We start from the raw sequence: 57,248 nt of genomic DNA, 5'->3' as shown, positions 1-57,248 counted from the left end.
CCATGGCGGCCACGGAGGCGCTGCGCAGGCTGCTGCTCGCCGTCGGCCTGGACCCGCGGGCGATCGCCGACGACGAGCAGGAACGAGCGGGACAGCTCCGCGCCGCCCTCTCCGAACGGCGCTTCCTCGTCGTGCTGGACAACGCCGCGGACGAGGCCCAGGTGCGGCCGCTGCTGCCCGGCGAGGGCGCGGGCATGACGATCGTGACCAGCCGTCGCGCCCTGGGCGGACTGGACGACGTCGCGAGGATCGCCCTCGCGCCCTTGTCGCGGGAGGAGTCCGCGGAGCTGTTGCGCGCCGTCTCCGGGGACGTCCGTACGGAGGCCGCCCCTGGCGACTCGGTGGAGGCGGTGCGGGTGGCACAGCTGTGCGGGCACCTGCCGCTGGCGCTGCGGATCGCCGGCACCCGGCTGGCCTCCCGACCCGGCTGGACGATGCGACACCTCGCCGAGCGCCTGTCGGACGAGGACCGCCGGCTCGCGAACCTGGCGGTCGGGGACGTCGGGGTGGAGGCGGCCTTCGCCCTGTCCTACCTGGCGCTGTCGGAGCGGGACAAGAGGTGCTTCCGGCGGCTGGCGCTCGTACCCGCCGTGGTCCTCGGGGTGCCGGTCGCCGCGGTGCTGACCGAGGCAGACCCGTACGACGCCGAGGACGAGCTCGACCACCTGGTCGAGCTGGGCCTGCTGCAGCACGAGGGTGTCGACCGCTACCGGTTCCACGACCTGATCCGGCTGTACGCGGGTCAGCGCCTGCGCGAGGAGGAGACCGCCGGGGACCGGGCGGCGGCCGAGCGGCGGATGACCGACTGGCTGCTGGAGACCGCGACCGTGGCCGGGCGGGTCTTCGAGGCCGACGACGACGCGCCGCCGCCACCCCGCACGGGCCTGGTCGCGCTGTCGACGCCCACGGAGGCTCGGGTGTGGCTGGAGGCGGAGCAGGAGACGTGGCTCGCCGCCCTGCGGCTGGCGGCCGCCGCGGAGCGGGACGAGCAGGTGGCCGAGCTCGGCGAGGCGCTGCGCTGGTACGCGGGCGACAACCAGCAATGGTGCCGTGAGTGGCTGGAGGTGTTCGGGCTGACCCGAGCCGCGGCGGCACGGCTCCCCGACCGCCGTCGCGAGCTCTGGCACATGAACCGCTACGCCTGGGCGTTCACCACTGCCGACACCGCCCAGGGAGGTACGCGGGCGCGGGAGGCGGCGGAGCAGGCAATGGCGGTCCACGAGCTCGCCGCGAGCGCCGGCGCCGTCCGGGAGCAGGCGGACGCCCTCTGCAATGCGGCCGAGGCCTGGCGGATCTACCTGGACCACGACCAGGCGCTCCAGGCGTACGCCCGGGGCCGCGAGCTGGCCGAGGCCGACGGCTACCACGGGACCTTCTACTGGGCGAGCAACGGCCTCGCTGCGACGCTCGTCGACCTCGACCGGCGGGACGAGGCGATCGAGGCCTACCGGGACGTGCTGCGGAGCATCGACGAGCTGGGATCGGCCTCCGCCGCCGTGCAGCACGCGCGCATGTTCGCCCAGGCGAGCCTGGCGGGCGCGCTCTGCTTCGCGCAGCGCTTCGAGGAGGCCGTCGAGGTGGCCGAGCCTGCCCTGGCCGAGAGCGTCGAGCGGGGCAGCAGCTGGTGGATCTCGTTGATGCACTGGGTGCTGGGCACCGCCTATGCCGGGTACGGCGCGAACGACGCGGCCCGCGACCACCTGACCCAGGGCATCGAGCGTGCGGAGGAGCGCGGTACGTGGATCCCCGCGATGCTCGGGCGGATGAAGGAGAAGCTGGCGTCGCTCGACGTCAGGCACTGATCGCCGCGCTCCTCCCCGCCTGCTCCGGCCAGCCCGCCTCGACGACGCCGTCGACCGGGCCGCCGGCCGCCCGGCGCGCGACCGCACCGGCGATCTCCCCGGAGCCGATCGGCTGGAGGTGGCCCAGCAGCACCCGCACGGGCGTGTCGGCGGCCGCGGGCTCCCGGACGACCCTCGCGTAGTCGAGCAGGTGCGTGGCGCGGACGATCGAGTAGCGGAGCCCGGACGCGGCGACGAGCCGCTCCTGGGCGGCCCGGGCCCGCAGGTAGTCGCTACCGGGGAGGCGGTCGCCGCCGACGACCGAGAGCGCGACGTAGTGGCCCACGCCCGCGCGCCGGGCGGCGGCGAGCAGGTTGCCCGTCGACGTCACGAAGTGGGCGGCGAGGTCCGTGGCGTCCGACCAGGGCGCGCTCGACATGTCCACCAGCACGTCGGCGCCGGACGCCGCCTCGGTCAGCCCCTCGTCGGCGAGCGCGTCGCAGCCGGTGCCCGGGGTGGCCAGAGCCGCGTCGCACCCGCTCGCGCGGAGCCGGGTGACCACCTTCGAGCAGATCAGGCGCGTCCGGCCCACGACGACGATCCTCATGACGCCCCCCAGCTCAGGCCGCGGCCGCGGGCGGCGTGGCGGACCTGCCGTCGTCGGCCACCAGCAGCCGCTCGAGGTCGCCCAGGTCACCGTTGCGGGCCGCGTCCAGGAACGCCGCGACGAGGCGGCGGCACGCCGTGGGCGAAACCGGGCGCGCGCGGTCACCGACGAGGCGCGCCTGCGCGCGGCTGACGAGCTGCCGGGAGTTCGCGGCGCTGGTCCGGAGCAGCCGCGCCAGGTCGGCGTACGGGTAGTCGAAGCCGCGCCGCAGCACGTAGGCGGCCAGCTCCCCCGGCGTCAGCCTCGTCAGCAGCAGCGCGAACGCCTCCTCGGCCGCCCCTGTCTGCTCGGCCTGCAGGCCCGGGTCCTGGTCGGAGGCCGAGCGCGCGGCGTCGGGCACCGGCACCGTGGACAGCAGGGACTCCCGGCGGTACCGGGCGGACTGGATGACGTTGAGGGCCAGGTTGGTCGTGGTGGAGGTGAGGAAGGCGGCGGGGTTCCTGACCTTCGTGCGGTCGGTGCGCTGCCAGCGCACCCACGCCTCCTGGACCACGTCGTCGGCCTCCGCGGGGTTGCCGGTCACCCGGCGGGCGATGCGGACCAGCTGGGTCCGCTGGGCGAGGAAGACCGAGAGCGCGGCGTCGTGCTCGGCCGGACCGGTGGGGATCTCGTGTGTCGTCATGCCGTTCACCCTCGGCGCGGCGTCGGGCGGACCGCGCCACGGTGACTCCGTGGTCGGGTCCGTGGTGCACCCCGGGGAGCCGTGCCCCCGGGCAGAGACCGCCCCCTACTTCTGCCTGCCGTTCTGCCTCGTCAAGCATTCGACCGTCGAGTTGGATCGGTGACATGAGCACCTCACCGATCCCCTCCGCCCCCACGGTGCTGCTCGCGAGCGGGGACCGGCGGCTGCCGCTGTACGGCCGGCAGGCGGAGTGCGAGGCCCTGGACCAGCTCGTCGCGACGGTCCAGGCCGGGCGCAGCGCGGTCCTGGTGCTGCGCGGCGCGGCCGGGATCGGCAAGACGGTGCTGCTGGAGTACGCCCACGGCAGCGCGGCGGGCTGCCGGATCGCCCGCACCACGGGGGTCGAGGCCGAGTCGGAGCTGGCCTTCGGGGGCCTGCACCGGCTGTGCGCCCCGTTCCTGGACCACCTGCTGCGCCTGCCCGGCCCGCAGCGCGACGCACTGTCCACGGCGTTCGGCCTGACCTCCGGCGACACGCCGGACCGCTTCCTGGTCGGCCTCGCGGTGCTCAACCTGCTGGCCGCCGCCGCGGAGAAGGGACCGCTCGTCTGTCTGGTCGACGACGCGCAGTGGCTGGACGAGGTCTCGGCCCGCACCCTCGCCTTCGTCGCGCGGCGGCTGCCCGTCGCGGCGGTCGGGCTGGTGCTCGCGGTGCGCGACCCCCACCTGCGGGCCGAGCTGACGGAGCTGCCGGAGCGCGAGGTGGGGCGGCTGAGCGACGGCGAGGCCCGCGCCCTGCTGGAGTCGGTCACGCCGGGGCGGCTGGACGACCGGGTCCGGGACCGCATGGTCGCCGAGACGCAGGGCAACCCGCGGGCCCTGCTCGTCCTCCCGCTGGGGCTCACGCCCGCCGAGCTGGCCGGCGGGTTCGGGCGGCCCGACGTGCGGCCGGCGGCCGGCGACGTCGAGCAGAGCCTGCTGCGGCGCGTGCGGGCGCTCCCGGACCCGGCCCGGCGGCTGCTGCTGACCGCCGCGGCGGAGCCCATGGGCGACGTCACCCTGCTGAACCGGGCGGCGGACCTGTTGGGCCTCGACCTGGCGAGCGCGGCCCCCGCCGTCGGCGCCGGGCTGATCACGCTGGGCACACGCGTCCTGTTCAACCATCCCCTGGTGCGCTCGGCCACCTACCAGGGCGCCTCGCCGCAGGACCGGCAGGACGCACACCGCGCGCTGGCCGACTCGACCGACCCCGTGGCCGACCCGGAGCGCCGGGCGTGGCACCTGGCCAACGCGCTGGCCGGCCACGACGAGTCCGTGGCCGCCGAGCTGGAGCGCTACGCCGAACGGGTGCGCGCCCGCGCCGGGGCCGCGGCGTCGGCCGCGCTGCTGGAGCGGGCGACCGAGCTCACGCCCGACCCCGGCCGCCGCGGCACACGGGCGCTGGCCGCGGCCCGGGCCAAGCTCCAGGCCGGCGGGTTCGACGCCGCGCTGGAGCTGCTGGGCGCCGCCGAGCTCGGCCCCCTCGACGCGCTCGGACGGGCCCGGTCAGGCCTGCTGCGCGGCCAGGTCGCCCTCGCGTCCACGAGCCCCGGCGTCGCGCTGCCGCTCCTGGTCGCGGTGGCCGAGGACCTGGAGCCGCTGGACCCCGCACTCGCCCGTACGGCCTACCGGGACGCGTTCGAGGCCGCCGTCACGGCCGGGGACCTGCCCGGCGGCGGCCGGCTCGCGGAGGTCGCACGGTCGGTGCTCGCGGTGCCGGCAGGGTCGCCGCCCGGCCGCGGGGACCTGCTGCTCGACGGCGCGGCGGTGATGGCCACCGAGGGCGCCGCGGCGGGCGTGCCGATGGTGCGGCTGGCCCTCGACGCCTTCTGCGCCGAGGCGGGCTCCGTCGAGGAGAGCCTGGACTGGCTCCCCCTCGCGTGCCGCGTGGCCCACAACGCCTGGGAGTTCGACGCCTGGACCACCCTGTCCCGGCGGCTGGTCGACGCGGCCCGCGAGACCGGGACGCTGTCGGTGCTGCCGACCGCGCTGCACCTGCTCCTCTCGAACCGGGCGCTGGCCGGCGAGCTCGCCGTCGCGGACACGCTGCTCGCCGAGGCCGTGACGGTCGGCGAGGTGACCGGCAGCCGGTTCCCCGCCCAGTACGCGGCGCTGGTCCTCGAACCCTGGCGGGGCCGGGAGGCCGCCACCCGGCGGGCCATCGACGCCGTCGCAGGCAACCCCGCCCTGCGCGGCGAGGGAAAGGTGGCCACCGCCACCGGGTGGGCGAGCGCCGTGCTCTACAACGGGCTCGGCCGCTACGAGGAGGCGTACGCAGCGGCCGAGCGCGGCTGCGAGCACCCGGCGCCGCTGGGCGGCCCCTTCAACCGGTCGCTGACCGAGCTCGTGGAGGCGGCGGCCCGCAGCGGACGCCCGGCCCGGGCCGCCGAGGCCGCGCGGCAGCTCGACGTGCTGGCGCGGGAGAGCGGCACCGACTGGGCGCTCGGGGTCGCCGCGAGCGCCCGCGCCCAGGTGAGCGAGGGCGCCGACGCGGAGGAGGCGTACCGGGAGTCGGTCGAGCGGCTCGGCCGCACCGAGGTCCGGGTGATGCTGGCCCGCGCCCACCTGCTGTACGGCGAGTGGCTGCGTCTGGGCAACCGTCGCGTGGACGCCCGCGAGCAGCTCGGGGTCGCGTACGAGATGCTCAGCGAGATGGGGGCGGAGGCGTTCGCCGAGCGCGCCCGGCGCGGTCTGCAGGCCGCCGGGGAGACGGTCCGCCGGCGCCTGCCCCAGCCGCACACGGTGCTCACCCCGCAGGAGTCGCACATCGCCCGGCTCGCCGGGGAGGGGCTGACCAACCCGCAGATCGGCACGCAGCTCTTCATCAGCCCGCACACCGTCGAGTGGCACCTGCGCAAGGTCTTCCAGAAGCTCGGCATCGTCTCGCGCAAGCAGCTCCGGGGACAGCTCCTGGACCGGGCGGTGGCCACGGCCTGAGCGGGCACCGGGCTCGCGAACGCGACCCCGGTGGACCGATACCTGAGCAGGGCGCGGGCGGTCCCCAGGTGGCGGGACTACGATCCGGGACCGATGACCACCGACGAGTCCTCCGCGCTGGCCGCGGCCCTGCAGACCGCCCTGCCCGACGGCGCCGTGCTCACCGCCCCGGAAGCGGTCGAGCGCTACGCCCACGACGACGCCGAGTGGGCCGAGTACGCCACGCCCGCCGCCGTCGTGCTCGCCACGAGCCTGGACGACGTGGTCGCCACGGTGCGGATCGCGGGCGAGCTCGGCGCGCCCGTGGTGCCGCGCGGTGCGGGGACGGGCCTGTCCGGCGGGGCGAACGCGATGGCCGGTGCCGTGGTGCTGTCGCTGGAACGGATGACACGGATCGCCGAGGTGAACACGGCCGAGCGGTTCGCCGTGGTCGAGGCCGGCGTGCTCAACGACGACCTGCGCCGGCACGTCGCCGAGCACGGGCTCTGGTACCCGCCGGACCCGGCGAGCCAGGCGATCTCCACGATCGGGGGCAACGTCGCCACGAACGCGGGCGGCCTGTGCTGCGTCAAGTACGGCGTCACGCGCGACTACGTGCTGGGCATGACGGTGGTGCTCGCCGACGGCTCGGTCGCCCGGCTCGGTCGCACCACCGCGAAGGGCGTGACGGGCTACGACCTGACGGGGCTGCTGGTCGGCTCCGAGGGCACGCTGGGCATCATCGTCGACGTCACCCTGAAGCTCCGGCCGCTCGGCGGCCGCGAGGACCGGGCGATCGTGGGCTGGTTCCCCTCGCTGGCCGACGCCGGCGACGCCGTGGCCGCCGTCTCGGCCGCGGGCATCGTGCCCGCCGCCCTGGAGCTCATCGACAGCACGTGCCTGCGCGCCGTCGCCGACTGGCAGGACTGGACGCTCCCCGAGGGCGCGGCCGCGCTGCTCCTGGCGAAGGTCGACGAGCCCGGGGCCGCGGGCGAGGCGCTGGCCGACCGGGTCGCCGCGTACTTCGAGCAGGCGGGCGGCACCCACGTGGAGCGCGCCTTCGCGCCGGACGACGTCGACCGGCTGTTCCTGGCCCGCCGCCTCGCCTACCCCGCGCTGGAACGGCTCGGGCCCGTGCTCACCGAGGACGTCTGCGTGCCGCGCGGCGCCGTGCCCGCGATGCTCGGCCGCATCGAGGCCATCGCCCGCGAGGCCGACGTGGTGATCGCCAACATCGCGCACGCCGGCGACGGCAATCTGCACCCGCTGATCATCGCGCCCGAGGGCGACGACGCGGCCAAGGCCCGCGCCAAGGTGGCGTTCGACCGCATCGTCGACGAGTGCCGGGCGCTGGGCGGCACCGTGACCGGCGAGCACGGCGTGGGGCTGCTCAAGCTCCCGGGTGCGGCGGCGGAGCTCAGCCCCGTGGTGCTCGCGATGCACCGGGCGGTCAAGGACGCGCTGGACCCGCGCGGGCTCCTCAACCCGGGCAAGGCGTTCCCCGCGGGCGTCTGATCCGCCGCCCCCCCTGGTCCGCGGCGGCTCGTCGCCCATACACTGGCGACCGCGTGTTTGAAACGTTGCAACGGAGCTCGTTCTCTCGACACCGCACATGGAGGCGTCATGGCCCTCGACCGCAGAACGTTCCTCAAGACCGCCGGCGTGGCGTCCACCGCCGCCGCGCTCCCCACCGTGGCCGCAAGCACCGCCGCCGCTCTGGCGGGCGACGGCGACGCGGCGGGGCCCCGGCCCGACGGGACCGGCGGCATCCGGCTGACCGACCCGCTCGTCGAGAAGAAGACGAGCCCGCTCGGGATCGACGTGGACCGCCCCCGGTTCTCGTGGACGATCGAGACCGACCGGCGCGGCGTCGAGCAGGAGTCCTACCGGCTGCGGGTCAGCACCCGCGGGCCGGGTTCCCGCACCGTGTGGGACAGCGGCGTGGTGCCGTCCCGTGAGTCGGCGAACGTCGGGTACGCGGGGCCGGCGCTGCGCGCCGCGACGGAGTACGCCTGGCGGGTCGACGTCGCGACGACGCACGGGGCGGGCTCGACGACGTCGGCATTCCGCACCGGGCTGTACGCCGAGCGCGACTGGGCGGGTGCCGCGTGGATCGGCAACGAGCGCGTCCCGGACGAGGTCACCGACCTGAGGTTCGACGGCGCCGCGTGGATGTGGGCGGCCGAGGGTGAGCTGCCGGGCCAGGACCGGGCGTTCCGGATCGCGCGCCCGGCGCCCGACGGCGCGCACGCCACCCGGGCGGAGGTGCTGATCACGGCCGACGACTCGTTCACGCTCTGGGTCGACGGCGTCGAGGCGGGCGGCACGGAGCCCGCCGAGAACGGCTGGCAGGCGGCACGCTTCCACGACGTCGACCTGCCTGCCGGGTCGCCCGGGACGCCCGGCGCCGCCACGGTGCTCGCCGTGCGCGGCACCAACGACGCGGTCAGCGCGGGCGCGGTGCTCGCCGTCGTCCGCCTGACCTACTCGGACGGGACCACGGCGACCCTCACGAGTGGGAGCGGCTGGAAGGCCGCCACCGCGTTCGGGGCGGACTTCGCCCGGCCGGACCTGGACGACTCCACCTGGGCGCACGCCGAGCAGATCGCGACCTACGGCTCGGGGCCCTGGGGCCGCGGCGTGCGGCTGCCGACGCCGGACCCGCTGCCGGCCCCGCTGCTGCGCACGGAGCTCGACGTGCGGGCGGGCCTGCGGAGCGCCACCCTCTACCTGGCCGCGGGCGGGTACGCGAACGTGTCGCTGAACGGCGGGCCCGCCGACGACCAGGTGCTCGCGCCGGGGTTCACCGACTACGACGACACGGTCCAGTACACCGCGACCGACCTGACCCGGAGGCTGCGCCGGGGCCGCAACGCGCTGGGCATCGAGCTGGGCCGTGGCTTCTACGGCATGACGGGCGGCAACGTGTGGCGCTGGGAGGCGCCGCCGTGGCACGACGAACCCGTGGTGCGCGCGGTGCTGCGCCTGGAGTACGCCGGGGGCGCCGTCGAGCACGTGGTCACGGACGCGACCTGGCGCGTCCACGCCGGGCCGACGGTGTTCGACGACCTCTACGGCGGCGAGGCCTACGACGCGCGCCGCACGCTTCCCGGCTGGGACACGGCCGGGTTCGACGACGCCGGCTGGGCCACCGCCACCGTGGCGCCCGGCCCGCGCGGGGTGCTGACGGGCCAGCGCCAGCAGCCGATCGAGGTGATCGAGTCGCTTCCCGCCGTCGAGGTGACCGAGCCGGCACCGGGCGTGTACGTCGTCACGTTCCCGCGGGTGCTCGCGGGCTGGGTGCGGTACACCGTGACCGGACCGGCCGGGGCGACGGTCCGGGCCGCCCACGGCGAGAAGCTGACCGCCGCGGGGCGCGTGAACCTGAGCAACAACGGCGGGTTCCAGGCCGGGTTCCAGACCGACCGGTTCACGCTGGCCGGGACGCCGGAGCCGGAGACGTGGGAGCCGCGCTTCTCCTACAAGGGCTTCCAGTACATCGAGGTCACCGGGTGGCCGCAGGACGGCCCGCCGCCGCTCGACGCGTTCACCGCGCGGGTGGTGCACACGGCCGCCGCGGAGACCGGGTCGTTCCACAGCTCCAGCGAGATCATGAACCGGACCCACCGGGCGGTCGTGGACACGTTGACCAACAACATCCACGGCATCCCGACCGACACCCCGATGTTCGAGAAGAACGGCTGGACCGGCGACGCCGCGATCGGCGCGGAGATGTTCCTGCTCAACCTCGACGTGCACGAGCTGTTCGCCAAGTGGCTGCGCGACGTGCACGAGACGCGCGACGAGCAGGGCCGGCCGCTCGTCATCGCGCCCAGCTCCGGCGACTGGGGCGAGTGGGGCGTGTGCCCGCCGTGGCACGCGGCCTACGTGATGATCCCCTGGTGGCTCTACCAGTACGGCGGGGACACCCGCGTGCTGACCGAGTGCTACGACGGCATGAAGCGGTACGTCGACCTCGAGTTCGACCGGTCCCAGGGCGGGATCGTCCCGGACGCCCGCCTGGGCGACTGGGTCAGCCCCGAGGCGAGCCCCGCGGGCGGCAACGCGCCCGAGGACCTCCGGGTCTCCGCCACGGCGTTCCTGTACTCCATGACGCTCTTCATGCGCCGCAGCGCCGGCTTCCTCGGCAAGGCCGCCGACGTCGAGCACTTCGCCCGGAACGCCGCCACGATCAGGGCCGCGTTCAACGAGACCTTCCTCGACGCCGACGCCGGGTACTACCGCGGCGACGGGGACCGCGGGTACCGGCAGACCCACAACGTGCTCGCGGTGGAGTTCGGGCTCGCGCCGGACGCCGCGACGACACGGCGGGTGGTCGACAGCATCGTGGCCGACGTCCGGGCCAAGGGCACCACGCTCAACACGGGCGTGCTCGGCACCAAGTGGCTGCTGCCGGTGCTGACCCGGCACGGGCACGCGGACGTCGCCTACGAGCTCGCCGTGCAGACCGTCTACCCGAGCTGGGGCTACATGATCGAGAGCGGCGCGACCTCGATGTGGGAGCACTGGTCACGGGAGGCGCGCTCCTACGGCCACTACTTCCTCGGCACCGTGGACGACTGGTTCTACCAGCACGTGGCCGGCATCCAGGCCTCGCCCGAGACCGGGTTCCGCGATGTGACGATCGCCCCGGCGGTCACGGAGCACCTGGACCGGGCGAGTGCGAGCGTCCGGACGCCGTTCGGCACGGTCGCGAGCGACTGGCGGCGCGCCGGCGGCAGGCTCCGGCTGAACGTGACGGTCCCGGTGGGGTCGACGGCGACGGTGCGGCTCCCGGTCGACGACCCCGAGGCCGTCACCGAGCAGGGTCGCCCGCTCCGGCGCGCGGAGGGCGTCACGGGCGTCTCGGTCGAGGACGGCGCGGTCGTGGTGCGGGTCGGGTCCGGCCGGTACGCGTTCGTCGCGTAGTCCGGGGCTCAGGTCTTCGGGGCCTGTCGCTCGGCCTCGAGGTACGAGTCCGGCGGATCGAACTGCGCGAGCACGAGCTCGGCGCCGAACGGGTCGCGGATCACCGCCTCCTTGCTCCACTCGCCGTCCTCCGTGCCCAGGACCGTCGCGCCGGAGCCCTCCGCGACCGCGACGGAGGCGTCCCGGTCGGCGACGGCGAAGGCCACCGACCAGTGCGCGGGCCCCTCGCCGCGCAGGATCCCGGCCGCGACGTCGGAGAAACCCGGAGGGACGAACTCCTGCCGCTCCAGGATGCGGGGATCGACCGTGCGGGCCAGGTGGTCGCCGTAACCGGGGACGCGCGCCATGCCGGCGCCGAGGTCGTCGCTGCGCTCCCAGCCGAGCAGCGGGCCGTAGAACCGCAGCGCGGCGTCGACGTCCGGGGTGAACAGGTTGCTGAAGTTCCACGTGTTCGGGGCGTTGACGGCCTGCGCGCCGGGGCGGGTGCCCGCCTGGACCAGCCGGCTGGGCGCCCCCTGCGGGTCGACGATCCGCGCCATCCGCCCGGCGGGCTCGCCCGGCGGTCCCACGTCCTCGGGCCCGGAGCTCACGACGCCGCCCAGCTCCGGGACGCGCGCGGCCGTGGCGTCGACGTCGTCCACGGCGACGTAGGTGTGCCACGCGACCTCGCCGTCGAGGCCCGCGGAGGGGGTGGCGATCGCCGCGACCGTGGTCGCGTCCGTGCCGTCCAGCGACGCGACCGCGTAGCGCTCCGGCGTGCCGGGCGGCAGCATCTCGGTGAACCTCCAGCCGAACAGGTCGCCGTAGAAGCCGAGCGCCGCGTCGACGTCCGGTGTCTCCAGGTCGACCCAGCTGGGCACGCCGTGCGGGTAGGTCCGGGGCGTGGTGGGTGTGTCAGCCATGACGTCCTCCAGGTCGGTTCCGCTCTTCTGATCCTGCCTCGCCCGGCCGGCATCCGCCGCCGGGCCGGTCGCGCAGGTCACCGGATGGGACAAATAGGATCTTCCGCCCGAACTGTGTGAAACAATCCGCCGCATGTCGACGACCACCCGGCGTGCTCGGATCTCGCCCTGGTTCTTCCTGCTCATCGCGCCGGTGACGTGGCTGGTGGTGGGTGCGGGCCCGCAGGCGGCGCTGCTCGCCGCCGTCTCCACGCCGAGCATGCCCGAGGCCTCGGCCGTCGCGACGGTGGCCTTCGCCGGCGCGGCCGCCGCGCTCTGCACGTCGTGGCTCAGCCCGAGGCCCCGCTGGGCGGCGGGCGCCGGCGCCCTGGGGATCGTCGTCGTGGCGGGTGCCATCTGGCTGATCGGCCAGGCCCAGCACCTCGACGCGCTGCTCGCGACCACGTGGCGGGCAGGCTCCGCGGGGACCGTGGTGGCCCAGGCGACCTTCCTCGTCGCCCTGGCCGCGTCGCTGCTGGGCCTGCTCGCGGGCCTGTTCGCCGTGCTCGGCCCGGTGTGGCTGCGCGGGTTCTGGCTCGCGGCCCCGGTGTTCTTCGCGCAGGACGTCCTGCGCCTCGCCACGAGCGGCCTGCGCACCAGCGGGCTGAGCCTCGGGCACACGGTCACCGTGCTCGTGTTCGTGCTTCTCGGCGTGGTGCTCGGCGTCAGCGTCACGCGCAGCCGCTGGTCGTGGCTGTCGTGGGTCCCGGCGCTCCTCGTGTTCTGGGTCGCACAGTCGGCCGCCCCCGCCCTCTACACGGCGGCGAGCTCGGTCTACCCCGGGGCCACCTGGCTGACCGCCAACCCGGACGGGCCGCTGATGATCGCCTGGGACGTCTTCCGGGCGGCGTTCGCCGAGCCGGGCACGCATCTGATCGTCCTCCACTGGCTCGCGCTGCTCTGGCTGGTGGCCCTGGCGGCCGGCGTGGCCGTCGGCATCGCCCGCACGCGCGACCGGGCCGACGGCGACGATGACGGCGACGGCGACGGCGATCAGCGCACCACGGCCGCGAGCGCCGACACCTCGACCAGCGCGCCCGGCACGCCGAGCCCGCGGACGAACATGCCCATGACCAACGGCGGCACGGGCAGTCCGGCGAGCGAGGCGGACGCCGCGCCGTAGGCGGCGTTGATGTCGACGCCCTCGACGAGCACGACGGTCACGCTCACCAGGTGCTCGATGCCGGCTCCGGCGGCGGCGAGCGCCGTGGTCAGGTTCTCCATGACTCGCCGGGTCTGCGCCCCGACGTCGTCGCCGCCGACCAGCTGACCGGTCGCGTCGACGGCGTTCTGCCCGCCCACGTGGATCGTCGTGGCCCCGGGCGGGACGACGGCGACGTGGCTGAAGGCGGGGCTCTTCACGAGTCCTTCTGGCTGCAACAGCTCGATCTGGTCCATGCCGGCCACGTTAGGCGTGGTGGAGGACAACCGCTGTCCTAGTCACCCGGCGAGCGCCCGCCCGCGATCCGGCGGCGGCGTGCGACCGGGACCGCCGGAGCTACGGGACCGCCCGCTCCCGGTGCCGGCGCACCGCCGCCCGGTTGGCGCAGCGCACGGAGCAGTACCGCTGCCGCCCGTTCCGGGTGACGTCGACCACCACGTTGGTGCACGGCTCCGACGCGCACCGCCCCAGCCGGTGCATCCCGCGCGTGACGAGGTGCAGCGAGGTGCCCACACCGATCACGGCGCGCAGCACCGCGGACAGCACCTGGTTGTCGTCCCGGTAGTGCAGGTGCCAGTCCTCCCCGTCGTGGTTCGTCAGCCGGGGGTAGGCGGCGACGGCGGCCATCTGGGCGTTCAGCAGTGCGGCCCGCTCGGCCGGGTCGGGGGTGTCCACGACACGCAGCCAGTCGTCGATCGCCTCGCGGGAGCGCGCGTGGTCCTCCGGCACCTCCAGGAACGTCATCGTCATGCCGAACTCACGCGTGCGTGCCTCGATGCCCGCCCGGTCGTCGGGCCAGTCGTTGGCAAGAGACGCCGCGAGCAGCACCGCGTACTCGCCGTAAGGGTTGAGATGCACAAGGCCATTACAGCATCGTGAGGTGCATGACGACGACCGGGACCGGTTCCACGCTCCGCACCACTGCCACCACCTCCGCCGGCACCGGAAGCGCCGCCGGCACCGCCCGCGACGTCGGCCACGAGCACGCGTGGACCACGGACTCGCGGCACCGGACCTCGGCCGGATACGTGCTCTACGTGCGGTGCACGGCGTGCGGGGCGCACCGCGTGGACCTGCAGCGGCGCACGGACGCGCCGCCGGCGCCCCTGAGCAGGGCGGCCGGCGGCGCGTCGCGGGCGCCGACGCCGGCGTGACGACGCCGGCGGAACGGCCTCGGACTACCGGCGCACCACCAGCCGGTCCACGTTGACGCCGGTCCCGGAGGCCGACTCGCTGCCCTGACCCGTCGCCACGAGGGTCAGCGTGTGCTCGCCGGCGCCCAGGTCGGGGCTCGACCAGATGAGCTGGTTGCCCACGCGGGTGCGGCCGTAGAAGTCGGCGGCACCGACCTCCACGCCGTCGACCAGCACGGTGGCGAGCCCCTGGTTGGAGGCGCGCAGCCCGTACAGGTCCACGGACGAGCCCGAGAACCGGAAGTCCACGGATTCGCCGGCCACCGTCGTCGACGTCACCGACGAGTGGTACAGGCCCGTGCGGTTGATGCAGCCGGGGCAGCTCAGCCAGCCGTCCCCGTGGTAGTCGAGGCGGCCCTGGCCGGTGCCCTCGCTCTGGTCGTCCACCGAGCTCGTCCCGCCGCCCCCGGGCGCGACGTCGACCCGGTCGACCGAGACCCAGCCGCCGGAGCGCCCGGAAGCCACCTCGAACCGCAGGGCGTGCGGGCCGTCGACCAGCACCGGGGTGCGCCACTCCACCGCGCCGCGATCGGCGTAGGACACCGTCACGGGCTCGTTCCCGTCGATCGAGATCCTCGCCGTCCCGCCTCGCGGCCCGGCCACACCGGTCAGCGTGGCCTGCGTCCCGTCGAAGGTCACGGTCAGGGCGTCGCCGCGGTCGCGGCTCGCGCTGACCGTGCCGCCGACGGCGTCGCGGAGCTGCCTGGCGGTCACGGCGGGGCACCGGTCCCCGTGCCGCGCACCCGCCGAGCAGTGGGTCCAGCCGTCGCCCTCGTAGGCGATCGCCGCATCGGCGTCGTCGATCGTCGCGACCGGCCGGAGCGGGCCGACGGCGAGGTCGGCGAACTGCACCGGCGCGTAGTCGCCCGAGAGCCCGACCATGCCGGACGTCCAGGTGGAGTCGGTGACCTCGGCAACCTGCGCGCCGTCGACCGTCGCGGTGATCACGTCCTGGTCGAAGGACAGCTCCAGGTCGTGCCAGCCGGCGCCGGCACCCTCGCCGCCGGACCCGCCGTCCAGCGTCCCCGTGCCGAGCTCCAGCCAGGCCCGCCCGCCGGGCTCGCCCCGGCCGAGCGACCACGTGCCGTCGGCGCCCAGGCTCAGGCCGTAACCGTTCGGCACCGGCTGCATCGCGTCGTTCGACACGCGGCCCAGCACCTCGGCCGTGCCGCCCGCGGGCGCGTACGCCGTGACACCCACCGAGTAGTCGGACCAGTTCAGGTCGCCCAGGATCCCGGTCGGCTTCTTCCACGCCGCCCAGGAGATCGCGGGCTGCGGCGACACCTGCGTCAGGCACGTGCCGCTACGGTCGCCCGCGCACGGACGCTCCTCGTAGGCGCCCTCCATCTGGGAGAAGTACGGCGTCTGCCCGCTGGGACCGCCGTCGGCGAGGCTGTTCTCGTACGGGAACGGGAACGCGGACTCGTGCCCGCCCTCGGCGTCGCCGAGACCCTTGGCCGCGCCCTTGCCCGCGCCCTTGTCGCTGACCGTGGTCACCGTGACCACCGCGTTCGCAGGAACGGTCACCGAGTACGTGCCGTCGGCGGCGCGCCGGAGGTCCGGCTGCCGGACCAGCCGGTCGTCCGCCGTCGACTGCCAGACGTGCAGGTCGCGTTCCTTGAGCCCGCCCTCCGCCGAGAGCGTGACCGTGCGGGGCGCGGCCGCGCCGATCGTCTCGATCACGGTGCTCCAGTCACCGCCGCGCGGCGCCTTGCGCGTGACGAAGCTGCCCTGCGTGGTGTCGGCCGCGTCGAGGTAGCCCGACGACGCGTCCAGGTGCTGCCAGCCCGGCTCGGCGAACTGCGTGGTCTGCGCGACCGCCCAGATCGCGGACTGCACCTGGTACGCCCCCGACCAGGGGGTGTTCGCCCGCATCAGGCCCGCGTCGGAGATGCTCAGGCCGTCGTAGTAGGCCGTGAGCAGGTTCCAGAAGTTCACGCCGGTGATGCGGCCCTCGAGGTAGGCGTGGTTGATGAGCGAGGGCACCGAGGCGGACGAGCCGCCCGCGCCCCACTCGGCCGACCACGGCCCGCCCTCGGAGATCCACAGCGGCTTGCCCAGCGCCTGGGCCGTGGCGGAGCTGGGCCCGCGCGAGTAGTGGTTGCCGAGCAGGTCCACGGCGTCGAAGAGCTCCGGGTCGTTCGCCATGTCGACGGCGATGGGCCACTCCCCGCGGCGCGCGGCCTCGTCGGAGGCGATGATCCGCACGTCCGTGTAGCCGGCCGCGTCGAGGGCCGTGCGGTAGTCCTTGACCCACTGCGCCTCGTACTCGCGCTCGTTGCGGATGCCCACGTTGTCGATGGTGAGCCCGTGCCCGGCCGCGCAGTCGAGCCAGTCGACGAAGTAGTCGATCGTGTCCTGCGAGTAGTACTCGCCGTCACCCAGCCAACCGGGTGCGCCCCAGGCGAGGGCACCGAGCGTGATGTCCGGGTTGCGCTTGACCGCCTCCCGCATGAGCCACCACTCGTAGCCCGCGTCACAGCTCACCTCGCCGCGCACGTGCTCGTGGCTCGACTCCGAGCCGTCGGTCGTGTTGGTGTCGCCGCCGATCTCGACCTTCAGCATCTCCAGCGACGCCCCGTAGCCCGGCGTGAAGAGGTAGTCGAGAATCTCCGCTCGCTCCTCGCGCGGGTAGTCCAGCAGCAGCCGGGACGTCGCCCCGCCGCCGGAGATCGCGCCGACGCCGTCGTAGGTGCGGCCGCCGCTCGCGCCGTCGACGACGATGGTCGCGGCGGCGGTGTCGGCCGGGGCGACCTCGGCGGCGGCCGAGACGCTGCCCGCCAGAGCGCCCGCGGCGAGCAGGGCCCCGGCCAGGACCGACGCCGTGAGGCCCCGTCGTCTGCTGCCCCGCCGTGAGCCCGGCGTCCGCGCCGATGGTCCCGGGCGCTCGGGGGTATGGGTGGCTTGCATGCTGGACTACTCCCTCGTATCCGTGCCGCTGCGCCGGGCCGCCCCATCTTTGTGAGCGCTAACATGCCCGGTCGCCACAGACTAATGAGATGTATGACGAATGACAAGATGAGGCGAGTCAGCGCCGGAGGGCCGTCACCCGTCGTACCGTTCCACCAGCTCGGCGCGGACGACGGCGCCCGCCGGGATGTCCACGAAGAAGTCGACGGACGTCTCGGCCGTCGCTCCCGGCTTCACGGCCCGGACGAAGGCCGTGCCGGTGTCGTACGTCGTCCTGCCGTCCCTGCTCTCGACCACCACGTCGATGAAGTAGTCGAACGCCCGCGGGCCGCTGTTCGTCACGGTGACCGGCACCCTGTTCAGGGCGGGCGCCATGAGCTCGATCGCCCCGAACTCGACGTCCTTGCTCAGGTCGGCCAGGCCGACGTCCTCGATCTTCGCGACGGTCAGCGCCGGGACCGTCGAGGCGCCACCGATCTGGTTCTCGTACGTGAAGGACCCGTCCACCACGGCGTGGATCTTCAGCACGTCGCCGGCCTCCACGCCGTCGAGCAGGGCCTCCTCGGCGACGAAGACGGACTGGGTCTCCAGCTCGTACGCGGAGCCCGGCTGGTCCACACCCGCGCCCGCCAGGAAGCGGTCCGGGCCCGTGCTGCCGTCGAACTGCATGACCTCGGCGAACACCACGACGGCACGCCCCTGGGCCTCGTCGGGGTTCTTGGCGATGGACTCCCACTGCGCCGCGTCGAGCCGGACGAACTCCTCCCGGGCGGGGGTCGGGACGCCGTCGTCCTCCTCCGATGGCGTGGTGACGCCCTCCTCGACGATCGTCCGCGCCGTGTCGGTCACGAAGTCCGTCACGGCCGCCGCGGCGAACACACCGAGGACGGCGCCGGCCAGCGAGAGCATGATCCCGGTGATCGCCGCACCCCGCCCGATCGGCGGGTCGGTGCGGCCCGCGCGCGCGACCCCCACGGCCCCGAGCACCACGCCGAGGATCGAGGGCACGAACAGCAGGCCGAGGAACAGCGACGAGATCCCCAGCACGAGGCTTGCCGTCGCCTGCGGGTTGGTCGGTGCCGCCGGCCCGGTGCCGGGCGCGTACGGCGGCTGCTGGTACTGCGTGTGCTGGTACGGCGCCTGCTGGTACTGCGTGTGCTGGTACGGCGCCTGCTGGTAGGACCCCTGCGGATACGGCTCGTACGGGCGCGGCACCACGGACGGCGGGGTGGGCCCAGGGACGGCGGACGGCGGGGTGGGCCCAGGGGCGGCGGACGGCGGGGTGGGCCCTGCGGCGGACGACGGCGGCGCCATCGGCCGCGTGTCCCCGACCGGCGGCTCCGGCGCGGTGAACCGCAGGTCCTGGGTCCGTTCCGACTCCCGCTCGTCCACCCGTGTACCCCCGTCGCCGCGTCGCGCGTCTGTAGCCGGCACCCGTTCCGTCGGAACGACCGGCGCTCCCTGGCTGAGAATCGTACGGGTCAAGCCCGGACAAGTATCGGAAAAAGCCCGTTCAGGACAGGACTCCCGGGGTGAGATTCCGACCGGTCCCCCGCCCGCCTCACGTCCGCAGGTCGAGTACGCGTCACCTCTGACACTCGGCGGCGGGGCGCCGGCACGACGTGCCGACGACCCGCCGTCGTCGTCCTTGCTGAGCGCGGTGAGCTGCTGGGGCGAGCTACTGGCCGGTGAACACGAACGGCGAACCCGGCTCCTTCTCGACGTCCCCGTCACGGGAGTTGGTGACGGTCACGTTCGACAGGATCGCGTTGCCGCGGGCGCCGGCCATCGCGAGGATGCCGGAGCCGTTGTTCGACCGGTCGATCCGCACGTTCGTGATGCGGACGTCGGGCATGTTGCCGCCGCCGTTCTTGAACTGGATGCCGTCGTAGGTGGAGTCGACGATGTCCGTGTCGCGGATGGTGACGCCCACGATGTCGTGGGTCTGCGGGAAGATCGTGATCGCCCCGAACTCCTGGTCCTCGTTCCAGAACGCCCCGCCCGTGCGGTACAGGCCGTTGTTGGCGATGAGCGTGGTCCCCGAGAACGGCAGGGGGTCGTGGTCGGTCGCCAGCATGATGCCGGGGTAGTTCATCGTGTCGTAGACCAGGTTGTTCTCGATGGAGTTGTCGTAGCCGCCGTAGATGGCGATGCCGTTGGCGCGCCACGGGAGCTGGACGGTGTTGTTGCGGAACGCGTTGTCGTGGCCGATGTCGACGTTGCGGTCCTTGACGTACGGGTTGGCCCAGACGGCCAGCGCGTCGTCGCCGGTGTTGCGGAACGACGAGTTGAACACGAGCGAGTTGCGCGTGCCGTTGCTGAAGTTGATGCCGTCCGCGTAGGTGTTGCGGATGCGCATGCCGGAGAACTCGACGCCGTCGCCCGGCCCCCACAGCTCGGGGATGTTGGTGTAGTCGCGACCCACCCACACGCCGACGTTCGCGTGCTCGATCCACACGTTGGTGACCTTCGTGTTCTGGCCGAAGCGCCCGTTGAGGCCGACGCCGCCCTCCTCCTGGCCGTTGTTGCCGCGGATGTCGCCGGAGCCGAAGATCGCGATGTCGGAGATCTGGACGTTGTCGTCGATGTCGAACCCGAAGTTGCCCTCGTGCGGGTGGTTGATGACGCCCGGGGCGAGGTGCGGCTTGATGAGGCTGTAGAGCTGCGAGTGCCACATGCCCGCGCCGCGGATCGTGACGTCGCTGATGCCCACCTGGTTGTGCGTGCCGCGGTTGAGCGGGTCGTCGGTGAGGATCTTCTTCTCCTGGCGCCACTGGCCCGCCGGGATCCACACGCAGTCGATCTCGCCCTCCTGGTTCGCGGTGACGGCGGCCTGGATGGCTGCCGTGTCCTCGAGCCCGTCGTTCGGGATCGCGCCGTACTCGGTGATCGACGTGCACTGCGCGGGCTTCGAGGTGGGCGGCGCCACCTGCTCGAGCTCGACCAGGTCGATGATGTAGAACGCGGCGTCGTCCCCGGCGTCGCGCTGGAGCTTGAACACCGTGCCCGCCGGGAAGGACCGGCTCAGCAGGGCGTGCGACTCGTCGAAGAGGCGGCGCGCGTCGCCGCCCGGCGTGTTGACGAGGCCCTCGGGCTGGTCGGTCGTGCCGTACAGCCACGAGTGCTTGGACGACAGCGTCAGCTTCTGCACGAACTGGCCGTCCGCGTAGAGGCTGATCGTCTTCTCCTGTCCCCCGCCGCCGGCGGCGTCGGGGATCGAGTTGCGGACGACGATCGAGTTGGTCTGGTTGGTCGACGTGAACTGCACGTACTGGCCGGTACTGTTCAGCCGCACCGACTCGCGGCCCGACGACTCGGTCGCGAAGTTGGTGTGCCCGAACGTGCGCAGCGGGTCGGTCTGCAGCAGCGCGCCCGTGTACTGGCCGGCCTCGGCCTCGTAGGTGGTGTACGGCACGGCGGCGCCGCGGCCCACGGTCACCGCGAGCGTGCCGGTGTTGTTCTCCTCGTTCGTCTCGTCGACGACGTCGGTCGCGTCGGCCGTGGCCGTCACCGTGACACCGCCGTTGGTCGCCGTCCACGTCGCCGAGGGCGTGACGGTGACGGTGCCGCCCGCCGGGACGGCCGGCGTCGTGCCGTTCAGGGTGGTCGAACCCGCCACCACGCGCGTGACGGAACCGGCCGCGACCGCCTGGTTGCCGCGGTTGCGCACCTGGACCGAGAAGGACACGGCCGCACCGACGGCGGGGTTGGCCGGGTTGGAGGAGACCGAGACGACCTCCAGGTCGGGCCCGGGCGCCTCGCCCACGACGAGCTTCGCCGTGGCCGTGAACGCGTTGTCGGTCTCGTCCTGCTCGGCCACCGTGTTGCCTGGGTCGACGACGGCGCCGACCGTGTACTCGCCCGCGGGCCGGGTGCCGGCCGCGACCGTCACCTGGGCGGTCGCGCCGGGCTGCAGCGCGGCGACGTCCGCCGAACCGGCCGTGCTGCCGCCGATCTTCCCGTCCAGCGACGTGGCCGCCGACGCCCGGTCGCCCGTGTTCTTCACGGTCGCGGTGAGCGTCACCGGGGTGGTCGCCGTGGGCGACGCCGGGGACGCCGTCACCGCCGTGACCGTGAGGTTCGGGTTGGGCGCCGGGGCGCCGTAGACCTCGAGCTCGGCGACCTGGCCGTTGCCCGCCCCCGTGTTGCCGGTGAAGCGCAGGCGCACGTCGGTGACGGTGCTGGTGACCGGGATGTCCACGAGGTTGCCGCTCGCGGGTGCGAACGCGTACCCGGCGGACGCCTTGATCTCCTGCCACGCGCCGGTTCCCGAGCGCCCCCAGACGGAGAACGTCTGCGTGCGCGCGCCCCAGGCGGCGTCCGGGTTGACCCGCACGCGCACGCTGCTGACCTGCGTGGGCGCGGCCAGCGAGGCGTCGAGCGTCGACGGGTACTGCCCGCCGGCACCCTCCCAGTACGTGCCGGTCTGCCCGTCCACGGCGTTCGCCGCGACGTACGTCCACTCGGTCGACGACGCCGCCGCGGGCCGGTTCAGGGCGTAGTTGGTGCCGGTCGGGTCGGTGGGATCGGTCGGGTCCGGCGGGTCGGTCGGGTCGCCCGTGGGCGTGCCCCAGACCTGCAGCTCGGAGACCTGGCCGTTGCCCGCGCCGGTGTTGGCGCTGAACGCGAGGCGCACCTCGTCGGCCTCGGCGTCGAGCGGGATCTCGACCGTGTTGCCGGTCGCGGGGTCGAAGCCGTACGACGCGGAGGCCTTGAGCGTCCGGTACGACGACTCGCCGTCGGACCGGCCGAGCACGCTGAACGTCTGGGTGCGCGGGGACCACGCGGCAGGCGGCGGGAGCTTGACGACCACGCGCTCGACGTCGGAGTCCTGCCCGAGGTCGACCGTGAGGTGCGCCGGGTACTGCCCGCCCGCGCCCTCCCAGTAGGAGGCGGTGTTCCCGTCGTTCGCGTTGCCCGCGACGTAGTTCTGCGTCACGGACGACGCCGTGATCGGCTTGCCGAGGGCGAGATTGGTGGCGTCCGCGGCGTGCGCGACGGCGGCCAGGCCGAGCGGCGCGACGAGCGCCAGCGCGGCGCCCGTCACGACCGTGTGCTTCCAGGGGATTCTCATGAACGTCCTCGTTCTCCCGCCGGTGGCGGGCTCGGCCACCCACGGGCAACGGCGCCCGACGACGGCGCGACCGGCTGGTGCGTCGACGTCCTGGGTGGGTCGGGTCGGCGCCACCGAGGCAGCCGAAGAGGGCTGCGTGCCGGGGGCGAGAGTGCAGAGTTGCAGTACGTGCACTGCTTTGTGCTCGTTGTCTGTCAAGTTCTTGCAGTCTTGCGGTTCGGATATTACGAGGGCGAAACCTGGGACGTCAAGGGTCCGGAGCCACCCGGAAGCGCTGGCATCATGGCCCGCATGTCCGACGCCGCACGCCTCACCTGCCCGTTCTGTCACCGGGCCGTCTCGCCGGCCACGCTCCGCCTGCACTCGTGGTGGCACCAGCGGCGCCGCCGGGACGGCCAGCAGAAGGAGCACGTGACCCTGACGCCTGATGCCCGGTACGAGGGCTCGCTCGACGGCGTCCCCCAGGCCTACCGCCACCTGGTCTGCGGAGCGGGCACGGGCATGCCCGAGGAGATCGTCCGCAGCTACCTCGCCAACCCGTTCCTCTACGGTGACCGCTCGTTCTGCACCGGCTGCGGCGACTACGTGTCGAAGGCGGAGCTGCGCTGGATCGAGACCGGCCAGCCGCTGCGCGAGTACTTCGACGCGCTCCGCGCGGCGGCGACGCCGGAGCTACGGGCGCGGGCGCACGCGCACTACCGGGGGACCGGGGACCGGTAGCAGCTGGTGGGGCACGGGCCGCTCAGACGTGAACCTGTGCGGTGGTCGCCCAGCGTCCGAGCGCCGCCTCGGCCGCCTCGACGTCACGTCGCAGTGCCGCGAACTCGGTCTCGTCGAAGGGCGTGTCGCCGGCGAGGTAGCGGGAGCGCGCCTGGTCGGCCGTTGCGACGCTCCACAGGTGGTCCAGGAACATCCGCCGTTCGACGACGCCCAGCTGGTCGAACCGCGAGATCAGGCGCAGCACGTCGCGGTTCCGGCCCAGCACCGCGCTGCGCGCCGTCCGGTCGACGCGCAGCTCTCGGATCTCGCGGACGGAACCGCGGGCGAGCCAGCCGGCGACAAAAGCTGCGATCCCGAGAACCGCGAGGTACGTGAGAGTCACCGGTGTCGCGTCGTCGAAGGCCGCCCCGGTGTCGCCGCCCGCAGCCTGGCCGGCTGTGGCCACGAGGGCAATGAAGAGCACGGGCCAGGCGTAGAACAACCCGGTCAACACGCGGGCCGGCACGTAGCGCGACCGCGCCCTGCGCCCGACCTCACGGAGCCGGCTTTGAGCAGCCGCGAGCGCATCCGGCGGCGCGGAGGGGTCGACGACGACGACCCACCGATCGATTCCCGACTCGGGCGCCGTGCCGATTGCCAGGCTGCGCGTGATGAAGATCGGCGACGTCACGTTCTCAACGAACCAGGCGAACGCCAGAAGACCGCCCGGACGGGGACTAACCCAGACATGCTGCACCTGCACACAGTAGAGCTCGACCCGGTCCGACATGCCGTCGCCGCCGGCCCGAGAGCCGACAACCGTTGAGCCGCCGTGCCGCGCGCCCCGAAAGATCCCCCGCTCCCGCAGTGGTGGGCCGCGCGCGACAGGCGGACCGTGGAGAGATGGATCCCACCCCGGACGCGGCCTCGACCGACGCGGCGACGGACGCGACACCGAACGACACCCCCTCCGCCGATGCCGTGGCCGAACGCCTCTTCGGCGCCGTCCTCGGCACCGTCGACCTGATGTCGACGTTCCTGGGCGACCGCCTGGGCTGGTACCGGTCGCTGGCCGACGACGGTCCCGCGACACCGCCCCAGCTCGCCGAGCGCACCGGCACGGACGCCCGCTACGCGCGGGAGTGGCTGGAGCAGCAGACCGTCACCGGTCTGCTGCACCTCGACTCGGACGGCACACCGGACGAACGCGTCTTCAGCATCCCGCCGGGCACCGCGGAGGTGCTGACCAACCGGGACAGCCTCAACTTCCTGGCCCCCGTGGGACGGATGTTCGGAGCCGTCGGCCCCGCGCTCCCCCGGCTGCTGGCCGCCTACCGTACAGGCGACGGCGTGAGCTGGGACGACCTCGGCGACCATGCCCGCGAGGGGCAGGCGGACGCGAACCGGCCGTGGTTCGAGCACCGGCTGGCCGACGCGCTGGCCGGCGTCGCCGACCTCCACGAGCGGCTCGCGCGACCCGGCGCCCAGGTGCTCGACGTCGGCTCCGGCGGCGGCTGGTCCAGCATCGCCCTCGGCCGGGCGTACCCCGGCGCGACGGTCCACGGCATCGACATCGACGCGCCGTCGGTGGCGATGGCCACCGAGAACGCACGCGCCGCCGGCGTCGCCGAGCGGGTCCGTTTCTCCCATGGCGACGCCGCCGAGCTGCCGGCCGGCCGGTACGACGCGGCCTTCGCCTTCGAGTGCGTCCACGACCTGCCCCGCCCGGTCGACGTGCTCGCGGCCGTCCGGGCGTCTCTCGCACCGGGGGCGCCGTTGATCGTGATGGACGAGGCCGTGGCCGAGTCGTTCGCGCCGCACGGCGACGAGCTCGAGCGCATGATGTACGGCTTCAGCCTCTTCGTCTGCCTGCCCGACGGCCGCTCCAGCCGGCCGAGCGCGGCCACCGGGACGGTGATGCGGCCGTCCCTGCTGCGGGAGTACGGCGCGGCCGCCGGGTTCAGCGAGTTCGAGGTGCTGCCGATCGAGGACTTCGGGTTCTTCCGCTTCTACCGGATGAAGGAGGCGGGGACGTCCTAGAGCTGGGACCCGCCGCCGTCGCCGGCCGGCCCCCGCCCCGCCGGCCCCGTGGCCTGACGGTTCAGGACGTCGTCCGCACGCGGACGGTCGCGATCTGGAACGGGCGCAGCTCCAGGCCGATCGGCTCCCCGCCCGCCCAGGACTGCTCGCCCAGGTCGCGCTCGAGGAGATCGGTGCGCCACGCCGCCGAGAAGGGCGTGCCGAGCCCGAGGGTGACCGCGGTCCGTGCGCCCTGCGCCTCGTACAGCCGGACGACGAGGTCGCCCGACCGGTCCTCGGCGAGCTTCACCGACTCGACCAGGACCGAGGGCGCCGAGACGGTCACGATCGGGTCGACGACGGCGTCCGGGTCCCCCGGAACGTGCCGCGCCGGGAGGTTGAGCCGGTAGCCGGCGGCCGCGGCGTCGAGCACCGTCGCCGCCGGGCCGATCGTGGTCCGGAAGACGTGGGCCCCTTGGTCGGCCTCGGGGTCCGGGAACTTCGGCGCCCGCAGCAGGGACTGCCGGACCAGGGTCGTCGTGCCGCCGTCGTCGCGCGTGGAGCGAGTCACGTCGTGCCCGTACGTGGACGCGTTGGCCACGGCCACCCCGAACCCCGGCTCGCCGACGTGCACCCACCGGTGGGCGACGGTCTCGAACCGCGCGGCGTCCCAGGACGTGTTCGCGAAGGTGGGGCGCATGACGTGCCCGAACTGGATCTCGGAGGCGAAGTCGTCGGCGCGCACGTCCACGGGGAAGGCGAGCTTGAGCAGCTTCTCCTGCTCGTGCCAGTCGACCTCCGTCTCGACCTGCAGCTCCGCGGCGCCGGCGGCCAGCCGGAACCGCTGGACGATCGTGGAGCCGCCGTGGGTGTGCGTCACGGTCAGGGCGTCGCCCGTGACCTCGACCGTGTCCGGGGTGCGCAGCTCGGTGACGGCGTTGGCGTAGGAGCGGTCGATGTCCCACGCCTCGAACATGTTGGGGCGGTCCCGGAAGACCTGCAGCAGCGCTGCCTGCTCGCCGTCGGGGACGAGGTCGCGGCCCGACGACAGATCGACCAGGGAGACCAGCAGCCCCGCGGCGTCGAAGCGCGCCGAGAGGCGGCCGTTGTCCAGGCGGTAGCCGCCGGGCACGGCGGCCGGGGCCACGTTCGGCGTCGAACCCGGGCCGGCGCCCGGCCCCGCACCCTGCCCCGCGGCGACGTCCTGCGGGGCGAGGACGGCGGCGCCCAGCGCCGGCACGTCCCCGTGGTCGAACGGTGCCGCGTTGAAGACGACGGTGGCTCCCCCGTCGCCGGCGAGCGCCCGCTGGGCGGACGCGATGATGCCCTCCAGCTCCTCGCCGACCCGCCGGTAGGCCTCCTCGGCCTCCTCGTGGACCCACGCGATCGCCGAGCCGGGGAGGATGTCGTGGAACTGCTGCAGCAGCACCGTGTGCCAGATCGTGTCGAGCCGCTCGTAGGGGTAGTCGAGCAGTCCGCGGACGGCAGCCGTCGCGCTCCACAGCTCGGCCTCCCGCAGCAGGTGCTCGCTGCGCCGGTTGCCGAGCTTGGTCCGGGCCTGGGAGGTGTAGGTGCCTCGATGGGTCTCCAGGTACATCTCGCCGGTCCAGACGGCGGGCCGGGGCAGGTTCTCCTTGGCCGCCGCGAAGAAGTCGGCCGGCGCGCCGAGCGTCACCCGCGGGGAGCCCTCGAGGTCACGGGTGCGCCGCGCGGCGGCGATCATCTCGCGGGTGGGCCCGCCGCCGCCGTCGGACCAGCCGAACAGGGTGACCGACGTGTTCGACGTCGCCTTCTCGGTGTGCTGCCGCTGCGCCTTGGCGAGGTCGGCGGCGCCGAGGTCCGAGCCGTAGGTGTCGTTCGGCGGGAAGTGCGTGAAGAGCCGGGTGCCGTCCAGGCCCTCCCAGAGGAAGGTGTGGTGCGGCATCCGGTTGGTGTCGTTCCAGGACATCTTCTGGGTGAGGAAGCTGTCCGTGCCCGCCGAGCGCGCGATCTGCGGGAAGGCCGCGGTGAACCCGAAGGAGTCGGGCAGCCAGGCCTCCCGCGAGAGCGTCCCGAACTCGCGGAGGAAGAACCCCTGCCCGTGCAGGAACTGGCGCACCAGCGCCTCGCCGCCCGGCATGTTCGTGTCGCTCTCCACCCACATGCCGCCCACGGGGACGAACCGCCCCTCGGCGACCCGGGCCCGGATGCGCTCGAAGAGCTGGGGGTAGTACTCCTTGACCCACGCGAGCTGCTGCGCGCTGGAGCAGGCGAAGACGAAGTCGGGGTCGGCGTCCATCAGGTCGAGCACGTTGGAGAACGTGCGGGCGCACTTGCGCACGGTCTCGCGCGTGGGCCACAGCCAGGCGGAGTCGAGGTGCGCGTGGCCGACGGCGACGATCGAGTGGGCGGTCGCATGGGCCGGGGCGGCGAGCACGGCCGCGAGCTCGCCCCGGGCGGCCGCCACGGTCGCCGCGACGTCGTCCGGGTCGATCGCGTCGCACGCCCGCTCCAGCGCGCGCACGATCCCGGCCCGGCGCGGGAGCCCCGGGTCGAGCTCGCGCGCCAGGCCGACCAGCGCGGAGATGTCGCTCAGCAGCGCGTCCACGTCGAGGTCGCGCTCGACGAGCGTCACGTCGCGCAGCGTGTAGACGGGCTCGGAGCCGGCCGTCGCCTTGTGGCCCAGGCGCGCGATGTGGGACGTGCCGGCGGGCAGGAAGGTCCCCGGGAGCGCCGCCGCCATCCCCGCCGCCGGGGTGGGCGGTGCCGAGGCGAAGAAGTGCTCCAGCATGTTCGGGTTGGACGCCGCCTCCACGAAGACGTCGACCGTGTCGCCGTCGACGTCGACGACGTGGTTGAACGGCTCGACGCCCTTGATGATCGAGCCGTCCGGCCGGTACAGCAGGCCCTCCGCCTGGAAGGCGGGCATCAGGCGCGAGAAGCCGAGGTCGACGAAGAGCTGGACGGTGGTGCCCGCCCGCCCCCAGCCGTCCGGGACGGAGCCCGTGACGTGGAACCACGTGGTCCCCCAGGGCCTGCTCCAGGCCTGGCCCACCTCGAACGGCGTGAACTCGTGCCGCACGGCCTCCGCGAAGGGCACGGGCTCGTCGGGCACCTCCCAGGCCGTGACACGGACGGGCGCCCTGCGCGGGAAGAGGGCGGGTACGAGGAGGTCGCGGACCGTGTTGTTGACCCGGTGCTCGACCTGGACGGCGTTGTCGTTCATGAGGGCACCGTAACAGAAAAGCTCCGCGTGGAACTTTTCGCGCTGATAGGTTGAGGTCCGGCGAGCAACATGGAGGTGGGACGTGTCGCAGAGCGAGCGCGCCGAGGCGCCCGTGAGCACGGAACCGGAGAGCCGGTCACGACCGCGCGGCAGGTACCCCAAGGGGATCCTGCGCCGGCAGCAGATCCTCGACCGCACCATCGGGGTGTTCGCCGAGCTGGGGTCCGAGGGCACCAGCCTGCGCGCGATCGGTGAGGCGATCGGCGTGAGCCACGCCGCCCTGCGCCGGTATTTCGAGACCCGCGAGGAGCTCTTCCTCGAGGTGCTCCACGAGAAGGACCGCCAGGCCCTGGCCGACGCCCGCGAGAGCGGCGCCGCCCCGACCGACTTCACCGCGCACCTGGAGGCCTACGCCCGGCGGACGCCGGGACTCATGGCCCTGCGGCACAGCATGGTGGCCCGGGCGCTGGAGTCCGACAACGAGCACTCCCGCACGTTCTTCGTCGACCGCTACCGGTCGCTGCGCGACGAGGCGCTGGCGATCCTGCGCGTCGCGCAGGCCGCCGGCACCGTGCGGTCCGACATCTCGCCGCAGGTGGCGGCCTCCCTGGTGATCGCCGCCATGGACGGGCTCTCGACGCAGTGGCTGCTCGACCCGGACGTGGACATGCTCCAGGGGATGACGCTCCTGGAGAACCTCCTGCGGCCGGCCGAGGGGTAGGGACGGACGGGAGCGCGAGACGGCCGACGAGAGGCGGGCCACCAAAAAGTTCCACGCGGAACTTTTTGGTGTTACGTTGACTCCTGCCCGGGCACCGCAGCCCGGAATGCTCGCAGAGAGAAGTCGACGTGGACGAGAACCCCCATCCCGTGCCCACCGACGGCGGCCCGACGGCCGTCGCCGCTCCCCCGACCCCGGCGCCCGGCGCCGGGACACTGCGCTCGCGCTATCCCCAGGTCGCCGTCCCGCTGGCCATCCTCGGGTTCTCGATCGCCCTGGTCCCGCCGCTCGTCGTCACCATCGCGCTGCGGCTGCGCGAGCTCGACCTGGACAACGCCGCCGCCGACCTCGGCCTGATCCTCGGCGTCGGCGCGATCTTCTCGCTCATCGCCAACCCCCTGGCGGGACGGTTCTCGGACCGGACGACCAGCCGCCTCGGCATGCGCAAGCCGTGGATCTTCTCGGGTGCCGCCGTCGGCTACGCCGGGATCGTCGTCATCGCCTTCGCACCGAACGTACCGCTGGTGCTCGTGGGATGGAGCATCGCGCAGGTCGGCCTGAACTTCGCGCTCGCGGCGCTCGTGGCCATGCTCCCGGACCAGGTCGGTCCCGAGCGGCGCGGGCGGACTGCGTCGTTCATCAGCCTGGCGCAGAATGTCGGCGGCGTCGCCGCGACGTTCCTCGTGCAGCTCTTCCCGTCCGGGCTGGTGCAGTACCTGGTGCCCAGCCTGATCGGCGTGGTGCTGATGGTCGTCATGGTGGCGCCCGTCAAGGACCGGGTGCGCACGGAGCGCACCCGGGAGCCCTTCGGTCTGCGGGCCCTCCTCGGCTCGTTCGTCTTCGACCCGCGCAAGAACCCGGACTTCGGCTGGGCGTGGCTCACGCGGTTCTTCCTGACCACCACGCAGTTCACCGCGACCAGCTACCTCACCTACTTCCTCATCGCCCAGTTCGGGGTGTCCGACGCCGAGGCACCCACCCTGGTCTTCCAGGCGATCCTCGCCAACGCGGTCGGCATCGTGCTCGTCGCACCCCTGCTCGGCTGGCTCTCGGACCGCCTCCGGCGCCGCAAGCCGTTCGTGATCGTCTCCGCGGCGATCGCCATCGTCGGGCTCACGGTGATCGCGCTGGCGCCGTCGATCGAGGTCGTGCTGCTCGGCGAGCTCGTGCTCGGCGCGGGCCTGGGCGCGTTCTTCGCCGTCGAGCTGGCCCTGATCGCCGACGTGCTGCCCAGCTCGGACACCGCGGGCAAGGACCTGGGCGTGGCCAACCTCGCGCAGTCGCTCCCCCAGTCGCTGATCCCGGTCGCGGCACCCGGCCTGATCGCCGCGTTCGGCTATCCGGGCCTGTTCCTCAGCGGCGCCCTCCTCGGCGTCCTGGGCGCGATCAGCGTCACGCGGGTCAAGCAGGTGCGGTAGCCGCCGCGGCGGGCGGCCACCGTCCTAGGCTGTCCTCGTGGCGCTGGCCGTCTGCCTGCTCTTCGACAGGCCCACCGAGCGGGTCCTGCGACGGCTGTGGCAGCGACTCGAGGACCAGGGCGTGCCCACGCTCGCCGGCCACACCCACCGCCGGCACGTGCCGCACCTCTCCCTGGCGGTGCTGCGCTCCTGGGACCTGGACAAGGTGCGCGCCGCCATGGAGGCGCTGCCCGACGCCGGCCCCACGACCGTGCGGTTCGACGCCGTCGCCGCGTTCCGCCGGGGCCGGATGAGCCTGGTCCCGGCGGTGACGAGCGCGCTCGCGGCCCGCCAGGAGCGGGTCGTCGAGGCGCTCGGCGCGACCGACGACGAGCTGCACAAGCACTACGTGCCCGGCGTCTGGACGCCGCACGTCACCGTGGCCACCCGCGCCCGGCTCGACCAGACGCCGCTGGTGCTGGAGGCGGTCTACGAGATCGTGCCGCTCACCGGCACGCTGAGCCGGGCCGCGCTGGTGGACGCCGGGACCGGGATCGCCTACCCGCTCAGGATCGTCCCCTGACGGACAGCACGTCCACGCCGTCGAGCGTGAAGGTGCCGCCGACCACGCGGACCGCGACCGTGTGCGACCGCTGCCGCAGGTCGCGCAGCCAGTACGACGTCTCGCGGGTGCCCGCGGGCCCGACCTGCACGGTCGTGGGCGCGCCGCCGTCCACGGCCACCTCCAGCGTCGCGGCCGCCGTGGCACCGAACAGGTTCAGGCCGGTGCCGGTGAACGCCACGTCCACCGACTGGCCCGCCCTCAGGACGTGCTGCGTCCGGTTGAAGTGCGCGTAGCCCGCCTGGGTGAACGTGAAGCCGTCGGGGTAGGTCAGCCGCGCGTCCGAGTCGTCGATCTTCTCCGACGCCCAGGCGTGGCCCGGCACCGCGGTGACCGCGAGGTTGTCGTACTGCGTGTTGTAGAACCCGCTGGTCAGGGCGATCCGGCCGGTCAGCACCGGGTTCGCCCCGGCGTCGGTCCACCGGGCGAACCGGTCGCCGTCGAGGGTCGCCGTCACGATGTTCCCCCGCGCCTCGACCGCGAGCCGGTGCCACCGGCCGCCGTCGAACCCGGCCACCGTGCCCGAGGCCACGACCTGGTCGAGCTTGCGCAGCTGCCAGCGGCCGTCCTCGTGCACGCGGACCGCGTAGGTGGCCTGGTCGCCGCCGCGGGCGTAGACCTGGCGCACGCCGAGCCCGGCGAAGTTCTCCAGCGCCGCGTCGCGGTCCACGGCGTCGAGCCGGAAGTCCACCGCCGCGGTGTAGTCGGCCCAGCGGTGGTCGCCCAGCACGGTCGACGGGGCCGCCGTCTGGAGCACGTCCTGGCGCCCGTTGCCCCAGACGTTCCAGGTGAACCCGCGGTTGTCGGCGTTGATCTGCTGCTGGAGCACGTGCCCCTTGCGGCGGTCGCCGGCGTCGACCACCTCGAACGCGCCGTCCTGGTCCGCCGTGTAGCGTGGCGTGCCGCCCCGCCGCTCCAGGTAGGTCATCTTCTGCCCGCCGACCCGCTTGACCGGGTACCCGGCGTACTCGAAGTCGTCCCGGTAGGGCAGCGGGAGGATCGTGTCCTCGGCGTCGGGCGCGAAGTCGCCCGGCGCGTACGGCTCCGTGGTGCCGGCCACACCGTGCGCGAGCGTGGACAGCGTGACGATCGAGTACGCCGGGACCTTGACGCGGTAGACGTCGTGCTCGACACCGCCGACCGTCTCCGTGCGGACCGGCTCATAGACGCCGGTGTTCTGGAAGTAGTTCTCGTCGTGTTCCTGGCCGGCGTCCGGCCCGCGCGTCTCCCACGCGTACAGCGGCCGGTCGGCCGGGCCCAGGTCCGCGACCTTCACCTCGAAGTACCGGTCGGTGCGGGTGTTGTTCGCGTGCACCTGCGACCACTGCGCCTCGCCGTCGGCGTCCGCGGGCGTGCGGGCGGTCAGAACGGTGCGGGTCGACGTGTCGACGTTGGTGCCGCCGTCGCCCTTGGTGCCGTCGCCGCCCGTGGCGCCCTCGACGTACTCCCAGCCGTCCCCGACGAACTGGTGGAAGTGCCGCACGGCGACCAGGCCGACATCGCCCTCCCAGTAGCCGGACCACGGGTCGGAGGCCCGCACCAGGTGCTTGGGCGAGTACTGCGTGCCCTCGTACATGGCGCTGACCGCCGGCTGGAACAGGAACGTGGTCATGTGCGCGGGGTCGTTCCCGGCGCCGCTCCAGCGGTAGGCGTTGATGAACCGGTCCGCGATGTCGGCGGCCGAGACCGTGCCGCCCACGCCGCCGCGGGCCGGGTCGGCCGCGACCCGGTACTGCGGGTCGATCATCGGGGCCACGCCCTCGGAGTACAGGACCTCCTTGCCGAACTCCTTGTTCAGCCGCGTGACGTTGGGCCCGCCGACGATGTCGTAGTGGAAGGCGAGCGCGTCCACCTGTTCCAGCGCCGCCGGGTCGGCCAGGATGCGCGCCGCGACGGCGTCGCCCTCGCGGTAGGAGTCCAGCGCCACGATCTTGATGTGCGAGTAGTCGTAGCGGGCGTCCGGCGCCGCGGCGTCCCGCTCCAGCCACTGCGCGAACCGTACGGTCCACGCCAGCTCGGACGCCTGGTAGGTCGCGCCGCGCACCTCGTTCTGCGACGGGCTCATCCAGTCGAGCTCCACCCCGTACGTGTCGTACGCGGCGTCGATCGTCTCCTTGTACCACTGGTACCGCTTCACCGGGTCGTTCCCGGTCCAGGACGGCTCGCCCCAGCGCAGCGCCTCGGTCTCGATGTCCGGGTTGATCGTCAGCGCGTCCGCGATGAAGTGGAAGCCGGCGCCACGCAGCACGTTCGCGGGCTCGTCGGCGCTGCGCTTCGTGGCCGGCTCCGCCCCCGACGAGCTGTTGCTGTCCGCGCCGAGCTCCACCTTGATGTGCTTGAGCCCCGCGCCCGTGACCGGGTCGAAGAGCATCCGCATGATCCGCCAGTAGGCCTCCGGCTGCTCCTCCTTGTAGTCGAGCAGCAGGTTGGAGGTGTTGTTGCAGGACACCGAGCCGAACCCGCCGAACGTGTTGTACGCGCCGCCGTCGGCGCGGCGCTCCACGTCGTCGCCGTCGACCAGGAGCTCCCGCCAGTCGATCGAGGGGTCGTCCAGCCGGAGCACCGGCAGCTCTGGCTGGGCTGCGGTGGCCGACGACGGCGTCGTGGTCGCGTCGCGCGGTGCGCTCGCGCTCGCCGAGGGGGCCAGGAGGCCGCCCGCGGCGAGGACGAGGACCGCGGCGACCGCGGTGGATCTGGCCGTGCGGCGGTGGGGACGTGGCATGGGGCACTCTCCGTCGTCGTTGACTGGACCGGGCGCACGGGGCGACGATCAGCGATGATCGTTTGTGATCGCTTCGCGCGATCACCCCGTGCTCTGCTCAGCCAGAACGTAGGCCGGGGCGCACGACGAGGTCAATATTCTGATCGGTAATGATCGAATCGTGCGCGCCGGCGAGCACGCTATCCCCCGATCCGGTCCAGCTCGGCGAGCTCGTCCGCGCCGAGCACCAGGCCCGCGCCGGCCACGTTCTCCCGCAGGTGCGCGACCGACGACGTGCCCGGGATCAGCAGCACGTTGGCGGAGCGCTGGAGCAGCCACGCCAGCGCCACCGCGATCGTCGTGGTGCCCAGCCGGGCGGCGACGGCGGTCAGCGCATCGGACTGCAACGGGCTGAACCCGCCGAGCGGGAACCAGGGCACGTAGGCGATGCCGTCGGCGGCGAGCCGATCCACCAGCCCGTCGTCCTCGCGGTGGGCCAGGTTGTACATGTTCTGCACGCTCACGATCGGCGCGATGGTCCGGGCCTCCGCGACCTGACGGGCGGTCACGTTGGTCAGGCCCAGGTGCCGGACCAGCCCTTCCTGCTGCAGCGCGGCCATCGTCTCGAAGGCCTCCGCGAGCGAACCCTCCTTCCGGCCCGACGCGTCGCCGAGGCGCAGATGGACCAGGTCCAGCGTGTTCAGCCCGAGGGTCTCCAGGTCGCTGTGGATCTGCCGCCGGAGCTGGTCGGGCCGGCGCTCGACCGGCCAGCCACCCTGCTCGTCGCGGTAGGCGCCTGCCTTCGTGACCACGTGCAGCGTGTCGGGGTAGGGGTGCAGGGCCTCGCGGATGAGCTCGTTGGTGATCCGCGGCCCGTAGGCGCCGGCGGTGTCGATGTGGGTGATACCCAGGTCGACGGCCTCGCGCAGGACGGCGAGGGCGCCGTCCCGGTCGGCGGGCGGACCCAGCACCCCGGGACCGGCGAGCTGCATGGCGCCGTAGCCGAAGCGGGTGACGGTCATGTCCCCCAGGGTCCAGGTGCCGCCGGGCAGGGTGGGAGCGGTGGTGCTCACGATCGTGGCCTCTCGTCGGTGGAGGTCGCGGACGACGGCAGGTGTGCGGCCGTCCGGCCCCGACGTCGATCGTGCGGCCGCCACCACGGCGGCGTCCAAGACCGGTTCGATCGGGACTGATACCCCACCGGTATCACCGCTACCCTGGGCCTGTGGACGGACTGGAGACCCGCGAGCTGAGGTACTTCGTCGCCGTGGCGGAGGAGCTGCACTTCGGCCGGGCCGCGGAGCGCCTGAACATGGCCCAGCCGCCGCTGTCGCGCGCCGTCCAGCAGCTCGAGCGGCGCCTCGGTGTCGTACTCCTGGACCGGGACCGCCGGGGCGTCTCGCTCACGGCCGCCGGGGCGGCCATGCTGGCCGAGGCGCGGCTCGCCCTCGACGCGGTGGACGCCGTCGTACGCCGGACCCGGCGTGCGGCGGCGCCGACGCCAGGGCTGGTCCTGACCACGAAGGCCGGCGCCTCCCACGAGCTGCTCAAGCGGTTGCTCGACGCGTACGCGGCGCGACCCGGTGCCGTGGAGGTCGACGTGCTGCTCTGCGAGATCGGTGGGCAGGGCCAGCTCCTGCGCAACGGCAGCGCGGACGTCGCGCTCGTGCACTCCCCGTTCGACGTGCTGACGGGCCTGGACACCGTCGAGATCGTGACCGAGGGCCAGGTCGCGATCGTCCCCGCCGCGCACCCGCTCGCGCAGCGCACCAGCCTGACCGTGGCCGAGGTGAGCGACGTGCCCGGCCTGCCGATCGCGCGCTGGCCGCAGCACGACGGCACCTACCCGCCCGGTCCCGGGCCCGAGGTCCGCACCCAGTCCCAGCTCGCGCAGCTCGTCGCCCTCGGCCGCACGCTGCTGGTCATCCCGGGCTCCAGCCGGGCCTGGCAGTGGCCGGAGCACGTGGCGGTGCCCGTCGTCGACGCACCCGAGGTGACGACGCTGCTCGCCTGGCCGGCGGGCGCCCGGTCGGCGGCGCTGGACGGCCTCCTGGAGACCGCGGCGCACCTGGCGGCGAGCGCCTCGTCCTGACCCCGTTCCGGCCGGACGCGCCTCAGCAGCTCCCGTGGGCGGCGTCGTCCCACCAGGCCAGCACCCGCGCGGCGTGGAACGTCAGCCACTTCGACGGCTGCCCCGCGTCGACGTCGACCTCGAACCACACGCGGCCCGGGTGGCGCCGCGCCTGCAGCCAGGTGCCGTCCGGCTGCCGCTGCGCGCGGACCAGCTCGACCGCCTCCGCGACCCGTGCGTCGGGCGGCGTGCCGCGGAGCACGGAGGCCGCACGGAAGTAGTCGGTGGCGCTGAGCACGTCGTAGAACGACCGGAACGGGTACGCGAGCCGGAAGACCCAGTCGGCGACGGGCTCGCCGGTGGTCAGCCGCCGGATCAGGTGCCGCTCCAGGAGGTACTCCTCACCGCGGGCCTGCGCCTGGCGGACGGCGTCCGTGCCGCCGGTCGCCTCCTCGTAGGCGAGCAGGCCCTTGAGGGAGTTGAGCGTGGAGCGCACCGAGGCGCGGGTCGACCCCTCGACCCACTCGCAGTTCCAGCCGCCCTCGTCCATCTGGTGCGCCACGAACCAGTCGGCGATCCCCTGGACGTCCGCCCCGAGCCAGACGCCGTTGGCCAGCGTGAACCCGTTGATGCACGCGTCCACCTCGCCGCCCCAGTACGGCAGGTCGTCGTACTCCCACCGGGCGTTGGCCGCGATCAGCCCGGCGGTGTCCCGCTCGCGCAGCACCGCGGCGTCCAGGCCCCACTCCCGGGAGTTGAGCGACCACGTGGTGGCCGTCCACGGCTGCCCGGCTCCGGGCTGGGCCTCCGGCCCGGAGAAGTCGAAGCCCGCGGGGAAGAACGCCCCGCCGGCCCAGGTACCAGCGTCGTCCTGCCGGGCGAGGAGGCCGGCACCCAGGCCCTCCGTGGCCACGCGGGCGCGAGTGGCCCGCCAGACGGCGTCGGGCGCGCGCAGCAGGTCCCGCTCGACCTGCCAGCGCAGCGCCGGGTCGCTGTCGAGCAGCCAGGCCAGCACGTCGTCGGACACCCGCGAGGAGGTCATACGCCGAGACTAGAGCGCGACGGTCGCGCGTTCCAGGCAAGTGCGGGTGACCCGGCATCCGGCGTTGCGACGCGATTCGACCGGGCATACGTTCACGCCATGACCAACGTTGCCGAGACCATCGTCGAGATCATCGAGGACGCGGGGGTCGAGCGGGTCTACGGCCTGCCGGGCGACTCGCTGAACGGGTTCACGGACGCCATCCGGCGCAACGACACGGTCACCTGGCAGCACGTGCGCCACGAGGAGGCGGCGGCGTTCGCGGCGGCCGCCGAGGCCGCGCTGACCGGCGAGCTCGCGGTGTGCGCGGGGAGCTGCGGGCCCGGCAACCTGCACCTGATCAACGGGCTCTACGACGCCAACCGGAGCCGGGTCCCCGTGCTCGCGATCGCGGCGCACATCCCCGGGGCCGAGATCGGCAGCACCTACTTCCAGGAGACGCACCCGCAGGAGCTGTTCCGCGAGTGCAGCGACTACACCGAGCTGGTGAGCATGCCGGAGCAGCTCCCGCGGGTGCTCGAGATCGCGATGCGCACCGCCGTGGAGCGGCGCGGCGTCGCCGTCGTCGTCGTGCCGGGCGAGGTGTTCCTCGCCGAGAGCGCGGGCCGCAAGAAGTCGGCGCCGATCCGGGCGACCCAGCCCGTGGTGCGCCCGGGCGAGCACGAGCTGGGGATCGCGGCGCAGATCCTGAACGAGGCGAAGAAGGTGACCATCCTGGGCGGCGCCGGCACGGAGGGCGCCCACGAGCAGGTGGTCCGGATCGCCGAGAAGCTCAAGGCGCCCGTCGTGCACGCGCTGCGCGGCAAGGAGTTCCTGGAGTACGACAACCCGTACGACGTCGGCATGACGGGGCTGCTCGGCTTCGCCTCCGGCTACCGGGCCATGGAGAGCTGCGACGCCCTGCTCATGCTCGGCACCGACTTTCCCTACCAGCAGTTCTACCCGTCCAAGGCGCAGATCGTGCAGGTCGACCTGCGGGGCGAGCAGCTCGGCCGGCGCACGCCGATCGACCTGGGCCTGGTGGGCGACGTCGGCGACACCATCGAGGCGCTGTTGCCGCGGTTGGACGAGCGCGGCAACCGCCGGCACCTCGACTCCTCCCTCAAGCACTACGCGCGGGCGCGCAAGAGCCTCGACGAGCTGGCCGACAACGACCGCAACCGCGAGCCGATCCACCCGCAGTATGTCGCGCGGCTGGTGAGCGAGCTGGCGAGCGACGACGCGGTGTTCATCCCCGATGTCGGCTCCCCCGTGGTCTGGGCGGCCCGCTACCTGGAGATGAACGGCAGGCGCCGGCTGATCGGGTCGTTCAACCACGGGACCATGGCGAACGCCCTGCCCCACGCCATCGGCGCCCAGTCGGCGTTCCCGGAGCGTCAGGTGGTCGCGCTGGCGGGCGACGGCGGGCTCGCGATGCTGCTGGGCGAGCTGCTCACCCTGCGGCAGAACAAGCTGCCCGTGAAGATCGTGGTGTTCAACAACTCCTCGCTGAACTTCGTCGAGGTGGAGATGAAGGCCGCCGGCTTCGTGAACTTCGGCACCCAGCTCGACAACCCGAACTTCGCGGACGTCGCGAACGCGATGGGGATCCACGGCCGGCGGGTCGAGCAGCCCGACGACCTGGAGGACGCCCTGCGCGCCGGCTTCGAGCACGACGGCCCGGCGCTGGTGGACGTCGTGACGGCCCGCCAGGAGCTGTCGATCCCGCCCGCGATCAGCGCCCAGCAGGTCAAGGGCTTCACGCTGTACGCGATCCGTACGATCATGTCCGGGCGCGGCGACGAGCTGGTGGACCTCGCCGACACGAACGTGTTCCGGCGCCTGTTCGACTGATCCGGCCGCGTCGCCGTGCGACACCGCCCTGCACTGGTCACGTCGTCCCTGAGGGGCTCACCCGGGCCGCCGGTCCGGCCCTGGCGGCATGATGCGGCAGAGCGCGTCCAGCGCACGCGGCCAGGCGCTGTCCGACACCGCGGAGTAGTTGACGACGAGCGCTGCCCGATCCGACACGTGCGAGCCGGTGGTCAGGCCCTCGTGCCGGAACTCGGTGAGCCCGCTCACCAGGAGACCGTGCTGCGCCGCCGACCGGAGCGCCGCCCGCTCGGTCCCGGGTGGTAGCTCCACCACCGCCTGCAGGCCCGCCGCCATACCCGTCACCCGGACGCCCGGCGCGTGCTCCGCCAGGGCCGTGATCAGCTGGTCGCGCCGACGGCGATAGCGCTGCCGCATCGCCCGCACGTGGCGGTCGAACCCGCCCGAGGCGATGAGCTCCGCGAAGGTCAGCTGGTCGAGGACGCTCGTCACCTCGACCGGCCCCTTGACCGCGGCCACCCTCGGGACCCAGTCCTTGGGCAGGACCATCCAGGCGAGGCGCAGCGCGGGGGCCAGCGACTTGCTCGCCGTGCCGAAGTACGCGACCCGTTCGGGGTCCAGTCCCTGGAGCGCCCCGATGGGCTGCCTGTCGTACCTGAACTCCCCGTCGTAGTCGTCCTCCACGATCAGCCCGCCGGTGCGGTGCGCCCAGTCGAGCACTGCCGCCCGGCGTCCGGGAGCCAGCGCGACGCCGGTCGGGAACTGGTGCGCCGGTGTCAGCAGGACGGCACCGACCCCGGGCAGGGTGGCCAGGTCGCCCGTCCGCGCACCGTCGGCGTCGACGCGCAGCCCAGGGATGTCGAGCCCGGCGTCGGCCAGCAGCTCGCGGTAGAGGTCGAGACCGTAGGACTCGACGGCGACGGCCCGGACGCCCTGCGCCTTCAGGGCGCGGGCGAGCAGGCCCAGCCCCTGGTGGAAGCCCGCGCTGATGATGATTCTCTCCGGCTCGGCGTACACGCCCCGTACGCGGGCGAGGTACTCCGCCAGCGCGGAGCGCAGCTCGATGCGGCCGAGCGGGTCGCCGTACCCGAACGCGTCGTACGGCGCCGCGGCCAGGGCCCGTCGCGCGGCGGCCACCCATGCGGTCCGGGGGAACTCCGCGAAGTCCTCGGCGCCCGGGACCAGTCCTTGGGCAGGTCGCCGGTGCACGCGGTGCGGGTGGGGCGGCGTCGGCCCGCCGGACCCAGGACCGGGCCGGGCGGCCACCCGGGTGCCGGAGCCCTGCTGGGCGGTGAGCCAGCCCTCGGCCACCAGCTCGGCGTAGCACTCGGTCACGGTGCTGCGCGCCATCCCGAGGTCGGCGGCCAGCGTGCGGGACGCGGGGAGCCGGGTGCCGGGAACCAGGCGTCCGGTACGCACCGCCTGCCGGAGGGCGTCGGTGAGTCCTGCCCGGACGCCGGGGCCCTTCGGTTCCAGGTGCAGGTCGATCCCAGCGGCCGAGAGGAACTCCGCCCCCGAATTGGTCTGCGAAACTTCCATGAAAGTGGACGGTATGCCCGGACCGCTTGCTTCGTAAAGTCGACGGCATGCGCAACAACCAGCTCCATGGCGCCGCGGGCAGCAGCCCCGAGCGGCGCACGCTTCCTGCAGGCCTGGCACTGGCGGGTGCGGCTCTCGCGTTCACCAGCATGTATCTCGCGGCAGGTGCGCTCACGCCCCTGCTCGTCGTCTACCGGGCCCGGTGGGACTTCCCGCCGTCCTTGCTCACGGTGGCGTTCGCGGTCTACGCGGTCGGCTTCCTCGCCGCGGCGCTCGTCCTGGGCTCGCTGTCGGACCATCTCGGGCGACGGCCGGTGCTGATCGGCGCCCTGGTCGTCCAGCTCGCGTCGAACCTGGTCTTTCTCCTCGCGCCCGACGTCGGCTGGGTCATCGCGGGCCGGATCATCCAGGGGATCGCCAGCGGCGCGGCGACCGCCGCCTTCACCGCCGCACTGGTCGAGCACGCGCCCGACGGCCGGAAGGGCCTCGGCCCGATCCTCGGCAGCGTCGGGCTCACCGGCGGCCTGGCCGTCGGCTCGCTCCTCGCCGGTCTCGCGATCCAGCTCACACCCTCGGCCAACACGATCGTCTTCGTCGTGCTGAGCGTGCTGACCGTGGTCGGCGGACTCGCCGTCGCCGCGTCCCCGGAGACCATCCGGAGAGGCCCCGGCGCCCTCCGGTCGATGATCCCCCAGGTCGCCGTGCCGCCCGCGGCGCGCCCCGAGTTCCTCGCCGCGGCTCCCGTGGTGGCGGCGGTGTGGATGCTCGCGGGCCTCTCGGGCGGCCTCGCCCCGAGCATGGTGCACAGCGTGTTCCACCTCGACAGCGGCCTGCTCGACGGGCTCGCCGGGTTCATCGCACCGGCGGTCTCCGTGGTCGTCGGCCTGTCGTTCGCGCGGGTGCGCCCCCGGACGGCGGTCACCATCGGGATCTACTCGGCGTCCCTGGGCGCCGTCGGGATCATCGCCGGAGCCTGGGCGGGCAGCCTCGGTGCCATGTTCGTGGGGCAGGCGGTCGCCGGCGTCGGGTTCGGCGCGGCGTTCACCGCGGCCCTGGGCCTGATCATCCCGCTCGTGGCCGCGCACCAGCGGGCAGGAGTGGTCGCGGGCGTCTATGTCGTGTCGTACCTCGGCCTGGGGCTGCCCGTCGTCGTCGCCGGCCAGCTCACGGACGCCCTCGGGGTGGTGCCCACCGTCGGCTGGTACAGCGCGGTCGTCGTCGCCCTCTCGCTGCTCAGCCTCGGCGCACAGCAGCACCTGAAGCGCCGCGGGCTGGGGCAGGACGCCGGCGACCCGGCCGGCCCGCGCGAGCTCAGCCGCGCATGACCAGCTACCCACAAGAAGAAACCCCCACAAGGAAAGAAGGTAGGCACATGCCCAGCACCAACGGCCGACGAGTGTTCGTCGCCGGAGCGTCCGGCGTCATCGGTCAGCTACTGGTCCCTCGGCTGGTCGAGGCCGGCTACGTCGTCGGCGGGATGACACGAACTGCCGGCAAGGCCGACCTGCTCAGGCAGCTCGGCGCCGAGGCGATCGTCTGCGACGTGTTCGACCGCGAGAGGCTGGTCCAGGTGGTCCGTGACTTCGCGCCCGACGTGATCCTGAACGAGCTCACCGACCTGCCGGACGACGTCGGGAGCATCGGCGCCCATGCGGAACTGAACGCCCGCATCCGCACGGAGGGGAACCAGAACCTGATCGAGGCCGCTCGCGCGAGCGGGTCGCCGAGGTACCTCGCGCAGACGGTCGCCTGGCAGCTGCCCGACGGACCGGACGCGCTGGCCGTGGCCGAGCTGGAGCGCACCACCCTCGCGGAGGGCGGCGTCGTGCTGAGCTACGGGCAGTTCTACGGCCCCGGCACCTACAACGAGGGGCCGGTCCCCACCGAGCCGCGGGTGCAGATCGACCACGCCGCGAAGCTGACCGTCGAGCTGTTGGACGCGCCCTCGGGCGTCGTCGTCATCACCGACTGAGGCAGCGGCGTCGGCACCGGCCGGGGCCGGGGCCCGGGGTGGACGCGCCTGCCGCGTCCACCCCGTCGCGTCCACCCCGTCGCGGCCCGGTCAGCCCGCGGGCGCGAGAGCCTGCTCGAACGCCTTGAGGGCGATCGCCGCGGACTGCATCAGCTCGTCGCGCGTGGCGCCCGCGGACGCGTGGACGGCCTGCCCCTCGGACACGACCATGACGTAGCGGGCGAGGGCCGCAGGGTCGGCGTCGGCGGGCAGGTCGCCCTCCTCGCGCGCCCGGGTGAGACGCTCGGCCAGCGCGTCCTCACCGGCCCGGCGGCTGCTCGCGAGGAACTGCGTCACCGTGTCGTGGGCGGGGTTGGCGGACAACCCGCCCTGGATCGACAGGCACCCCCGGGGGCGGTCGGGGCGCGTGAGCGCGACCGCGTTGCGGTCGAGGTAGTCGCGCACCACCTCCATCGCCGTCGGGCGGGTGAGGGCGTCGCGGAAGTAGGCGAGCTCCACCTCGGCGTAGCGCCGCACGACCTGCTGGAACAGCTCCTCCTTGGTGCCGAACACCGCGTACAGGCTCGGCTTGTTGACGCCCATCCGCTCGGTCAGCTCCGAGACGGCCGTGCCCTCGTAGCCCTGTCGCCAGAACACCTCGACCGCACGGTCCAGCGCTGCCTCGGCATCGAACGTCCGCGGCCTTCCGCCCGCCATGACCACTCCTTCCCGAGTGTCTCCGCCTGCAGTGTACCCAATTTACAACCGATCGTTCAGAAACTTGGCGCTCGCGATCGCAGCGTGCTACGTTCCAGTTCTTAACCGAACGGTTAGAAACTAGGAGATGAGCGTGATGGCAGGACGCGAGCTGGCCAGAATCCTGGGGCCCCTGGGCGTGTGGAGCATGCAGCTCCGGGGTGCGGACCGGCCGGTGGTGCAGGACGCGGCCGCCGAGCTGAACGAGCTCGGGCTGCGCGCGCTGTGGATCCCCGGGCTCGACGGGAAGGGCGTGCTCGAGGACACCGAGAACCTCCTGCGCGCGGCGCCGGAGACCACGGTCGCACTGGGCGTCCTGGGCATCTGGGGCACCCCGGCCGAGAAGGTCGCGCACGAGGTGGCCCGGCTCGACCGGCTGCACGGGCCCCGGACCGTCGTGGGTCTCGGGATCAGCGACCCCGGCTCGGCGCGCGGCCACGGGCACCAGTTCGGCAGGCCCGTCGTCTCCATGACCCGGTACCTCGACGACCTGGACGCCGCACCGACGCCGCTGCCGGCGGACCGTCGGCTGCTCGGCGCCCTGGGGCCGCGCATGGCGACCCTCGGGGCGGCGCGAACCGCCGGCACCCACCCCTTCCTGGTCACACCGCGGTACACCGCACGCTTGCGGGCGGCGCTCGGCCCGAGCCCGCTCATCGCCCCGCACCAGGCGGTCGTCCTGGACAGCGACCCGGACCGCGCGCGGGCGACCGCCCGCGCCGGCGTCGGCATGTTCGTCGGTCTCCCCGCCTACCGGAACAACCTCCGCCGCCTCGGCTTCGACGACGACGACCTCGTGCCGGGCGGGAGCGACCGGCTGATCGACGCCGTCGTCGCCCGGGGTGACGTCGACTCGATCCAGGCGCGGGTGCGTGCGCACCTCGACGCCGGGGCCGACCACGTCGCCGTCCACGTCCTGGGCTCCGACGACCTCCCGCAGGCCACCTGGCGCGAGCTGGCGACGTTCCTGCCGTCGCTCGCCGAGGCCTGACCCACCTACCAGCCCTACCCTGACCACCACGAAAGAAGAAGATCGACATGGGACAGCTCCAGAACAAGACCGCACTGGTCACCGGCGGCACGTCGGGCATCGGCCTGGCCACCGCGCGCAGGTTCGCGGCCGAGGGGGCGCACGTCTTCCTCACCGGCCGCCGGCAGGCGGAGCTCGACGCCGCGGTGGCGGAGCTCGGTGACAACGCCACCGGTATCCGCGGCGACGTCTCCGACCTCGACGACCTCGACCGGGTCTTCGCGACGGTCACCGCGCACGGCCGGGGGCTCGACGTGCTGTTCGTCAACGCCGGGGGCGGCCGGTTCGCCACCCTCCAGGAGCTGACGCCGGCAGGCTTCGACGAGACCTTCGGCGTCAACGTCCGCGGCACGGTGTTCACCGTGCAGAAGGCCCTGCCCGTGCTCAACGACGGCGCGTCCGTCGTGATCACCGGCTCCACCGCCGCCAGCAAGGGGGCCCCGTCGTTCGGCGTCTACTCGGCGACCAAGGCCGCGCTGCGGTCCTTCACCCGGACCTGGGCCGCGGAGCTGACCGGCCGCGGGATCCGCGTGAACGCGATCGCCCCCGGACCCACCGAGACGCCTGGGCTGAGCGGCCTCGCGCCCGACCCCGCCCAGGCCCCCGGCCTGCTCACCATGCTCGCCGGCAACGTCCCGCTGGGCCGGCTCGGCAGGCCCGAGGAGATCGCGAACGCGGTGCTGTTCCTGGCCTCCGACCAGAGCAGCTTCGTGACGGGCACCGAGCTGTTCGTCGACGGTGGTGAGGTGCAGGTCTGACCGGGGCCGGCGAACCCTGAGCGCGCTGCCGGTTCGGCGGCTGGTCCTCCCGGGCCGGCTCTACTTCCCGGGCCGGCTCTACTTCCCGGTTCGGGCGACGCCGGGCTCGACGCCTCGTTCCACGGCGCGGACCAGCGTCTCCCACGGGTCCAGCCCGGCCCCGGCCACGCGTTCCTCCTCGGCCCGGACCGCGCCGAGCGCGCTCCGCACCGCCGTCTCGACGGCGGCGAGCTCCTCGGCGTCGTCCGGGTCGGGGACCTGGCCCAGGTCGTCGAAGGCGCGCCGCGCGAGGCCGAGCAGGCGGGCCGCCCGGACCAGGTCGTCGTCGGCCACCGCCGTCGCGGCGGCCCCGACGTACGCGTACGGGACGAAGTCGCGGTACCCGGCGCCGACGATCCGGGACCGGCTCGTCGCGAACCGCTCGCGGGCCGCCGCCGTCTCGCCGAGGCTCAGCTCCGTGAACGCCAGGTTGTGCAGCTCGGAGGTGACGGTGTCGTCGTTGCCCAGCGCCTCGTTGAGGTCGATGCTCTCCTGGTAGAGCACGCGGGCGCGGGGCAGGTCGCCCGCCATCCGCGTCACGCCGGCCAGGACGTGCCGCGGTCGTTCCTCCAGGCTCCGATCGCCGGTCCGGACGGCGGCCGCCAGCGCGTCCGAGGCGATGCGCGCCGCCTCGGCCAGGTCGCCGCCCCGGATCGCCAGCCGCGACTGCATGTAGAGCGCCTCGACGAGCGCGGGCAGGTCGTCGGCCACGCGGGCCCGCTCGACCTCGTCGTGCGCCAGCCGCGCGACGGCGGCGTCGTCCCCGCGCCGGAACGCAGCGCGCGCGGTCTCACTGAAACTCATCCGGGTTGCCTTTCTCGTAGCCCCGGTGAGCCTAGCCGCGCGGGGACGCCGACCGGGCGGCCGTCGAGGGGACGGTCGAGGGGGCCATCGAGCCGCTGACCGGCCGTGGCCGACGGCGGGCATGGCCAGCTCATCTTCGAGGCCCGACTTTCTTCGCTTTGGAGCCGTCCAAAGCGAAGAAAGTCGGGCCCTCGAAGGCGAGCAGGGTCAGACGCCGCCCGGTATCGCCGTCGGGGTCCGCCGCCGGCCGCCGTCACCGGTCCTCGTCGACGAAGTGGTTGTCGTGCGCCTCGTGCAGCCGGTCCATGTCCGCCTCCCGGACGGTGGCGAGCTGCGCGAAGTAGTCCTCCCGCCGCACGCCCGGCGAGAGCACCATGAGCAGGGTGGCCGGCTCGTCGCGCTCCTTGCGGAGCCCGTGCACGGTGCCGCGCGGGGAGTGTGCCATGCCGCCCGCGCGGAGGGTGCGCCACGCGGTCCCGTCGAAGTAGTCGACCTCGCCGTCCTCGACCACGAACGTCTCGCCGAACGTGGTGTGGAAGTGCGGGGCCGGTCCCCTGCTGGTGGGCGCCAGGCGCCAGCGGTAGAGGCTCAAGGCCCCGTCGGTCTCCCCGACGCTCGCGAGGACCTCGATGGTCGAACCGCTGGCGCCGAGGTGGATCAGCCGGTCGTCGGTCTGCTGCGTCGTGTCCTGTGTCATGCCCCGAGTCTCGCCAGCGGGCCACGCCGCCCGCGCTCGATTCGGCCGTGGCCGAACAGTTCGGTCCCGCCTGCGGTGATGCCCCGACAATGAGGCGGTGATCCGCTACCGACTGGGCGCCGGCGCCGCGAGCGTCCGGTGGGCGATGTCGCCGGTCCACGAGGTGGTCAGCCTCGCCCGGCTGCTGACCGAGCCGCGGCGGCACCCCGTGTTCCAGCCGTGGCTGCGCCGGCGGCGGCAGCGTCTGACGGGCCTGGACCTGTCGGCGCTGACGGTCTTCATGGCCGACGGCGCCTACCGCCCCGACTTCCTGGACCCGTCACCCATGTCCAGCGAGCCGACCTTCGACGACGGCCTGGCCGCCCTGCTCGCCGCGCCGCTCGACCAGGTGCACGCCGAGCTGGTCGACGCCACGGCCAGGCACGACGACGACGTCCGCCGCCGCCTGCTCGACGACCCCGAGCGGACCCGCACCCAGGCCGCCGCCGCGGTGCGCCGCCTGTGGAAGGCGGCCGTGGAACCGGAGTGGCCGTCCATGCGGCAGGCGCTCCGCGCCGAGATGCTGGACCGGGCCGTGCAGGTCAACCGCGAGGGGCTACGCGCGGTCGTGCCACGCCTGCACTCCTCCGCGAGCGCCGAGGGCGACACGATCACGATCGAGTCGGCGGTCGACGTCGGCGTCGACTGCCCGGACGGGCTCATCCTGGTGCCGTCGCTGTTCATCACCGACCGGGTGCAGTGCACCACGTCGGACCACTGGTCCCCGGCGATCTGCTACCCGGCGACGGGACGCTACCTCTGGTCGGCGCCCGTGATCCCGAGGTCCCTGGACCGGCCGCTGGGCGTCACCCGGTCGCGGATCCTGGCCGCGCTCGTCACGCCGCTGCAGACCTCCGTGGTGGCCGACCTGGTCAGCGTCACGAAGCCGACGGCCAGCGAGCACCTGACGATCCTGCGCGACGCCGGGCTGATCGACAGCAGCCGGGCCGGACGCACGGTCACGCACGAGCTCACCGTGGCCGGCCGCGCCCTGCTGGAGGCGGCCCCGCCGCGCCCCCGACCGGGCCGCTGACGGGGCCGACCGGCCCGGCCTCCTTGTCGCCGCCCGGCTCCCCCGCTACGGTCCTGGCCAGACGACCGCACCGCACGACCACACCGCACAGGGGGCACGTGATGGCCGAGGGGACCGTGTCGGCGTACGACGCCGGGACCGGGTGGGGCGTGATCGTCCCGGACGGCGGCGGGCCGCCGCTGCGCGTGCACCAGGTCGAGATCCGGACGCACGGCGACCAGGCGCTGGAGCGAGGCGAGCGGGTCGCGTTCGCGATCGCGCAGCACGCCGACGGCCCACGCGCGGCCGCAGTCACCCCGCTCGGCCCGATCCTCACCGAGGAGGAACTGGCGGGGCTCGGGCTCGTACCGGAGCCCGGACCCGCCCAACCGGCCCGCCCGGACCAGTCGGACCAGCCGGTCAAGCTCCCCACCTGGATGCGAGCCGTGATCGCGCTGGTCGCCCTCGCGGCGCTGCCCAGCCTGGTGATCGGCGTGATCCAGGTGGCCAACGGGCACGAGGAATGGACGCCGCTGCTGATCAGCGGCGTCATCATGCTCGTGGTGCTCCGGTGGATCCCGCACAACCTCTGGTGAGCGGGGGTCCGCCAGGGCGCGGCCCCGTGGGGCCCGTGACCGTCAGCCGACCGGCCGGTGGTCCTCGCTCGCCAGCCAGTCGTCGAAGGTGATCTTGCCCTCGACGCGCTCGCTGCCGCCGCGCAGCGAGCCGGAGGCCAGGCCCCGGGTGTAGGTGCCGGGCAGCCGGACCTCCCACACCCTGCGGCGGATGCCCTCGTGCGCGAGCTGGCGGCGCGCGACGTCGGCGAGCTGCTCGTCCCGCGGCCCGACCAGGTCGGTGGCCCGCCCCACGGCCCCGCCCTCGGCCACGGTCACGAGGTGCTCGCCGACCTCACGGGCGGCGACCGGGCGCATCGGCGCCGTCGGCATGATCACGACCGGGCCCTTCTGGCTGTGCAGGAGCTGCCCGACGAACTCGTGGAACTGCGCCGCGCGCGCGATCGTGTACGGCACGTCGCCCGCCATGACGGCACGCTCCTGCGCGATCTTGCCCGCGTAGTAGGAGGCGTCGATGTTGTCGATCCCGACGATCGACAGGGCCACGTGGTGGCCGACGCCGTTCGCCCGCTCTGCCGCGAGCAGGTGGTGCGTCGCGGTCTCGAAGAACTTTCGCGCCGTGGACGCGAAGAACGTGGTGGTGTTGGTGACGTCGATGACGACGTCCACCCCGTGCAGCGCCGCCGTCAGCCCTCGGCCCGTGGTGACGTCCACGCCGTCCGACCGCGACAGCACCACCGCGTCGTGCCCGCGCTCGCGCGCCGCGGCGACGACGTGCCTGCCGACCGTTCCTGTTCCTCCTGCGACTGCGATCCTCATCGCTCTTCCTCCGGTCCTTGCCTCATTGTGTCCCTGGAGGGTCGGGGCCGCGCCCCAGCCCTCCGGGGTCCTGACGAGACGGGCGCGGAAAGTGTGAGGTCCGCCGCAGGGTCACCCACCCGGCCTCACACTCCGCGGGGCTGCGTCGTCAGGGTGATGATGAACGAGAGACCACCCCACCGAAGGCCGGGAACGTCCATGAACGACCAGCCGGACCACACGGATCAGCCGGACCACACGCTGGACGACGTGTTCGCCGAGCGCCGCCGCCTGCTGTCGCTGGCGTACCGGATGACCGGGACCCTCGCCGACGCCGAGGACGTGGTGCAGGAGACCTACGTGCGCTGGTACCGGATCGACGAGGCCGAGCGCGCCGAGATCGTCAACCCCGCCGGGTGGCTGACCCGCGTGGCCGGCCGCATCGCCCTCGACCTCCTGGCGTCGGCGCGCCGGCGGCGGGAGCAGTACGTCGGGCAGTGGCTGCCCGAGCCGGTGCCCGCCGGCCTGTTCGACGGCACGGCCCCGCTCGACGGCACGACCGACCCGCTGGAGAGGGTCACCCTGGACGACGCCGTCAGCACGGCGCTGCTCGTCGTCCTGGAGGCGATGACCCCCGCGCAGCGGGTCGCGTTCGTGCTGCACGACGTGTTCGCCGTCCCGTTCGACGAGATCGCGGGGATCGTCGGGCGGTCGCCCGCCGCCGTCCGGCAGCTCGCGGCGTCCGGACGGCGGCAGGTCCGCGAGAACCGGACCGCCGCCGTGCCCCGCGAGGAGCACGACCGGACGGTCCGGGCGTTCCTGCACGCCGCCCAGGCCGGCGACATCCAGCAGCTCATGCGGGTGCTCGCGCCGGACGTCCAGCTCCGCACGGACGCGAACGGCCTGGTCACCGCCGCGCTCAACGTCATCGAGGGTCCGGGCCGGGTGGCGCGGCTCGTGCTCGGCGTCGACGCCAAGATGCCCGAGCTGACCCACCACCTGGAACCTACCGCCGACGGCCTGGGCGTGGTGCTGCGCACCGGCGACCAGGTGGCCGGCGTGATGACCCTGCACGTGGAGAACGACCTGGTCACCGACGTGTGGATCATGCTCAACCCCGCCAAGCTCACCCACTGGATCCCGACCCCCGAGAAGCTCGAAGGACACGACCATGACTGACCCGGCAACCACAGCGCCCGCACCGGCCGGGACGCGGCCGGTGGGCCGCGTCCAGTACGGGTCCCTGGTCGCGACCGTGATCATCGTCGGCTTCGTCGGCGCGTGGTCGTACTTCCTGCCGCAGGCCTACTACGACCACTTCCCGTCCGTGCTCGGCGAGTGGGTCTCCAAGGACGGCCCCTACAACGAGCACCTGGTCCGCGACCACGGCGCCATGTACCTCGCGCTCGGCGCGGCGAGCCTCTACGGGCTCTTCCGGCCCTCCCAGGCGGGCTGCCGCGTGCTCGGCATCGCGTGGACGGTCTTCGGCGTCCTGCACTTCGCGTACCACGTGACCCACCTCGGACACCTCCCGACCGACGAGGCGATAGGCCAGGTCGTGGTGCTCGCCGTCGCGATCCTGCTGGCGATCGGGCTGCTGGTCCCGGGCCGCCGCCCGCAATCGATTGCAGGCCCGACGGGAGACGTCACCCAGCCGGAGGGGTAACGGAGACGTAGCACTGCTACGTCTCCGTCACCCGCTCCCGGGGACGACGTCGCCCCCGCACCCGCCCCGTCAGGACAGGTGCCAGACCTCCTGCATGTCGCGCCAGCCCTCGCCCGGCGCGGCGTCGGTGCCGAACGCCGTCTGGCACGGGTCGGTGTGCGTCCACCACTCCTGCGTCACGGGGTCCTCCGCGATCCGCGCCATGTCGGCCTCATGATCGTCGCCGGTGTACTCGTAGTAGGCGAACAGCGTGTTCTCCAGCACGAAGATCGTGTAGTTGTGCACGTTGCAGGCCTGGAGCGTCGCCTCGACCTGTGGCCAGACGGCGGCGTGCAGGCGCAGGTACTCCTCGCGCTTCTCGGGCACCACGTCGACCACGAGCCCGTGCCGCTCGACCTGCGGCTCGACGTGCCGTTCGACATGCTGCTCTGCTTGTCGGTTCACGGGTCGGCACGGTATCAGGACCTGGTCAGAGCCCGAAGAACTCGCGGGGGACCGTATCGCGGGCACCGGGCGCGGCCACGACGATCCGGGCTCAGCCCCGCATCACCCTCGTCGCCCCGACCGACCGCGGACCCTCCGCGAGACGGCGCCGGTACGCGGCCGGGCTGACGTCGAACGCGCGCGTGAACGCCGTGCTCAGCGCGAACCCGCTCGAGTACCCGACGCGCTGGGCCACGGCGTCGAGCGTGAGCGAGCGGTCCACGAGCAGGTCGCGCGCGAGGGCGAGCCGCCAGCTCGTCAGGTACCGCAGCGGGGGCGTGCCGACGAGCTCGGTGAACCGCGCGGCGAGCGTCGCGCGGGAGACGGCGGACGCCTGCGCGAGGCCGGCGACGGTCCAGGCGCGCTCGGGTTCGGCGTGCATCGCCCGGAGGGCCGCGTTCACCGCGGGGTCGCCGATCCCACCCACCCAGCTGGGCCCGGCAGGCGGGTGCGCGCCGGTCCAGGCGCGGATCGACTCGATGGTCACCACGTCGACCAGGCGGTCCAGCACCACGCTCTGGCCGAGGTCGTCGCGCGCGATCTCCCGCGCCAGGTGGCCGACGAGCGCCGGGTCGAGCGCCCCCGCATCGACCACGGCGGCGTCGGGCAGCACCTCGGTGACGAACCGCCCGACGCTGCCGACGTCGGCGTAGGAGGCGACGATCATCCGGTCGGGGCCGTCGGGGTCGTTGCCCCAGTGCCGCAGCCCGTGCGCGAGGGCCAGGTCGAGCGGGGCGCCGTCCGGCGTGACGCAGCGCTGGCCGGGCTCGATGATCGCGACCGTCGCGCTGCCCGCGGCGTCGGCCACGCGGTAGGGCAGCGGGCCGCGGACCAGCGCGACGTCCCCCGTGCGCAGCTCGTGCACCGCGTCGCCGGCCTCCAGCAGGCCGCCGCCCGAGGTGACGATCACGACCGTGAGCGCGGCCTCGTCCTCGACCCGGACCGCCCAGGGCGCGCGCATCGACATCAGCAGCGTGAAGGCGCCCTCGGCGTGCGGGTGCGCGAGGAGCTGCGACAGGGGGTCCATCCCCCCACCTTAGACGCTGGAACATGAGGCATGGATTCTGAGCTATTCAGAGTCCAGGCCGGCGCCGCTTCGATGGACCCATGACCACTTCGGAGAGCACCGCACGGACCACCACCACGATCACCGCGCCGATCCTCGTCACCGGCGGCACCGGCCGCACCGGCCGCCGCGTCGCCGACCGGCTCCGCGCCCAGGGCCGCCAGCCCCGCATCGCCTCGCGCTCCGGTGCGGCCCCCTTCGACTGGCACGACGACGCCGGCTGGGACGCCGCACTGGACGGGACCTCCGCCGTCTACGTCTGCTACTCCCCCGACCTGGCACTGCCCGGCGCCGACGCGGTGATCGACGCGTTCACCGCGCGCGCCGTCCGGCACGGCGTCGAGCGCATCGTCCTGCTCTCGGGCCGCGGGGAGGACGGCGCGCGGGCCTGCGAGGACCTCGCCCTCGCCGCCTCGGCCGCCACGACCGTGGTGCGCTGCTCCTGGTTCCAGGAGAACTTCAGCGAGCACTTCCTGCTCGGCGGCGTGCTCGACGGCCGCATCGCCGTCCCTGCCGACCAGGTGCGCGAGCCGTTCGTCAGCCTGGAGGACGTCGCCGACGTCGCCACCCTCGCGCTCACCAGCGATACCCACGCCGGCGAGGTCCTGGAGCTGACGGGCCCCGAGGCCCTGACGTTCACCGAGGTCGCGCGCGTGCTGAGCGCGGCGACCGGACGGACGGTCCAGCACGTGCCGCTCACGCCCGCCGACTTCGTCGCCGAGCTCACCGCCGCCGGCGTGCACCCCGAGGAAGCCGAGGGCCTCGCCTGGCTCTTCCAGGAGGTGCTCGACGGGCGCAACACGGCGACCACGGACACGGTCGAGCGGGTGCTCGGCCGGCCCGCGACGCCGTTCGACGCCTTCGCCCGCCGGGCCGCGGCGTCGGGCGCCTGGACGCTCCCGGCCTGAGGCCGGGTCGGTCGTCCGGCTCCTGCACGAACCACCCGTCGCCCGTGACGTGCGTGTGGCACGGCCCCGTGCCGGCGATCGCGCCCGTCAACATCAGGCCCCCGGCCGGGTCCACTGCGGCGTGGGCCGGCTGGTCGGTCCCCAGGTGGCCTCGCCGTCCGCGTCGGCGGCCCAGTACCAGCACGAGGTGTGGCCAGCGGGCCAGCCCTCGGGCACGTCCTCCCAGGCCTCGCCGCGTCCGTAGGGCGTTATGTCCAGCAGGCCGAAGATCCCGGCGGCCGGCTCGTTGCCCCGGCCCGTGGTCCGGTAGGTGAGGTAGACGCGGTCGCCGTCGCGCAGGAAGCAGGCGATGTGACCCATGTCGACGCCCAGCGGCGCGGGCAGGTCGCGCACCGAGTACCAGGGCTCGGTGTAGCCCATGAACTCCACGAACGGCGCGACCTCGGCCCAGGGACCCTCGGTCAGCATCGCGAAGGACACGCCGCGCGCCCGGAGGTAGGGGGCGGCCTGCTGGACGTGCCAGGCGTTCATGGTGCAGCCGGGGCACTGGCCGCTGATCGGGTCGCCGTCGTGCCACATGTGCTGGTAGACCACGAGCTCGTCGCGCCCCTGGAACAGGTCGGCGAACCGCACCGGGCCGTCGGCGCCGGTGACCGGGACGGTGCCGTCGAGCTCCGTCATCGGCAGCCGGCGACGGGCGGCCGCGAGCGCGTCGCCCGCGCGGGTGTGCGCCTTCTCCAGGGCCAGGAGCTCGTCGCGGGCGGCCTGCCAGGCGTCCCGGTCGACGACGGGCGGACGGGCGGTGGTTCTCGGCAGGGTGGTCTCGGGCGTCTCGGTCATCGTCTGCTCCTGGGCATCGGGTCCGGCGCCGGACGGCGCCCACACGTACCGACGACGACCGGGGCCCCGACTCATCGCGCGGAGCCCTGGTCGCGACCCGGCAACCCCTCTACGCTGCATCGGAGCATGCCGGGCGAAGGGGGTCGCATGAGATCAAGGCAGCGTCGCGTCTCCGTGTTCCTGCAGGTCGTCGGCCTCCTGGCGTGGCTGGCGTCGGCCGTCTCGTCGACCGTGCTCGTGGTGCACGACGAGTCGCGGGACCTGCGGGTCGTCCTGTGCGCGACGATCGCCGTCTCGCTCGCCGTCATCAGGCTGCTCGTCCCGCCGGAGGTCACGCCGCTGCCCGCCCTGTCCGGCCGTCGACGGCGGAGCGTGGCCGCGTTCGGCCGGCTGGTGGTGCGGGTGTGCTGGCTGCTGCGTGGCCTGGCGACCGGTGCGGCCGCGTGGGTCGTGACGTGGAACGCCGACTCGGCGGCCTTCCAGCCGCTGACAGCGGCCCTGGTCGCGGCCTCGATGACGCTCGCCACCGTGGGCCAGCTCGGACAGCATGCCGCGGGGTTCGTCACGGCGGCCGAGGACTTGCGCGGGACGGGGCTGCTGAACCGGTTGGGCACGATCGTCGTCGCGGCGGTCACCGCCGGCTCCGCGGGCCTCGTCGCCGCGTTCGTGAACTGGTTCTGGGACCGGGCCGGGGACCCGGTCTGGACGCTCACCCGCGAGGACTGGGGTCTGCCGTCGTTCGTGGCCGGCCTGCTCACCGGTGTGACGACGTTCCTGGTCGTGGCGACGATCGCCGGTGCCGTGGGTGTGGCGATGATGTCGGTCGCCCTGGCCCTCGGGCCGGGCAACGCCGTCGGACGATGGCTGGGCGCCCACTCACCGGTCCAGTACGCGCGCTGGATCGACAGCGTCCACGTGAACGTCCTGGGGTTCACCTACTCCGGCCCCGCCGTGCCCACGGAACGTGTCGCCCGGTCGATCTACCGCGGGGTGCGCGACAGCTCGGGCGCCCTGCACCCCGTCTTCCTCCGGATGCTGTCCGAGGACGTCCTGGATGCCGCGGCCCGGCTGCTCCCGGCCGGAGCCCAGGAACCGTGGGTCTCGCTCTGCGCGGTCGGGGACCACGAGGAGATCCACCTCGAGTTCCTGCCCGCCGGAGCCGGGCCGGACGAGCCGCGGGAGGCCCGCCGGCTCCACGACTTCGCCGAGACCGCCGCTCTGCGGCGCCTCCGGACCGGGCTGCCCTCGCCGCTGGAGGGGCTGCCCGCGGAGGTGCGGTGCGCACCCCGGGGCACCCCGATGGGTGCGGGGCGCTGGACCGACCTCGGCGACTGCACCGTGGGTGAGCCGAGGGCCGCCAACGGCGACTCGCTGGAGCCTGACTGGGCCGACGTGCCGGTCCGTGACGACCTGATCCGGGAGGTGGTGCGTCACCCGCCGGGCCCGCGCCGGGTGCGCGAGCAGCTCGGTCTGCCGCAGGTCCGGTGGTGACCGCCCGGACGCCGGAGAGGGCACACCGGGGAAGGAACCTCGCGCCGAGGGTGTGAACCGGGTCCCTGCAGCCTTACTGCTTGGAGCCTTACTGCCTGGAGCCCTACTGCCCGGAGCCCTACCCCGGCGACGGCGCCGCCCGGCGCTCGGCCGCCGCCGAGCGGCTCGTGCGCAGGTGCTCGCGGGCCAGCCGCGCGGCGGCCTCGGCGTCCTGGTCGCGGACGGCGTCGAGCAGCGCCCGGTGCTCGTCCGCGATGCCCGTCAGGTCGGAGTGCTGGGCCAGGAGCCACCGCACCCGGCTGGCGGTGACGGCGTGCAGCTCGGCGAGCACGGGGTTGCCCGACGCCGCGACGACCGCCTCGTGGAAGTCCGCCGCCGCCCGCCGTGCCGCCGGGGCGTCGCCGCGCCGGGCGGCGGCGTCCTCGCGCTCCCATGCCTCGGTCAGGGCCGCGAGCTGCTCCGGGGTGCGCCGCCGCGCGGCGAGCCGGAACTGCGTGGGGTCGGTCGCCTCGCGCACCTCCTGCAGGTGCGCGACGTCGGCGTCGGTGAACTCCCGCACGACGGCCCAGGTCCGCGGGCGCGGCGTGACCAGCCCCTCCGCGACGAGCGCCCGCAGGGCGTCCCGCACCGGGATGCGGCTCACGCCCAGCTCCGCGGCGAGGTCGCGTTCGACGAGCCGGCTGCCGGGCGCGCGGGTGCCGTCCACGATCTGCTCGCGGACGGCACGCGCGACCCGCACCGACTCGGGCTCGAAGTCGCCGTCCGGCGGCATGCTCATGGGCGCCATCCTGCCAGGAACTGAAATGGGATACCATTTTACGCCGCCTGCCCCACCGAGGAAGGAACCCTCATGAGCACCACCCCCGTCACCGTCCTGCGCGACGTGCGCCCCTGGGGCGGCGAGCGCAGCGACCTGCACATCGCCGACGGCGTGATCACCGCCGTCCTCCCCCACGACCCGGCAGCGGGCGGCGCCGCCCGCGACACCGGCGGCGGCGCGCCCGGCGGGACCGTCGAGGGCGCGCCCGGCGTCGTCGACGGCGGCGGCCTGCTCGCGTTGCCCGGCCTGGTCAACGCGCACGCGCACGTCGACAAGTCGTGGTGGGGCAAGCCGTGGGTGAGCTACGGCGGGGAGCCGGGCACGCAGGGCCGGATCGCGCACGAGCGCGCGCACCGCGACGAGCTCGGCATCCCGGGCGTCGACGTGACGCTCGCCGTGCTGCGCGAGTCGGTCCGCACCGGCACCACCGCCGTCCGCTCGCACGTGGACGTCGACCTGGGTGTGGGGCTGCGCGGCATCGAGGTGGTGCGCGAGGCCGTCGCCGCCCTGGGCGGTGCGGTGCACGCCGAGATCGTGGCGTTCCCGCAGGACGGCGTGCTGCGTCGCCCGGGCGTGCTGGACCTGCTCGACCAGGCGGCGGCCGCCGGGGCCGAGCACGTCGGCGGCCTGGACCCGGCGTCCATCGACCGCGACCCGGTGGGCCAGCTCGACGGCCTGTTCGCGATCGCGGAGCGGCGCGGCGTCGGCATCGACGTGCACCTGCACGACGGCGGCGAGCTGGGCGCGTTCCAGATCGAGCTGATGATCGACCGCACCGTCCGGTCCGGCCTGCAGGGCAAGGTCAACGTGGCGCACGGCTTCGCCGTCGGGCAGCTCGCGGGCACCCGCCAGGCCGACCTGGTCGCGGCGATGGGCGAGGCGGGCATCACGATGACCACGGTCGCGCCGATCGGCGCCGCTCCCCTGCCGCTGCACGCGCTGCGCGCCGCCGGCGTCGCCGTGGGCCTGGGCACGGACGGCATCCGTGACCTGTGGTCCCCCTACGGCACCGGGGACCTGCTCACGCTGACCACGCAGCTCGCCCGCCTGTCCGGCTTCCGGCGCGACGAGGACCTGGTCACCGCGGCCCGCATCGCCTCGGCCGACGCCGCCCGCTTCGTCGGCCGCGCGGCGCACGACCTGGTCGCCGGCGCACCGGCCGACGTCGTGCTGGTCGACGCCCAGAACGTGCCCGACGCCGTGGTCCGCGCCCCGCGCCGCGCCCTCGTGGTCGCGGCCGGCCGGGTCGTCGCCAGGGACGGCGAGGTCCTGGTCTGAGGTGAGGGGTGAGCCGACGGCAGGCCCGGTGCCCGTCATCGGCCCATCGCATTGATCGAACCAATCGCCCCGCGATCCCGTAGCCGTCCCACGCAACACCTTGACCCGCAGCGCCCCCGTCCGTAGATTGCAGGCATTTCATCGGATGTTTGCGAGGGAGCGGCATGGCCACGATC

Annotated in this window: 46 protein-coding genes (2 of these 46 cut by a window edge); 24 read left to right on the top strand and 22 right to left on the bottom strand. The window is 73.8% G+C overall.

Annotation, left to right across the window (positions count from 1 at the left end):
- Positions 1–1,802: the 3' portion of an ATP-binding protein gene (locus tag QRN56_RS04180; protein WP_285101421.1), read on the top strand. Its footprint begins 493 nt before the window's first position; the window shows 1,802 of its 2,295 coding nt (coding positions 494–2,295); its start codon lies beyond the left edge, outside the window; its stop codon occupies positions 1,800–1,802.
- Here the strand turns inward: QRN56_RS04180 and QRN56_RS04175 are convergent.
- The gene (locus tag QRN56_RS04175) at positions 1,792–2,388 is read right to left on the bottom strand and encodes an SDR family oxidoreductase (RefSeq protein WP_285101419.1); all 597 of its coding nucleotides are present in this window, start codon (positions 2,386–2,388) and stop codon (positions 1,792–1,794) included. The genes QRN56_RS04180 and QRN56_RS04175 overlap by 11 nt on opposite strands.
- 13 nt (positions 2,389–2,401) lie before the next feature.
- On the bottom strand, positions 2,402–3,070 hold the full coding sequence (locus QRN56_RS04170; RefSeq protein WP_285101417.1) for a sigma-70 family RNA polymerase sigma factor: 669 nt from the start codon (positions 3,068–3,070) through the stop codon (positions 2,402–2,404).
- A gap of 164 nt (positions 3,071–3,234) precedes the next feature.
- On the opposite strand from QRN56_RS04170, the gene QRN56_RS04165 reads away from it, so the two are divergent.
- The 3 genes from QRN56_RS04165 (at position 3,235) to QRN56_RS04155 (ending at position 10,953) form a co-directional block, all read left to right on the top strand.
- Positions 3,235–6,045 (top strand): helix-turn-helix transcriptional regulator, encoded by a 2,811-nt coding sequence (locus QRN56_RS04165; protein WP_285101416.1) that lies wholly within the window; start codon positions 3,235–3,237, stop codon positions 6,043–6,045.
- A 93-nt stretch (positions 6,046–6,138) separates the two neighbouring features.
- Positions 6,139–7,539 carry an FAD-binding oxidoreductase gene (locus tag QRN56_RS04160; protein WP_285101415.1) on the top strand — a complete coding sequence of 467 codons (1,401 nt, stop codon included), beginning with the start codon at positions 6,139–6,141 and terminating at the stop codon, positions 7,537–7,539.
- Between the two features lie 108 nt (positions 7,540–7,647).
- Complete coding sequence (locus QRN56_RS04155) at positions 7,648–10,953, top strand: family 78 glycoside hydrolase catalytic domain (RefSeq protein ID WP_285101413.1); 3,306 nt, start codon at positions 7,648–7,650, stop codon at positions 10,951–10,953.
- 8 nt (positions 10,954–10,961) lie between these two features.
- On the opposite strand, the gene QRN56_RS04150 is transcribed toward QRN56_RS04155, so the two are convergent.
- The 3 genes from QRN56_RS04150 to QRN56_RS04140 form a co-directional block, all read right to left on the bottom strand.
- On the bottom strand, positions 10,962–11,855 hold the full coding sequence (locus tag QRN56_RS04150; protein WP_285101411.1) for a VOC family protein: 894 nt from the start codon (positions 11,853–11,855) through the stop codon (positions 10,962–10,964).
- 1,032 nt (positions 11,856–12,887) lie between these two features.
- Positions 12,888–13,292 (bottom strand): RidA family protein, encoded by a 405-nt coding sequence (locus QRN56_RS04145; RefSeq protein WP_285101409.1) that lies wholly within the window; start codon positions 13,290–13,292, stop codon positions 12,888–12,890.
- 100 nt (positions 13,293–13,392) lie between these two features.
- Complete coding sequence (locus tag QRN56_RS04140; protein ID WP_285101407.1) at positions 13,393–13,914, bottom strand: CGNR zinc finger domain-containing protein; 522 nt, start codon at positions 13,912–13,914, stop codon at positions 13,393–13,395.
- 26 nt (positions 13,915–13,940) lie between these two features.
- Between QRN56_RS04140 and QRN56_RS04135 the strand changes: the two genes are divergently transcribed.
- Positions 13,941–14,210: a hypothetical protein gene (locus QRN56_RS04135; RefSeq protein ID WP_285101405.1), complete on the top strand. Its 270-nt coding sequence runs from the start codon at positions 13,941–13,943 to the stop codon at positions 14,208–14,210.
- 24 nt (positions 14,211–14,234) lie between these two features.
- Here QRN56_RS04135 and QRN56_RS04130 read toward each other — a convergent pair whose 3' ends face one another.
- From QRN56_RS04130 to QRN56_RS04120, 3 genes are all read right to left on the bottom strand, one after another.
- Positions 14,235–17,159, bottom strand: coding sequence for a glycoside hydrolase family 30 protein (locus tag QRN56_RS04130; RefSeq protein ID WP_285101403.1), 2,925 nt, complete (start codon positions 17,157–17,159; stop codon positions 14,235–14,237).
- 135 nt (positions 17,160–17,294) lie between these two features.
- Positions 17,295–18,551 (bottom strand): DUF4190 domain-containing protein, encoded by a 1,257-nt coding sequence (locus tag QRN56_RS04125; RefSeq protein WP_285101402.1) that lies wholly within the window; start codon positions 18,549–18,551, stop codon positions 17,295–17,297.
- 286 nt (positions 18,552–18,837) lie between these two features.
- Positions 18,838–22,233 (bottom strand): CARDB domain-containing protein, encoded by a 3,396-nt coding sequence (locus QRN56_RS04120; protein ID WP_285101401.1) that lies wholly within the window; start codon positions 22,231–22,233, stop codon positions 18,838–18,840.
- 291 nt (positions 22,234–22,524) lie between these two features.
- Here QRN56_RS04120 and QRN56_RS04115 point away from each other — a divergent pair, with 291 nt between their 5' ends.
- The gene (locus QRN56_RS04115) at positions 22,525–22,953 is read left to right on the top strand and encodes a hypothetical protein (RefSeq protein WP_285101399.1); all 429 of its coding nucleotides are present in this window, start codon (positions 22,525–22,527) and stop codon (positions 22,951–22,953) included.
- Positions 22,954–22,975: 22 nt separating this feature from the next.
- Here the strand turns inward: QRN56_RS04115 and QRN56_RS04110 are convergent, their stop codons facing one another.
- A complete protein-coding gene (locus QRN56_RS04110) occupies positions 22,976–23,722 on the bottom strand; it encodes a hypothetical protein (protein WP_285101398.1) in 747 nt (248 codons plus the stop codon).
- Between the two features lie 113 nt (positions 23,723–23,835).
- On the opposite strand from QRN56_RS04110, the gene QRN56_RS04105 reads away from it, so the two are divergent.
- Positions 23,836–24,972, top strand: coding sequence for a class I SAM-dependent methyltransferase (locus QRN56_RS04105; RefSeq protein ID WP_285101397.1), 1,137 nt, complete (start codon positions 23,836–23,838; stop codon positions 24,970–24,972).
- 61 nt (positions 24,973–25,033) lie between these two features.
- On the opposite strand, the gene QRN56_RS04100 is transcribed toward QRN56_RS04105, so the two are convergent.
- Positions 25,034–28,156, bottom strand: coding sequence for an alpha-mannosidase (locus tag QRN56_RS04100; protein WP_285101396.1), 3,123 nt, complete (start codon positions 28,154–28,156; stop codon positions 25,034–25,036).
- Between the two features lie 82 nt (positions 28,157–28,238).
- Between QRN56_RS04100 and QRN56_RS04095 the strand changes: the two genes are divergently transcribed.
- From QRN56_RS04095 to QRN56_RS04085, 3 genes are all read left to right on the top strand, one after another.
- Positions 28,239–28,877 (top strand): TetR/AcrR family transcriptional regulator, encoded by a 639-nt coding sequence (locus QRN56_RS04095; RefSeq protein ID WP_285101395.1) that lies wholly within the window; start codon positions 28,239–28,241, stop codon positions 28,875–28,877.
- A gap of 128 nt (positions 28,878–29,005) precedes the next feature.
- Positions 29,006–30,295: an MFS transporter gene (locus QRN56_RS04090; RefSeq protein WP_285101394.1), complete on the top strand. Its 1,290-nt coding sequence runs from the start codon at positions 29,006–29,008 to the stop codon at positions 30,293–30,295.
- A 37-nt stretch (positions 30,296–30,332) separates the two neighbouring features.
- Positions 30,333–30,857: a 2'-5' RNA ligase family protein gene (locus QRN56_RS04085; protein ID WP_285101393.1), complete on the top strand. Its 525-nt coding sequence runs from the start codon at positions 30,333–30,335 to the stop codon at positions 30,855–30,857.
- Here the strand turns inward: QRN56_RS04085 and QRN56_RS04080 are convergent.
- Together QRN56_RS04080 and QRN56_RS04075 are read right to left on the bottom strand one after the other, a co-directional pair.
- The gene (locus tag QRN56_RS04080; RefSeq protein WP_285101391.1) at positions 30,841–33,618 is read right to left on the bottom strand and encodes a glycoside hydrolase family 30 protein; all 2,778 of its coding nucleotides are present in this window, start codon (positions 33,616–33,618) and stop codon (positions 30,841–30,843) included. The two genes, QRN56_RS04085 and QRN56_RS04080, sit on opposite strands and share 17 nt — an antisense overlap.
- A 179-nt stretch (positions 33,619–33,797) precedes the next feature.
- A complete protein-coding gene (locus tag QRN56_RS04075) occupies positions 33,798–34,670 on the bottom strand; it encodes an oxidoreductase (RefSeq protein ID WP_285101389.1) in 873 nt (290 codons plus the stop codon).
- Positions 34,671–34,822: 152 nt separating this feature from the next.
- Here QRN56_RS04075 and QRN56_RS04070 point away from each other — a divergent pair, with 152 nt between their 5' ends.
- The gene (locus QRN56_RS04070; RefSeq protein WP_285101387.1) at positions 34,823–35,689 is read left to right on the top strand and encodes a LysR family transcriptional regulator; all 867 of its coding nucleotides are present in this window, start codon (positions 34,823–34,825) and stop codon (positions 35,687–35,689) included.
- A 22-nt stretch (positions 35,690–35,711) separates the two neighbouring features.
- On the opposite strand, the gene QRN56_RS04065 is transcribed toward QRN56_RS04070, so the two are convergent.
- A complete protein-coding gene (locus QRN56_RS04065) occupies positions 35,712–36,710 on the bottom strand; it encodes a squalene cyclase (protein WP_285101385.1) in 999 nt (332 codons plus the stop codon).
- 99 nt (positions 36,711–36,809) lie between these two features.
- Between QRN56_RS04065 and poxB the strand changes: the two genes are divergently transcribed.
- Positions 36,810–38,543: a ubiquinone-dependent pyruvate dehydrogenase gene (gene poxB, locus QRN56_RS04060; protein ID WP_285101384.1), complete on the top strand. Its 1,734-nt coding sequence runs from the start codon at positions 36,810–36,812 to the stop codon at positions 38,541–38,543.
- A gap of 57 nt (positions 38,544–38,600) precedes the next feature.
- Here poxB and pdxR read toward each other — a convergent pair whose 3' ends face one another.
- Complete coding sequence (pdxR, locus tag QRN56_RS04055) at positions 38,601–40,061, bottom strand: MocR-like pyridoxine biosynthesis transcription factor PdxR (RefSeq protein ID WP_285101382.1); 1,461 nt, start codon at positions 40,059–40,061, stop codon at positions 38,601–38,603.
- A gap of 47 nt (positions 40,062–40,108) precedes the next feature.
- On the opposite strand from pdxR, the gene QRN56_RS04050 reads away from it, so the two are divergent.
- Both QRN56_RS04050 and QRN56_RS04045 read left to right on the top strand, forming a co-directional pair.
- Complete coding sequence (locus QRN56_RS04050; RefSeq protein WP_285101381.1) at positions 40,109–41,386, top strand: MFS transporter; 1,278 nt, start codon at positions 40,109–40,111, stop codon at positions 41,384–41,386.
- Positions 41,387–41,433: 47 nt separating this feature from the next.
- A complete protein-coding gene (locus QRN56_RS04045; RefSeq protein WP_285101379.1) occupies positions 41,434–42,033 on the top strand; it encodes an SDR family oxidoreductase in 600 nt (199 codons plus the stop codon).
- A gap of 90 nt (positions 42,034–42,123) precedes the next feature.
- Here the strand turns inward: QRN56_RS04045 and QRN56_RS04040 are convergent, their stop codons facing one another.
- On the bottom strand, positions 42,124–42,729 hold the full coding sequence (locus QRN56_RS04040) for a TetR/AcrR family transcriptional regulator (RefSeq protein WP_285101377.1): 606 nt from the start codon (positions 42,727–42,729) through the stop codon (positions 42,124–42,126).
- A 127-nt stretch (positions 42,730–42,856) separates the two neighbouring features.
- Here QRN56_RS04040 and QRN56_RS04035 point away from each other — a divergent pair, with 127 nt between their 5' ends.
- Both QRN56_RS04035 and QRN56_RS04030 read left to right on the top strand, forming a co-directional pair.
- The gene (locus QRN56_RS04035; RefSeq protein WP_285101375.1) at positions 42,857–43,759 is read left to right on the top strand and encodes a TIGR03620 family F420-dependent LLM class oxidoreductase; all 903 of its coding nucleotides are present in this window, start codon (positions 42,857–42,859) and stop codon (positions 43,757–43,759) included.
- A 47-nt stretch (positions 43,760–43,806) separates the two neighbouring features.
- Complete coding sequence (locus QRN56_RS04030; RefSeq protein WP_285101373.1) at positions 43,807–44,556, top strand: SDR family oxidoreductase; 750 nt, start codon at positions 43,807–43,809, stop codon at positions 44,554–44,556.
- A gap of 78 nt (positions 44,557–44,634) precedes the next feature.
- Here the strand turns inward: QRN56_RS04030 and QRN56_RS04025 are convergent, their stop codons facing one another.
- Complete coding sequence (locus tag QRN56_RS04025; protein WP_285101371.1) at positions 44,635–45,399, bottom strand: tetratricopeptide repeat protein; 765 nt, start codon at positions 45,397–45,399, stop codon at positions 44,635–44,637.
- Positions 45,400–45,652: 253 nt separating this feature from the next.
- A complete protein-coding gene (locus QRN56_RS04020) occupies positions 45,653–46,096 on the bottom strand; it encodes a cupin domain-containing protein (protein ID WP_285101369.1) in 444 nt (147 codons plus the stop codon).
- A 97-nt stretch (positions 46,097–46,193) separates the two neighbouring features.
- On the opposite strand from QRN56_RS04020, the gene QRN56_RS04015 reads away from it, so the two are divergent.
- Positions 46,194–47,168, top strand: a complete 975-nt coding sequence (locus tag QRN56_RS04015; protein WP_285101368.1) for an ArsR/SmtB family transcription factor — start codon at positions 46,194–46,196, stop codon at positions 47,166–47,168.
- Positions 47,169–47,269: 101 nt separating this feature from the next.
- Positions 47,270–47,743, top strand: a complete 474-nt coding sequence (locus QRN56_RS04010) for a cold shock domain-containing protein (protein WP_285101366.1) — start codon at positions 47,270–47,272, stop codon at positions 47,741–47,743.
- Positions 47,744–47,785: 42 nt separating this feature from the next.
- Here the strand turns inward: QRN56_RS04010 and QRN56_RS04005 are convergent, their stop codons facing one another.
- On the bottom strand, positions 47,786–48,541 hold the full coding sequence (locus QRN56_RS04005) for an SDR family oxidoreductase (protein ID WP_285101364.1): 756 nt from the start codon (positions 48,539–48,541) through the stop codon (positions 47,786–47,788).
- A gap of 198 nt (positions 48,542–48,739) precedes the next feature.
- Between QRN56_RS04005 and sigJ the strand changes: the two genes are divergently transcribed.
- Together sigJ and QRN56_RS03995 are read left to right on the top strand one after the other, a co-directional pair.
- On the top strand, positions 48,740–49,699 hold the full coding sequence (sigJ, locus tag QRN56_RS04000; RefSeq protein WP_285101362.1) for an RNA polymerase sigma factor SigJ: 960 nt from the start codon (positions 48,740–48,742) through the stop codon (positions 49,697–49,699).
- A complete protein-coding gene (locus QRN56_RS03995) occupies positions 49,692–50,186 on the top strand; it encodes a hypothetical protein (protein ID WP_285101360.1) in 495 nt (164 codons plus the stop codon). Before sigJ ends, QRN56_RS03995 begins: the two co-directional genes overlap by 8 nt.
- Positions 50,187–50,255: 69 nt before the next feature.
- Here QRN56_RS03995 and QRN56_RS03990 read toward each other — a convergent pair whose 3' ends face one another.
- The gene (locus tag QRN56_RS03990) at positions 50,256–50,630 is read right to left on the bottom strand and encodes an L-rhamnose mutarotase (protein ID WP_285101358.1); all 375 of its coding nucleotides are present in this window, start codon (positions 50,628–50,630) and stop codon (positions 50,256–50,258) included.
- 91 nt (positions 50,631–50,721) lie between these two features.
- The gene (locus tag QRN56_RS03985) at positions 50,722–51,696 is read right to left on the bottom strand and encodes an AraC family transcriptional regulator (RefSeq protein WP_285101356.1); all 975 of its coding nucleotides are present in this window, start codon (positions 51,694–51,696) and stop codon (positions 50,722–50,724) included.
- 80 nt (positions 51,697–51,776) lie between these two features.
- On the opposite strand from QRN56_RS03985, the gene QRN56_RS03980 reads away from it, so the two are divergent.
- Positions 51,777–52,643: a Rossmann-fold NAD(P)-binding domain-containing protein gene (locus tag QRN56_RS03980; protein WP_285101354.1), complete on the top strand. Its 867-nt coding sequence runs from the start codon at positions 51,777–51,779 to the stop codon at positions 52,641–52,643.
- 93 nt (positions 52,644–52,736) lie between these two features.
- On the opposite strand, the gene QRN56_RS03975 is transcribed toward QRN56_RS03980, so the two are convergent.
- On the bottom strand, positions 52,737–53,483 hold the full coding sequence (locus tag QRN56_RS03975) for a DUF899 family protein (protein ID WP_285101352.1): 747 nt from the start codon (positions 53,481–53,483) through the stop codon (positions 52,737–52,739).
- Positions 53,484–53,630: 147 nt separating this feature from the next.
- Here QRN56_RS03975 and QRN56_RS03970 point away from each other — a divergent pair, with 147 nt between their 5' ends.
- Positions 53,631–54,974, top strand: coding sequence for a hypothetical protein (locus QRN56_RS03970; protein WP_285101350.1), 1,344 nt, complete (start codon positions 53,631–53,633; stop codon positions 54,972–54,974).
- A 118-nt stretch (positions 54,975–55,092) separates the two neighbouring features.
- On the opposite strand, the gene QRN56_RS03965 is transcribed toward QRN56_RS03970, so the two are convergent.
- Positions 55,093–55,752: a GntR family transcriptional regulator gene (locus tag QRN56_RS03965; RefSeq protein WP_285101348.1), complete on the bottom strand. Its 660-nt coding sequence runs from the start codon at positions 55,750–55,752 to the stop codon at positions 55,093–55,095.
- Between the two features lie 72 nt (positions 55,753–55,824).
- On the opposite strand from QRN56_RS03965, the gene QRN56_RS03960 reads away from it, so the two are divergent.
- Together QRN56_RS03960 and QRN56_RS03955 are read left to right on the top strand one after the other, a co-directional pair.
- Positions 55,825–57,072, top strand: coding sequence for an amidohydrolase (locus QRN56_RS03960; protein ID WP_285101346.1), 1,248 nt, complete (start codon positions 55,825–55,827; stop codon positions 57,070–57,072).
- Positions 57,073–57,236: 164 nt separating this feature from the next.
- Positions 57,237–57,248: the beginning of an enolase C-terminal domain-like protein gene (locus QRN56_RS03955; RefSeq protein ID WP_285101344.1), read on the top strand. 1,425 nt of this gene lie beyond the right edge of the window; the window shows 12 of its 1,437 coding nt (coding positions 1–12); its start codon is at positions 57,237–57,239; its stop codon lies off the right edge, out of view.

Origin of the sequence: Promicromonospora sp. MEB111, from assembly GCF_030209445.1 — a bacterium.
Classification (GTDB): domain Bacteria; phylum Actinomycetota; class Actinomycetes; order Actinomycetales; family Cellulomonadaceae; genus Promicromonospora.
The sequence above is the reverse complement of the archived record's forward strand: the minus strand, read 5'-3'. Positions and strand labels throughout refer to the sequence as shown.

Bases quoted from the DNA above. Each gene is read 5' to 3' on its own strand.
- QRN56_RS04175 (WP_285101419.1), bottom strand. From the start codon at position 2,388: ATGAGGATCGTCGTCGTGGGCCGGACGCGCCTGATCTGCTCGAAGGTG.
- QRN56_RS04170 (WP_285101417.1), bottom strand. From the start codon at position 3,070: ATGACGACACACGAGATCCCCACCGGTCCGGCCGAGCACGACGCCGCG.
- QRN56_RS04165 (WP_285101416.1), top strand. From the start codon at position 3,235: ATGAGCACCTCACCGATCCCCTCCGCCCCCACGGTGCTGCTCGCGAGC.
- QRN56_RS04160 (WP_285101415.1), top strand. From the start codon at position 6,139: ATGACCACCGACGAGTCCTCCGCGCTGGCCGCGGCCCTGCAGACCGCC.
- QRN56_RS04155 (WP_285101413.1), top strand. From the start codon at position 7,648: ATGGCCCTCGACCGCAGAACGTTCCTCAAGACCGCCGGCGTGGCGTCC.
- QRN56_RS04150 (WP_285101411.1), bottom strand. From the start codon at position 11,855: ATGGCTGACACACCCACCACGCCCCGGACCTACCCGCACGGCGTGCCC.
- QRN56_RS04145 (WP_285101409.1), bottom strand. From the start codon at position 13,292: ATGGACCAGATCGAGCTGTTGCAGCCAGAAGGACTCGTGAAGAGCCCC.
- QRN56_RS04135 (WP_285101405.1), top strand. From the start codon at position 13,941: ATGACGACGACCGGGACCGGTTCCACGCTCCGCACCACTGCCACCACC.
- QRN56_RS04130 (WP_285101403.1), bottom strand. From the start codon at position 17,159: ATGCAAGCCACCCATACCCCCGAGCGCCCGGGACCATCGGCGCGGACG.
- QRN56_RS04120 (WP_285101401.1), bottom strand. From the start codon at position 22,233: ATGAGAATCCCCTGGAAGCACACGGTCGTGACGGGCGCCGCGCTGGCG.
- QRN56_RS04115 (WP_285101399.1), top strand. From the start codon at position 22,525: ATGTCCGACGCCGCACGCCTCACCTGCCCGTTCTGTCACCGGGCCGTC.
- QRN56_RS04110 (WP_285101398.1), bottom strand. From the start codon at position 23,722: ATGTCGGACCGGGTCGAGCTCTACTGTGTGCAGGTGCAGCATGTCTGG.
- QRN56_RS04105 (WP_285101397.1), top strand. From the start codon at position 23,836: ATGGATCCCACCCCGGACGCGGCCTCGACCGACGCGGCGACGGACGCG.
- QRN56_RS04100 (WP_285101396.1), bottom strand. From the start codon at position 28,156: ATGAACGACAACGCCGTCCAGGTCGAGCACCGGGTCAACAACACGGTC.
- QRN56_RS04080 (WP_285101391.1), bottom strand. From the start codon at position 33,618: ATGCCACGTCCCCACCGCCGCACGGCCAGATCCACCGCGGTCGCCGCG.
- QRN56_RS04065 (WP_285101385.1), bottom strand. From the start codon at position 36,710: ATGACCTCCTCGCGGGTGTCCGACGACGTGCTGGCCTGGCTGCTCGAC.
- poxB (WP_285101384.1), top strand. From the start codon at position 36,810: ATGACCAACGTTGCCGAGACCATCGTCGAGATCATCGAGGACGCGGGG.
- pdxR (WP_285101382.1), bottom strand. From the start codon at position 40,061: ATGGAAGTTTCGCAGACCAATTCGGGGGCGGAGTTCCTCTCGGCCGCT.
- QRN56_RS04050 (WP_285101381.1), top strand. From the start codon at position 40,109: ATGCGCAACAACCAGCTCCATGGCGCCGCGGGCAGCAGCCCCGAGCGG.
- QRN56_RS04045 (WP_285101379.1), top strand. From the start codon at position 41,434: ATGCCCAGCACCAACGGCCGACGAGTGTTCGTCGCCGGAGCGTCCGGC.
- QRN56_RS04040 (WP_285101377.1), bottom strand. From the start codon at position 42,729: ATGGCGGGCGGAAGGCCGCGGACGTTCGATGCCGAGGCAGCGCTGGAC.
- QRN56_RS04035 (WP_285101375.1), top strand. From the start codon at position 42,857: ATGAGCGTGATGGCAGGACGCGAGCTGGCCAGAATCCTGGGGCCCCTG.
- QRN56_RS04030 (WP_285101373.1), top strand. From the start codon at position 43,807: ATGGGACAGCTCCAGAACAAGACCGCACTGGTCACCGGCGGCACGTCG.
- QRN56_RS04025 (WP_285101371.1), bottom strand. From the start codon at position 45,399: ATGAGTTTCAGTGAGACCGCGCGCGCTGCGTTCCGGCGCGGGGACGAC.
- QRN56_RS04020 (WP_285101369.1), bottom strand. From the start codon at position 46,096: ATGACACAGGACACGACGCAGCAGACCGACGACCGGCTGATCCACCTC.
- QRN56_RS04010 (WP_285101366.1), top strand. From the start codon at position 47,270: ATGGCCGAGGGGACCGTGTCGGCGTACGACGCCGGGACCGGGTGGGGC.
- QRN56_RS04005 (WP_285101364.1), bottom strand. From the start codon at position 48,541: ATGAGGATCGCAGTCGCAGGAGGAACAGGAACGGTCGGCAGGCACGTC.
- sigJ (WP_285101362.1), top strand. From the start codon at position 48,740: ATGAACGACCAGCCGGACCACACGGATCAGCCGGACCACACGCTGGAC.
- QRN56_RS03995 (WP_285101360.1), top strand. From the start codon at position 49,692: ATGACTGACCCGGCAACCACAGCGCCCGCACCGGCCGGGACGCGGCCG.
- QRN56_RS03985 (WP_285101356.1), bottom strand. From the start codon at position 51,696: ATGGACCCCCTGTCGCAGCTCCTCGCGCACCCGCACGCCGAGGGCGCC.
- QRN56_RS03980 (WP_285101354.1), top strand. From the start codon at position 51,777: ATGACCACTTCGGAGAGCACCGCACGGACCACCACCACGATCACCGCG.
- QRN56_RS03975 (WP_285101352.1), bottom strand. From the start codon at position 53,483: ATGACCGAGACGCCCGAGACCACCCTGCCGAGAACCACCGCCCGTCCG.
- QRN56_RS03970 (WP_285101350.1), top strand. From the start codon at position 53,631: ATGAGATCAAGGCAGCGTCGCGTCTCCGTGTTCCTGCAGGTCGTCGGC.
- QRN56_RS03965 (WP_285101348.1), bottom strand. From the start codon at position 55,752: ATGAGCATGCCGCCGGACGGCGACTTCGAGCCCGAGTCGGTGCGGGTC.
- QRN56_RS03960 (WP_285101346.1), top strand. From the start codon at position 55,825: ATGAGCACCACCCCCGTCACCGTCCTGCGCGACGTGCGCCCCTGGGGC.